At 72.9% G+C, this 57,040-nt stretch carries 49 protein-coding genes and 5 tRNA genes (1 of these 54 cut by a window edge); 40 read left to right on the forward strand and 14 right to left on the reverse strand.

From position 1 onward, the window contains the following. The first annotated feature begins 284 nt into the window (after positions 1–284). From ACZ4W9_RS24025 to ACZ4W9_RS24065, 9 genes are all read left to right on the forward strand, one after another. On the forward strand, positions 285–1,070 hold the full coding sequence (locus ACZ4W9_RS24025; protein ID WP_467939089.1) for a fumarylacetoacetate hydrolase family protein: 786 nt from the start codon (positions 285–287) through the stop codon (positions 1,068–1,070). Then, complete coding sequence (gltX, locus tag ACZ4W9_RS24030; protein WP_467939090.1) at positions 1,063–2,541, forward strand: glutamate--tRNA ligase; 1,479 nt, start codon at positions 1,063–1,065, stop codon at positions 2,539–2,541. The genes ACZ4W9_RS24025 and gltX overlap by 8 nt, the downstream gene beginning before the upstream one ends. 159 nt (positions 2,542–2,700) lie before the next feature. Beyond that, positions 2,701–4,908 carry a hypothetical protein gene (locus ACZ4W9_RS24035; RefSeq protein WP_467939092.1) on the forward strand — a complete coding sequence of 736 codons (2,208 nt, stop codon included), beginning with the start codon at positions 2,701–2,703 and terminating at the stop codon, positions 4,906–4,908. A gap of 36 nt (positions 4,909–4,944) precedes the next feature. Beyond that, complete coding sequence (locus tag ACZ4W9_RS24040; protein ID WP_467939094.1) at positions 4,945–5,676, forward strand: HAD family hydrolase; 732 nt, start codon at positions 4,945–4,947, stop codon at positions 5,674–5,676. A 90-nt stretch (positions 5,677–5,766) separates the two neighbouring features. Next, positions 5,767–5,838 (forward strand) — tRNA-Gln (locus ACZ4W9_RS24045). A gap of 21 nt (positions 5,839–5,859) precedes the next feature. Continuing rightward, positions 5,860–5,932, forward strand: a tRNA-Glu gene (locus ACZ4W9_RS24050). A gap of 29 nt (positions 5,933–5,961) precedes the next feature. Next, positions 5,962–6,034, forward strand: a tRNA-Glu gene (locus ACZ4W9_RS24055). A gap of 21 nt (positions 6,035–6,055) precedes the next feature. Then, positions 6,056–6,127, forward strand: a tRNA-Gln gene (locus tag ACZ4W9_RS24060). Positions 6,128–6,155: 28 nt separating this feature from the next. Then, positions 6,156–6,228 (forward strand) — tRNA-Glu (locus ACZ4W9_RS24065). A gap of 61 nt (positions 6,229–6,289) precedes the next feature. Here ACZ4W9_RS24065 and ACZ4W9_RS24070 read toward each other — a convergent pair. After that, positions 6,290–6,934, reverse strand: coding sequence for a MerR family transcriptional regulator (locus tag ACZ4W9_RS24070; protein WP_467939096.1), 645 nt, complete (start codon positions 6,932–6,934; stop codon positions 6,290–6,292). A gap of 80 nt (positions 6,935–7,014) precedes the next feature. On the opposite strand from ACZ4W9_RS24070, the gene ACZ4W9_RS24075 reads away from it, so the two are divergent. Continuing rightward, positions 7,015–7,512, forward strand: a complete 498-nt coding sequence (locus ACZ4W9_RS24075; RefSeq protein ID WP_467939098.1) for a DUF4188 domain-containing protein — start codon at positions 7,015–7,017, stop codon at positions 7,510–7,512. Between the two features lie 495 nt (positions 7,513–8,007). On the opposite strand, the gene ndgR is transcribed toward ACZ4W9_RS24075, so the two are convergent. Then, positions 8,008–8,724 carry an IclR family transcriptional regulator NdgR gene (ndgR, locus tag ACZ4W9_RS24080; protein WP_145883474.1) on the reverse strand — a complete coding sequence of 239 codons (717 nt, stop codon included), beginning with the start codon at positions 8,722–8,724 and terminating at the stop codon, positions 8,008–8,010. Between the two features lie 205 nt (positions 8,725–8,929). Between ndgR and leuC the strand changes: the two genes are divergently transcribed. The 4 genes from leuC to ACZ4W9_RS24100 all read left to right on the forward strand — a co-directional run bounded on the left by leuC (position 8,930) and on the right by ACZ4W9_RS24100 (position 12,261). Beyond that, positions 8,930–10,354: a 3-isopropylmalate dehydratase large subunit gene (gene leuC, locus ACZ4W9_RS24085; RefSeq protein ID WP_467939101.1), complete on the forward strand. Its 1,425-nt coding sequence runs from the start codon at positions 8,930–8,932 to the stop codon at positions 10,352–10,354. A gap of 5 nt (positions 10,355–10,359) precedes the next feature. After that, on the forward strand, positions 10,360–10,953 hold the full coding sequence (gene leuD / locus ACZ4W9_RS24090) for a 3-isopropylmalate dehydratase small subunit (protein ID WP_467939103.1): 594 nt from the start codon (positions 10,360–10,362) through the stop codon (positions 10,951–10,953). Positions 10,954–11,227: 274 nt separating this feature from the next. Then, entirely contained in the window at positions 11,228–11,458 is a 231-nt protein-coding gene (locus ACZ4W9_RS24095) for an SCO5555 family protein (protein ID WP_467939105.1), read from the forward strand. 137 nt (positions 11,459–11,595) lie between these two features. After that, on the forward strand, positions 11,596–12,261 hold the full coding sequence (locus ACZ4W9_RS24100) for an HU family DNA-binding protein (RefSeq protein WP_467939107.1): 666 nt from the start codon (positions 11,596–11,598) through the stop codon (positions 12,259–12,261). A 72-nt stretch (positions 12,262–12,333) separates the two neighbouring features. On the opposite strand, the gene ACZ4W9_RS24105 is transcribed toward ACZ4W9_RS24100, so the two are convergent. Together ACZ4W9_RS24105 and cofC are read right to left on the reverse strand one after the other, a co-directional pair. Beyond that, positions 12,334–12,537: a hypothetical protein gene (locus tag ACZ4W9_RS24105; protein ID WP_467939109.1), complete on the reverse strand. Its 204-nt coding sequence runs from the start codon at positions 12,535–12,537 to the stop codon at positions 12,334–12,336. A 10-nt stretch (positions 12,538–12,547) separates the two neighbouring features. Continuing rightward, positions 12,548–13,198, reverse strand: coding sequence for a 2-phospho-L-lactate guanylyltransferase (gene cofC / locus ACZ4W9_RS24110; RefSeq protein WP_467939111.1), 651 nt, complete (start codon positions 13,196–13,198; stop codon positions 12,548–12,550). Positions 13,199–13,351: 153 nt separating this feature from the next. Here cofC and ACZ4W9_RS24115 point away from each other — a divergent pair, with 153 nt between their 5' ends. The 3 genes from ACZ4W9_RS24115 (at position 13,352) to ACZ4W9_RS24125 (ending at position 16,425) form a co-directional block, all read left to right on the forward strand. Then, positions 13,352–14,134, forward strand: coding sequence for a lysophospholipid acyltransferase family protein (locus tag ACZ4W9_RS24115; RefSeq protein ID WP_467939113.1), 783 nt, complete (start codon positions 13,352–13,354; stop codon positions 14,132–14,134). Then, positions 14,131–15,141: an NAD(P)H-dependent glycerol-3-phosphate dehydrogenase gene (locus tag ACZ4W9_RS24120; RefSeq protein ID WP_467939115.1), complete on the forward strand. Its 1,011-nt coding sequence runs from the start codon at positions 14,131–14,133 to the stop codon at positions 15,139–15,141. Before ACZ4W9_RS24115 ends, ACZ4W9_RS24120 begins: the two co-directional genes overlap by 4 nt. Before the next feature lie 126 nt (positions 15,142–15,267). After that, positions 15,268–16,425 carry a D-alanine--D-alanine ligase family protein gene (locus ACZ4W9_RS24125; protein ID WP_467939117.1) on the forward strand — a complete coding sequence of 386 codons (1,158 nt, stop codon included), beginning with the start codon at positions 15,268–15,270 and terminating at the stop codon, positions 16,423–16,425. Positions 16,426–16,438: 13 nt separating this feature from the next. Here the strand turns inward: ACZ4W9_RS24125 and ACZ4W9_RS24130 are convergent, their stop codons facing one another. Beyond that, entirely contained in the window at positions 16,439–16,960 is a 522-nt protein-coding gene (locus ACZ4W9_RS24130) for a DUF3515 domain-containing protein (RefSeq protein ID WP_467939119.1), read from the reverse strand. A 20-nt stretch (positions 16,961–16,980) separates the two neighbouring features. After that, positions 16,981–17,214 carry an Lrp/AsnC family transcriptional regulator gene (locus ACZ4W9_RS24135; protein ID WP_318201187.1) on the reverse strand — a complete coding sequence of 78 codons (234 nt, stop codon included), beginning with the start codon at positions 17,212–17,214 and terminating at the stop codon, positions 16,981–16,983. Positions 17,215–17,483: 269 nt separating this feature from the next. Here ACZ4W9_RS24135 and ACZ4W9_RS24140 point away from each other — a divergent pair, with 269 nt between their 5' ends. Then, positions 17,484–18,449 carry a thiamine-phosphate kinase gene (locus ACZ4W9_RS24140; protein WP_467939121.1) on the forward strand — a complete coding sequence of 322 codons (966 nt, stop codon included), beginning with the start codon at positions 17,484–17,486 and terminating at the stop codon, positions 18,447–18,449. After that, positions 18,446–19,246, forward strand: a complete 801-nt coding sequence (gene thiD / locus ACZ4W9_RS24145) for a bifunctional hydroxymethylpyrimidine kinase/phosphomethylpyrimidine kinase (RefSeq protein WP_467939123.1) — start codon at positions 18,446–18,448, stop codon at positions 19,244–19,246. Before ACZ4W9_RS24140 ends, thiD begins: the two co-directional genes overlap by 4 nt. 95 nt (positions 19,247–19,341) lie before the next feature. On the opposite strand, the gene rpmB is transcribed toward thiD, so the two are convergent. Further along, a complete protein-coding gene (rpmB, locus tag ACZ4W9_RS24150) occupies positions 19,342–19,527 on the reverse strand; it encodes a 50S ribosomal protein L28 (RefSeq protein WP_003993230.1) in 186 nt (61 codons plus the stop codon). A gap of 259 nt (positions 19,528–19,786) precedes the next feature. Between rpmB and ACZ4W9_RS24155 the strand changes: the two genes are divergently transcribed. After that, positions 19,787–21,529: a DAK2 domain-containing protein gene (locus ACZ4W9_RS24155; RefSeq protein WP_467939125.1), complete on the forward strand. Its 1,743-nt coding sequence runs from the start codon at positions 19,787–19,789 to the stop codon at positions 21,527–21,529. A 34-nt stretch (positions 21,530–21,563) separates the two neighbouring features. Here ACZ4W9_RS24155 and ACZ4W9_RS24160 read toward each other — a convergent pair whose 3' ends face one another. Then, a complete protein-coding gene (locus ACZ4W9_RS24160) occupies positions 21,564–24,728 on the reverse strand; it encodes a tetratricopeptide repeat protein (RefSeq protein WP_467939127.1) in 3,165 nt (1,054 codons plus the stop codon). Between the two features lie 552 nt (positions 24,729–25,280). Here ACZ4W9_RS24160 and recG point away from each other — a divergent pair. The 8 genes from recG to mutM all read left to right on the forward strand — a co-directional run bounded on the left by recG (position 25,281) and on the right by mutM (position 32,614). After that, positions 25,281–27,485: an ATP-dependent DNA helicase RecG gene (recG, locus tag ACZ4W9_RS24165; RefSeq protein ID WP_467939212.1), complete on the forward strand. Its 2,205-nt coding sequence runs from the start codon at positions 25,281–25,283 to the stop codon at positions 27,483–27,485. Positions 27,486–27,563: 78 nt separating this feature from the next. Further along, positions 27,564–28,151 (forward strand): 16S rRNA (guanine(966)-N(2))-methyltransferase RsmD, encoded by a 588-nt coding sequence (rsmD, locus tag ACZ4W9_RS24170; protein WP_467939129.1) that lies wholly within the window; start codon positions 27,564–27,566, stop codon positions 28,149–28,151. Positions 28,152–28,177: 26 nt separating this feature from the next. Continuing rightward, positions 28,178–28,657 carry a pantetheine-phosphate adenylyltransferase gene (gene coaD, locus ACZ4W9_RS24175; RefSeq protein ID WP_467939214.1) on the forward strand — a complete coding sequence of 160 codons (480 nt, stop codon included), beginning with the start codon at positions 28,178–28,180 and terminating at the stop codon, positions 28,655–28,657. 57 nt (positions 28,658–28,714) lie between these two features. Further along, positions 28,715–29,833 (forward strand): cell division initiation protein, encoded by a 1,119-nt coding sequence (locus ACZ4W9_RS24180; protein ID WP_467939131.1) that lies wholly within the window; start codon positions 28,715–28,717, stop codon positions 29,831–29,833. A 130-nt stretch (positions 29,834–29,963) separates the two neighbouring features. Then, on the forward strand, positions 29,964–30,608 hold the full coding sequence (locus ACZ4W9_RS24185; RefSeq protein ID WP_467939133.1) for a YceD family protein: 645 nt from the start codon (positions 29,964–29,966) through the stop codon (positions 30,606–30,608). 2 nt (positions 30,609–30,610) lie between these two features. Beyond that, entirely contained in the window at positions 30,611–30,784 is a 174-nt protein-coding gene (gene rpmF / locus ACZ4W9_RS24190) for a 50S ribosomal protein L32 (RefSeq protein WP_007493396.1), read from the forward strand. 19 nt (positions 30,785–30,803) lie between these two features. After that, positions 30,804–31,625: a ribonuclease III gene (gene rnc / locus ACZ4W9_RS24195; protein ID WP_467939135.1), complete on the forward strand. Its 822-nt coding sequence runs from the start codon at positions 30,804–30,806 to the stop codon at positions 31,623–31,625. A gap of 128 nt (positions 31,626–31,753) precedes the next feature. Further along, positions 31,754–32,614, forward strand: a complete 861-nt coding sequence (gene mutM / locus ACZ4W9_RS24200; protein ID WP_467939137.1) for a bifunctional DNA-formamidopyrimidine glycosylase/DNA-(apurinic or apyrimidinic site) lyase — start codon at positions 31,754–31,756, stop codon at positions 32,612–32,614. Here mutM and ACZ4W9_RS24205 read toward each other — a convergent pair. Next, positions 32,587–32,982, reverse strand: coding sequence for a winged helix-turn-helix transcriptional regulator (locus tag ACZ4W9_RS24205; RefSeq protein ID WP_467939139.1), 396 nt, complete (start codon positions 32,980–32,982; stop codon positions 32,587–32,589). The two genes, mutM and ACZ4W9_RS24205, sit on opposite strands and share 28 nt — an antisense overlap. Positions 32,983–33,120: 138 nt before the next feature. On the opposite strand from ACZ4W9_RS24205, the gene ACZ4W9_RS24210 reads away from it, so the two are divergent. After that, positions 33,121–33,705, forward strand: coding sequence for a flavodoxin family protein (locus tag ACZ4W9_RS24210; RefSeq protein ID WP_467939141.1), 585 nt, complete (start codon positions 33,121–33,123; stop codon positions 33,703–33,705). Positions 33,706–33,861: 156 nt separating this feature from the next. Here the strand turns inward: ACZ4W9_RS24210 and ACZ4W9_RS24215 are convergent, their stop codons facing one another. Then, on the reverse strand, positions 33,862–35,076 hold the full coding sequence (locus ACZ4W9_RS24215; RefSeq protein ID WP_467939143.1) for a CAP domain-containing protein: 1,215 nt from the start codon (positions 35,074–35,076) through the stop codon (positions 33,862–33,864). A gap of 158 nt (positions 35,077–35,234) precedes the next feature. Here ACZ4W9_RS24215 and ACZ4W9_RS24220 point away from each other — a divergent pair, with 158 nt between their 5' ends. The 4 genes from ACZ4W9_RS24220 to ACZ4W9_RS24235 all read left to right on the forward strand — a co-directional run bounded on the left by ACZ4W9_RS24220 (position 35,235) and on the right by ACZ4W9_RS24235 (position 41,835). Continuing rightward, the gene (locus tag ACZ4W9_RS24220) at positions 35,235–35,516 is read left to right on the forward strand and encodes an acylphosphatase (protein ID WP_318201173.1); all 282 of its coding nucleotides are present in this window, start codon (positions 35,235–35,237) and stop codon (positions 35,514–35,516) included. A gap of 380 nt (positions 35,517–35,896) precedes the next feature. Continuing rightward, a complete protein-coding gene (locus tag ACZ4W9_RS24225; protein WP_467939145.1) occupies positions 35,897–36,100 on the forward strand; it encodes a hypothetical protein in 204 nt (67 codons plus the stop codon). 247 nt (positions 36,101–36,347) lie between these two features. Beyond that, positions 36,348–40,166, forward strand: a complete 3,819-nt coding sequence (locus ACZ4W9_RS24230) for an AAA family ATPase (protein ID WP_467939147.1) — start codon at positions 36,348–36,350, stop codon at positions 40,164–40,166. A 250-nt stretch (positions 40,167–40,416) separates the two neighbouring features. After that, entirely contained in the window at positions 40,417–41,835 is a 1,419-nt protein-coding gene (locus ACZ4W9_RS24235) for a sugar porter family MFS transporter (RefSeq protein ID WP_467939149.1), read from the forward strand. 700 nt (positions 41,836–42,535) lie between these two features. Here the strand turns inward: ACZ4W9_RS24235 and ACZ4W9_RS24240 are convergent. Together ACZ4W9_RS24240 and ACZ4W9_RS24245 are read right to left on the reverse strand one after the other, a co-directional pair. Continuing rightward, on the reverse strand, positions 42,536–42,724 hold the full coding sequence (locus ACZ4W9_RS24240) for a hypothetical protein (RefSeq protein WP_467939151.1): 189 nt from the start codon (positions 42,722–42,724) through the stop codon (positions 42,536–42,538). A 116-nt stretch (positions 42,725–42,840) separates the two neighbouring features. Further along, positions 42,841–44,295, reverse strand: a complete 1,455-nt coding sequence (locus tag ACZ4W9_RS24245; protein ID WP_467939153.1) for a cytosine permease — start codon at positions 44,293–44,295, stop codon at positions 42,841–42,843. 170 nt (positions 44,296–44,465) lie between these two features. Here ACZ4W9_RS24245 and ftsY point away from each other — a divergent pair, with 170 nt between their 5' ends. After that, entirely contained in the window at positions 44,466–45,677 is a 1,212-nt protein-coding gene (ftsY, locus tag ACZ4W9_RS24250) for a signal recognition particle-docking protein FtsY (RefSeq protein ID WP_467939155.1), read from the forward strand. 102 nt (positions 45,678–45,779) lie between these two features. On the opposite strand, the gene ACZ4W9_RS24255 is transcribed toward ftsY, so the two are convergent. Further along, positions 45,780–46,436, reverse strand: coding sequence for a bifunctional DNA primase/polymerase (locus tag ACZ4W9_RS24255; RefSeq protein ID WP_467939157.1), 657 nt, complete (start codon positions 46,434–46,436; stop codon positions 45,780–45,782). Positions 46,437–46,893: 457 nt separating this feature from the next. On the opposite strand from ACZ4W9_RS24255, the gene nsdA reads away from it, so the two are divergent. The 6 genes from nsdA (at position 46,894) to ftsH (ending at position 56,601) form a co-directional block, all read left to right on the forward strand. Next, entirely contained in the window at positions 46,894–48,378 is a 1,485-nt protein-coding gene (gene nsdA, locus ACZ4W9_RS24260) for a transcriptional repressor NsdA (protein ID WP_467939159.1), read from the forward strand. A gap of 338 nt (positions 48,379–48,716) precedes the next feature. After that, positions 48,717–50,054: an ammonium transporter gene (locus ACZ4W9_RS24265; RefSeq protein ID WP_467939161.1), complete on the forward strand. Its 1,338-nt coding sequence runs from the start codon at positions 48,717–48,719 to the stop codon at positions 50,052–50,054. After that, positions 50,051–50,389, forward strand: coding sequence for a P-II family nitrogen regulator (locus tag ACZ4W9_RS24270; protein WP_030612756.1), 339 nt, complete (start codon positions 50,051–50,053; stop codon positions 50,387–50,389). The genes ACZ4W9_RS24265 and ACZ4W9_RS24270 overlap by 4 nt, the downstream gene beginning before the upstream one ends. A 29-nt stretch (positions 50,390–50,418) precedes the next feature. Further along, positions 50,419–52,875, forward strand: a complete 2,457-nt coding sequence (locus ACZ4W9_RS24275) for a [protein-PII] uridylyltransferase (RefSeq protein ID WP_467939163.1) — start codon at positions 50,419–50,421, stop codon at positions 52,873–52,875. 131 nt (positions 52,876–53,006) lie between these two features. After that, positions 53,007–54,557 carry a signal recognition particle protein gene (ffh, locus tag ACZ4W9_RS24280; protein WP_467939165.1) on the forward strand — a complete coding sequence of 517 codons (1,551 nt, stop codon included), beginning with the start codon at positions 53,007–53,009 and terminating at the stop codon, positions 54,555–54,557. 103 nt (positions 54,558–54,660) lie between these two features. After that, positions 54,661–56,601: an ATP-dependent zinc metalloprotease FtsH gene (gene ftsH, locus ACZ4W9_RS24285; RefSeq protein ID WP_467939167.1), complete on the forward strand. Its 1,941-nt coding sequence runs from the start codon at positions 54,661–54,663 to the stop codon at positions 56,599–56,601. 9 nt (positions 56,602–56,610) lie between these two features. On the opposite strand, the gene ACZ4W9_RS24290 is transcribed toward ftsH, so the two are convergent. Then, a protein-coding gene (locus ACZ4W9_RS24290) for an SAM-dependent methyltransferase (protein WP_467939169.1) crosses the window boundary here: on the reverse strand, positions 56,611–57,040 show its 3' portion. It continues 413 nt past the right edge of the window; only the last 430 of its 843 coding nucleotides appear in the window; its start codon lies off the right edge, out of view — the gene reads right to left on this strand; the stop codon is at positions 56,611–56,613.

A 57,040-nucleotide genomic window follows, 5' to 3' on the forward strand; every position in this document is an offset into this window, starting at 1 on the left:
CGCCATCCCCCCCCCCCCCCCCCCCCCCCCCCCCCCCCCCCCCCCCCCCCCCCCCCCCCCCCCCCCCCCCCCCCCCCCCCCCCCGCTTCCGTGTCCGCCCGCCGTCCGTCCCGGCGGGCGCGAGGCGGCGAGGACGCGGGCGTGAGGCGGGGCAGCGCCGCACGGAATCCCGGGTGACCCGCCCCTGACCTGCGGCGACACCCCCAGCATCGGTGGGCGGCCCATAGCTCCGATAACCTGGGGCGTCAATACGCCGGTTCTCAAACGAGGGGCGCGAGCATCCCGTGCGCATCGCCAGGTTCTCCATCGACGGGAACGTAGCCTTCGGCGCGGTCGAGGGCGACAAGCAGGACGAACTCGTCCTCGACATCATCAAGGGCATCCCGTTCGCGGACTTCGAACTCTCCGGGACGAAGGTGCCGCTGAGCAAGGTCAGACTGCTCCCGCCGGTGCTCCCCAACAAGGTCGTGGCCTTCGGCCGCAACTACGCCGAGCACGCGCGCGAACTGGGCAACGACGTCCCCGAGGCGCCGTTCGCCTTCTTCAAGCCGTCCACCTCGGTGATCGGCCCCGGCGACGAGATCCAGTACCCGTCGTTCTCCCGGGAGCTGCACCACGAGGCCGAGCTGGCCGTCGTGATCGGCCGCATGTGCCGCGAGGTCCCGCGCGAGCGCGTCAAGGACGTCATCCTCGGCTACACCTGCGCCAACGACGTCACCGCCCGCGACGTGCAGAAGCGCGAGAAGCAGTGGGCCCGGGCCAAGGGCTTCGACAGCTCCTGCCCGCTCGGCCCCTGGGTGGAGACCGACCTCGACCTCGCCCGCGCGGGTGACCTGACCATCCAGCTCACCGTCAACGGCGAACAGCGCCAGCTGGGCCGTACGAGCGAGATGATCCACTCCATCGAGGACCTGGTCGTCAACATCTCGGAGGCCATGACGCTGCTCCCCGGCGACGTCATCCTCACCGGAACCCCCGCGGGGGTCGGCCCCCTGAACGTCGGCGACGAGGTCGCCGTCACCATCGAAGGCATCGGCACTCTCACCAACAAGGTTGTCAAGCGTGGCTAGCGCACCTGTACGCGTCCGTTTCTGTCCCTCGCCCACCGGTAACCCGCACGTGGGCCTGGTGCGCACCGCCCTGTTCAACTGGGCGTTCGCCCGGCACCACCAGGGCACCCTGGTCTTCCGTATCGAGGACACCGACGCGGCCCGCGACTCCGAGGAGTCCTACAACCAGCTCCTCGACGCGATGCGCTGGCTCGGCTTCGACTGGGACGAGGGCCCCGAGGTCGGCGGCCCGCACGCGCCGTACCGCCAGTCGCAGCGGATGGACATCTACCAGGACGTCGCCCGCAAGCTCCTCGACGGCGGCTACGCCTACCACTGCTACTGCTCCCAGGAGGAGCTGGACACCCGCCGCGAGGCCGCCCGCGCCGCCGGCAGGCCCTCCGGCTACGACGGCCACTGCCGCGAGCTGACCGCCGGGCAGGTCGAGCAGTACCAGGCGCAGGGCCGTGAGCCCATCGTCCGCTTCCGGATGCCGGACGAGACGATCACGTTCACCGACCTGGTCCGCGGCGAGCTGACCTTCACCCCGGAGAACGTGCCCGACTACGGCATCGTCCGCGCGAACGGCGCCCCGCTGTACACGCTGGTCAACCCGGTCGACGACGCCCTGATGGAGATCACCCACGTCCTGCGCGGCGAGGACCTGCTCTCCTCCACCCCGCGCCAGATCGCCCTCTACAAGGCGCTGATCGAGCTGGGCATCGCCCAGCGCGTCCCGGAGTTCGGCCACCTGCCCTACGTCATGGGCGAGGGCAACAAGAAGCTGTCGAAGCGCGACCCGCAGTCCTCGCTGAACCTCTACCGCGAGCGGGGCTTCCTGCCCGAGGGACTGCTCAACTACCTGTCCCTGCTGGGCTGGTCGCTCTCCGCCGACCAGGACATCTTCACGATCGAGGAGATGGTCCAGGCCTTCGACGTCTCCGACGTCAACCCCAACCCGGCCCGCTTCGACCTGAAGAAGTGCGAGGCGATCAACGGCGACCACATCCGCATGCTGGAGGTGAAGGAGTTCACCGAGCGCTGCCGGCCGTGGTTGAGGGCCCCGTTCGCGCCCTGGGCGCCGGAGGACTTCGACGAGGCCAAGTGGCAGGCGATCGCCCCGCACGCCCAGACCCGGCTGAAGGTCCTGTCGGAGATCACCGACAACGTCGACTTCCTGTTCCTGCCGGAGCCGGTCTTCGACGAGGCGAGCTGGACCAAGGCGATGAAGGAGGGCTCCGACGCCCTGCTGCGCACGGCCCGCGAGAAGCTCGAGGCGGCGGACTGGACCTCGGCCGAGTCGCTGAAGGAGGCCGTCCTGGCCGCCGGCGAGGCGCACGGCCTCAAGCTCGGCAAGGCCCAGGCCCCGGTCCGCGTGGCCGTCACCGGCCGCACCGTCGGCCTGCCGCTGTTCGAGTCCCTGGAGATCCTGGGCAAGGACACGACGCTGACCAGGATCGACGCGGCCCTGGCCAAGCTGACGGCGGCGTAGGGACACCCCGTCCGGGCGGGGCGGTGGCCGACCGGTCCGCCGCCCCGCCTCTTCGTCGCCCGGAGTTCACCCTTCCGTAGAACCTCCGTCCCCCCGCGGGAAGTTGAATGATCGCGAACACGGGAGCCCCGTGTTCACGGTGTTCCTGGGGAGGGGACTGTGACCCGTACGCGAAGACTCGCCGCCCTGGCACTCGGCGGGGCGGTGGCCCTGTCCATCGCCGCCGCGGGCCCGCCGGCGCACGCCGCCGACACACCCGTGGCCGTCACGCAGCTGAGCATGACGCGCCCGGCCGAGGTGCAATACCTGTGGGCGGGCGCGTCCGGGTTCCGCTACCGGCTGCCCGAGCAGACCTCGGCGCAGCCCGTGTGGGTGGACTACGACGGCGTCGCCCCGCCCGCACACGCCGGCCCGGACGCGCTCGCCACCGGCGACGACGTCGTCACCACCCAGGGCACCGGCACGGTCTCCCAGCAGCACCGGTCCACCGGTGCCACGGCGACGGTCGACCTGCCCGAGGGCCAGACCTACCAGGCCGCCGTCGGCTGGAGCGTCCTCACCCGGGACACCGCGGGCGCCCTGCACGTCCTGCGCGCCGCCTCCGACGGCACCACCCGCGACCTGCCGGTCACCGGCCTGCCGTCCGGCGCCGAACTCACCGGCACGGTCGTCACCAGCGGCTCCGTCCGCAGGATCGCCGTCGTCTACCGCCTCGACGGCGCAGTGCGCACCGGGCTCGTCGACCTGGCGGACGGCACCTTCGGGGTGTCCGTGCCCGGCTCCACCACCGTGACCTTCAACGACCGCTGGCTGGTCGCGGGCGACCAGGCCGTCCGCGTCGACGCGGCGCCCGGCACCGCGCCCGCCACCGTCTCGTACTTCGGCGACGCGCTCGCCGTCGTCGGCGACGCGCTCCTCACCGGCAACGCCGACTTCCTGCCCGCCGGCCAGCGCCCCGAGCTGCGGGCCCTGTCCCTCGCCACCGGCGAGCGGCGCACGGTCCTCACCGACGCCCACGGCGCCATCGCCCCCACGCCCGACGGCGGCGCCCTCGCCACGGCCGGACCGCTGAGCACCGACTGGCACATCCACCGGGTCACCGCCACGGCCGACGGCGGCGTCACCGCCACCGAGGTGCGCACCGTGCCCCCGAGGCCGGCCTTCGTCGACGGCCTGATGCTGTCCGGCGGCAGTCTGCTGATGCGCGGCAACACCACCTCCGTCGGCGGCTTCGACCAGGTGCACGCCATGCCTCTCGACCCGGCTGGCCGGCCGCTCGGCCCGCAAACGCTGCGCGCGAACGTCGTGGACGTCTCGCCGTGCCTCGGCGGCGACGCGGCCTGCCCGCAGCTGGAGGCGCTCGGCGACGGCCGGTTCGCCTACCTGTCCACCGACCGCGCCTCCGGAGTGGAGTCCGTCGCCGTGGGCATCGGCAACACCTCCTACGCCACCGCCGCCACCGGCGACTCCAGGGGCCGCATCGGCACCGGCACCGGCCGCTACGTGCTCTACAACGGCGGCAGTGCCGGTGTACAGAAGGTCGCCGACTTCCGCGGCGGCACCGAAGGGGAGATCGTCCTCAGCCGCACCCGCACCGCCGCCGCGATCTGGGGCCAGCGGCTGTGGACCCCGGGCAGCACCCAGGGCACCGTGGTCGCCTACGACCTCAAGAGCAAGAAGAACGTCGCCACCGTCGCCACCGGCGCCCCCTGCACCCCCAGCGAGCTCCAGGCGGTCGACGCCTGGCTGTACTGGACCTGCGGGGCGAGCGGCCCGGCGGGCGTCTACGACCGTGCCGCCGGCCGCGCGATCACCGTCCCGGCCGGTCAGGCCCGCCTCGCCGACGGCTACCTGGTGCGGGAGGACCGCACCACGCACGAGCTGCTGCTGACCGACTTCCACACCGGCACGGCGACCACCCGCACCGTGGCCGTCCTGCCCGCGACGGACCAGGACACCGGCGGCAACACCGGCCGCTGGACCGTGGACCGCTTCGGCGGCGGCATCGCCTACCTCACGGCACAGCGCCAGGTGGCGCTGCTCACAGCGGGCGTGCCCACCTCGCCACTGGCCCAGCTGGAAGCGCAGGCGGACGGCGGGCCCGGCCCGACGTCCGCCGAGCCCTGGCAGCCGACGTGGCAGCTCAGCAAGCCCGCCACCTGGACGCTGACCCTGAGCGCCGCGAACGGAACGGTCGCACGCACCCTCACCGGCACCTCCACCGACGCCGCCGTCCACGCCTCGTGGAACGGCCTGTCGAGCGACGGCCACCGGGTCTTGGGCACCTACACCTGGAAACTGACGGCCAAGCCGCGCGACGGCCAGGGCCCCGACCTGACCCTGACCGGGACGACCTCCGTGAACTGACCCCCGCGCCGCCCGCCGCCGGGTTACGGTCGGCCCATGAGCATCCGAGCCGTGGTCTGGGACGTCGACGACACCCTCTTCGACTACACGAGCGCGGACCGTGCCGGCATGCGGGCCCATCTGGCCGCCGAGGGCCTTCTCGACGCGTACGGCAGCGCCGAGGAGGCCCTCGTTCGCTGGAAGGAGGCGACCCACCTGCACTGGGGGCGCTTCGCGGCGGGGGAGACGACCTTCGAGGGGCAGCGCCGCGACCGGGTGCGCACCTTCCTGGGCGCCGAGCTGAGCGACGCCGAGGCCGACACCTGGTTCGAGCGGTACATCGGCCACTACGAGGCCGTCTGGGCCCTCTTCCCGGACGTGCTGCCCGTCCTCGACGCCCTCGCCGGCCGCTACCGGCACGCGGTGCTCTCCAACTCCAGCCTCACCGTGCAGGACCGCAAGCTGCGGGTGCTGGGCGTGCACGGGCGCTTCGAGGCCATCCTGTGCGCGGCCGAGCTGGGCGTCTCCAAGCCCGAGGCCGCCGCCTTCCACGCCGCCTGCGCCGCCCTGGACCTCCCCCCGCGGCAGGTCGCGTACGTCGGCGACCACCCCGAGATAGACGGGCGCGGCGCGGCCGAGGCGGGCCTGCTGTCGGTGTGGATCGACCGTCACGGCGTGCACACGGTCGGTGAAGACCCGTGCGCCGCCCGCCGGATCGGCTCGCTCGCCGAACTCCCGGCGGTCCTGGGCGCCGATACCCGTTTTGGAGCCCGGTCCACCTTCGGGTAATGTTCTTCCTGCGCCGAGGGGAACGGGCCGAAAGGCCGAAACCCCGAGGAGCAAGCTAGAACGAGATCCCCGCAGGGGCTTGAGTTCCAGTGGCCTATGGTGTAATTGGCAGCACGACTGATTCTGGTTCAGTTAGTCTTGGTTCGAGTCCAGGTAGGCCAGCTCGCAGAGCTTATCTGCAAAGCCCCCGTTGTGTAGCGGCCTAGCACGCTGCCCTCTCAAGGCAGTAGCGCCGGTTCGAATCCGGTCGGGGGTACTGATCTCGATCTTGTCGGGATCGCTAGGGCCCCCGTTGTGTAGCGGCCTAGCACGCCGCCCTCTCAAGGCGGTAGCGCCGGTTCGAATCCGGTCGGGGGTACTGACTGGTCTAAACCATCATTGGTCTATGGTGTAATTGGCAGCACGACTGATTCTGGTTCAGTTAGTCTTGGTTCGAGTCCAGGTAGACCAGCTCGGATCTGCGGAAACGTAAGATCCACGCCCCCGTTGTGTAGCGGCCTAGCACGCCGCCCTCTCAAGGCGGTAGCGCCGGTTCGAATCCGGTCGGGGGTACACCCAGGGAAGGCCCTCCACTCCGGTGGAGGGCCTTCGCCGTACCCCCCGGCCCGTCGGCTCACTCGAAGCCGTACCGCCGCGCCGACTCCTCCTCCTGGGCCAGCCGGTGCAGTGCCCGGAGCAGCGGCTCGTTGAGGATCGCCCCGAGGACCGCGAACTCGATCCGCTCCGCCTCCGACGGCCGCGTCTCCAGGTTGTCCAGGTCCAGGGCGGCCGTCCGGAGCATCAACTCGGCGTACGGCGCGAGCTGTTCCGCCCCCCAGTCGTAGCCGAGCCGGCGGAACGCGGCCACCCCCACCACCAGCGAGCGGTACGCGGGGGAGAGGGGGGCGAGCTGCTTGGCGTTCCGCCAGCCGAGCCGGTCCAGGAGCGCGGCGACCTCCTGGTGCGCGGCCCGGACGTACTCGTCCTCCTCGTCCGGCTCCGGCACCTGCGACAACGCCCACAGGGCCGCGCCCAGGCGGATGGAGCGGCCCAGGGAGTCGTCGTCCACGTGCCCCAGCACCTCGCGGACCGTCGCCACCGGCAGCCGGCCGACCTGGATCATCGCGCGCACCAGCCGCAGCCGGCGCAGGTGCTCCTCGTCGTACTCGGCGGTCGTCGTGTTGACCTGGCGGCCGGGCGGCAACAGGCCCTCGCGCAGGTAGTACTTGATCGTCGCGGTGGACACACCGCTGCGTCTGCTCAGCTCGGCAAGCCGCATCCCTTGCGCTCCTTCTTGGATACCGTCACTATCCAAGCATCGGTCGTTGGATAGCGCCGCTCACCGACGAGGGGGAAGTCATGGTGTCCCGTACCACCGCCGACGCGCGGGGCGAGGTCGTCGTCCTGCTGATCGGCATGCGCGTCAACCGTTTCCGGGCCGTGCGGCTGTGGCTGCCCGTGATGCTGGGGATGTTCCGCATGCTCCGGGAACTGGAGAAGGACTCCGGGCGGGGCCTGCTGGCCAAGATCCTGCTCACGGCGTCGCCGCGGACGTACTACGTCGTGCAGTACTGGGAGTCGAAGGAGAAGCTGTACGCCTACGCGACCGCGCCGGACGCGTTCCACCACAAGGCGTGGGCGCGGCTGAACCGCCTGGAGCGGGCGGGGAGGCTGCGCGGGCAGGTGGGGATCTGGCACGAGACGTACGTCGTGCCGGAGGGGTCGTACGAGGCGGTCTACGGCGACATGCCGGCGTTCGGGCTGGCGGCGGCACACGGTCAGGTGCCGCTGGAGAAGCGGGGCCGTTATGCCAGGGACCGGTTCGCTCACCGGTCGGGCGGGGCGGGGAGCGCCTGAGCGCCGCGGAGGCACCGCCGGGGCCGTTCGCCTCCACGCGGCAGGGCCGCGGATCGGTCCCCCGCACGCCCCCGGTCCGGCTGCCCCCACCCGGGGAGGGGGCCGGCTTCCTTGCGGCGAAGAGCGGTCCGCCCTGGAGAAGAAGACCGCGCCCCTTGCGGCCAAGACGCCCCGCCCCTCGGAAGGAAGCCGGACTCCTCAGACGGAAAGTCTTCCCGTCCGGGAAGGGAGGCCGTGTCTCTTGTGGCGAAGGGCCGGTCCGTGCTTGGAGGGGAGCCGGGCTCCTTCGGGCGGTGAGTCTTCCCGCCCGGGGAAGGAGGCCGTGCCTCTCGTGGCGGAGAGCTGGAAGGAAGCCGGACTCCTTCGGGCGGAGAGTCTTCCCGCTCCCGGAAGGGAGCCGCTCCCCCGTGAAGGGAAGAGGCGCCCCGCCCCCGGGAAGGGCCTGCCGCGGCGTTGAGGCGGTCTTTCCCGGGGGCGGGGCGCTCTTTCCCGCTGTCAGCCCGAGCGGCGCAGGGCCTCCGAGAGGCGGCCCGCCGCGTCGATGACCGCCTGGGCGTGCATGCGGCCCGGGTGGCGGGTCAGGCGTTCGATGGGGCCGGAGACGGACACCGCGGCCACCACACGGTTGGAGGGGCCGCGCACGGGCGCGGAGACGGACGCGACGCCCGGCTCCCGCTCGCCGATGGACTGGGCCCAGCCGCGCCGCCGTACGCCCGACAGGGCCGTCGCCGTGAAGCGGGCGCCCTGCAGGCCCCGGTGCAGCCGCTCGGGCTCCTCCCAGGCCATCAGGATCTGCGCCGAGGAGCCCGCCTTCATGGTGAGCGTGGAGCCGACCGGGACGGTGTCGCGCAGGCCGGAGAGACGTTCCGCCGCGGCCACGCAGATCCGCATGTCACCCTGGCGCCGGTAGAGCTGCGCGCTCTCGCCGGTGACATCACGGAGGTGGGTGAGCACGGGGCCCGCCGTCGCCAGCAGGCGGTCCTCGCCCGCCGCCGCCGCGAGCTCGGCGAGGCGCGGGCCGAGGATGAACCGGCCCTGCATGTCGCGTGCCACCATGCGGTGGTGTTCCAGGGCCACGGCCAGGCGGTGGGCCGTGGGTCGTGCCAGTCCGGTGGCGCCGACCAGACCCGCGAGGGTGGCCGGACCGGACTCCAGAGCGCTCAGGACGAGGGCCGCCTTGTCCAGAACGCCGACGCCGCTACTGTTGTCCATGCAACGATACTCACGTCTCACTCTGTGAAACGCAAGTTCAATTTTCCGTGGAACGCGCCACCCTGGAACCACACGACGGCCCGACGACCAACGGGCCTGGCGGTGGACGCCCGGAATCACGACGTCCAGGGGCCCCGAAGGGCAGCCACCGCCCCTCAAGATCTCTAGTTGGGTCGGTGGACGTTCGCCGGCCGGAGGGAAAGCGATGGGTAGGACACTCGCGGAGAAGGTCTGGGACGACCACGTCGTCCGGCGCGCCGAGGGCGAGCCCGACCTCCTCTACATCGATCTGCACCTGCTGCACGAGGTGACCAGCCCCCAGGCCTTCGACGGTCTGCGCAAGAGCGGCCGGAAGGTCCGCCGCCTCGACCTCACCATCGCGACCGAGGACCACAACACCCCGACCCTCGACATCGACAAGCCGATCGCCGACCCGGTCTCCCGCGCCCAGCTGGAGACCCTGCGCAGGAACTGCGCCGAGTTCGGTGTGCGGCTGCACCCGCTCGGCGACGTCGAGCAGGGCGTCGTGCACGTCGTCGGCCCGCAGCTGGGCCTGACCCAGCCCGGCACCACGGTCGTCTGCGGCGACTCGCACACCTCCACGCACGGTGCCTTCGGCGCGCTGGCGTTCGGCATCGGCACCTCGCAGGTGGAGCACGTGCTGGCCACCCAGACGCTGCCCATGGCCCGCCCGAAGACCATGGCCATCACCGTCGAGGGCGAGCTGCCCGACGGCGTCACCGCCAAGGACCTGATCCTCGCGATCATCGCGCGGATCGGCACCGGCGGCGGCCAGGGCTACGTCCTGGAGTACCGCGGCTCCGCCATCGAGAAGCTCTCGATGGAGGCCCGGATGACCATCTGCAACATGTCGATCGAGGCCGGTGCCCGCGCGGGCATGATCGCCCCCGACGAGACCACCTTCGAGTACCTGAAGGGCCGCCCGCACGCCCCCGAGGGCGCCGACTGGGACGCGGCCGTCGCGTACTGGAAGACGCTGCGCACCGACGACGACGCCGTCTTCGACGCCGAGGTCGTCATCGACGCCACCGAGCTGTCGCCGTTCGTCACCTGGGGCACCAACCCCGGCCAGGGCGCGCCGCTTTCGGCGTCCGTCCCCGACCCGGCTTCGTACGAAGACGCTTCGGAGCGCCTGGCCGCCGAAAAGGCACTGGAATACATGGGGTTGGCGGCCGGACAGCCGCTGCGCTCCATCGACGTGGACACCGTCTTCGTAGGCTCGTGCACCAACGGCCGCATCGAGGACCTGCGCGCCGCCGCCGGCATCCTGCGCGGCCGCAAAGTCGCCGACGGCGTACGGATGCTGGTCGTCCCCGGCTCCGCGCGCGTGGGTCTGCAGGCCGTCTCCGAGGGCCTGGACGTGGTCTTCAAGGAGGCCGGCGCCGAATGGCGGCACGCGGGCTGCTCGATGTGCCTCGGCATGAACCCCGACCAGCTGGCCCCGGGCGAGCGTTCCGCCTCCACCTCCAACCGCAACTTCGAGGGCCGGCAGGGCAAGGGCGGTCGTACGCACCTGGTGTCGCCGCAGGTCGCGGCGGCCACCGCCGTCCTGGGCCACCTGGCCTCCCCGGCCGACCTGACCGACGTTTCCGCGCCCGCTGGAGTCTGAGAACCATGGAAGCCTTCACCACCCACACCGGCCGGGCCGTCCCGCTGCGCCGCGGCAACGTCGACACCGACCAGATCATCCCTGCCCACTGGCTCAAGAAGGTCACCCGCGACGGCTTCGAGGACGGTCTGTTCGAGGCCTGGCGCAAGGACCCGGAGTTCGTGCTGAACCGGCCCGAGCGGCAGGGTGCCACGGTCCTGGTCGCCGGCCCCGACTTCGGCACCGGCTCCTCGCGCGAGCACGCCGTCTGGGCGCTGCAGAACTACGGCTTCAAGACCGTGATCTCCTCCCGCTTCGCCGACATCTTCCGCGGCAACTCGCTGAAGAACGGACTGCTCACGGTGGTCCTCGACCAGAAGGTCGTGGACGCGCTGTGGGAGCTGACGGAAGCGGACCCCAGCGCCGAGATCACCGTGGACCTCGAGGCGCGCGAGGTGCGCGCCGAGGGCATCACCGCCTCCTTCGAGCTGGACGAGAACTCCCGCTGGCGGCTGCTGAACGGCCTGGACGACATCTCCCTCACGCTCCGGAACGAGTCCGACATCGCGGCCTACGAGGCCGGGCGCCCCGCCTACAAGCCGCGGACGCTCACGGTCTGAGCCGGCGCGGGCCGAGCCCCGCGAGGGTCGGGTTTCGGCCACCCCAGCCTCCCCTCCGTACCCCCGATCGCCACGATCGGGGGTACGGCCATGTCCGCCCCCGGACGGACCCGCGCCACCCTGCGAAAACGCTCAACTAGCCGTGTTACAGAGGTGGTTGTGTGGGTACGTGAGTGCTGTGCCAGGCCCCACCGCAAGAGCCTGGAAAGCCATTTGAGGCGGTAGTTGCCCCCCTGCGCAGGCGACAACTCGCCCCAGATGGCACAATCTGTGCATGGGACACGACGGCCAACTCCAGCTCTATACGGCGGTCGCGAACCAACTAAAGGAAGCGCACGCAAGAGTGCGCGCACTGCAAGTCCCGGAGGGCGTACGGGTGGCGCTGACCCGGAAGCTGCTGGTCATTACGGCCGCGGCCAAGCACGACCTCGCCGACGCGGCAAGGCGGCTCGATCGGTTCACGGCGGACCTCGACGCGGGTCGAATGCCCGAAGAGGGCCGTTGAAACCGTCCGGGGCGGCCGAGTCCGTTGCGGCACAAGGGTGATAAGCCCGTTTCGTGTTTGATTTGCGGTATATATCTGCCTAACGTGCGAAAAAGCTTGAACACTTTCGTTCTGGCGATGTCTCCGAAGGGGAAGACGTGAACAAGGCGCAGCTCGTAGAAGCGATTGCCGACAAGTTGGGCGGCCGCCAGCAGGCCGCCGATGCCGTCGATCATGTCCTGGACGCCATCGTCCGCGCGGTCGTCGCGGGCGAGCGGGTCTCGGTCACCGGTTTCGGGTCCTTCGAGAAGGTGGACCGCCCCGCCCGTTACGCCCGCAACCCTCAGACCGGCGAGCGGGTTCGGGTCAAGAAGACCTCCGTGCCGCGCTTCCGCGCCGGTCAGGGCTTCAAGGACCTGGTGAGCGGCTCCAAGAAGCTCCCGCGCGGCGGCGAGGTCGCGGTCAAGAAGGCGCCCAAGGGCAGCCTGTCCGGCCCGCCGCCCACCATCGCCAAGGCCGCCGGCAAGAAGGCCGCCGCCAAGAAGACGACGACGGCCGCCGCGAAGAAGACCACGGCGAAGAAGACGGCGCCCGCGAAGAAGACGACGACCGCCGCCGCGAAGAAGACCACGGCGAAGAAGGCTCCCGCCACGAAGACCACGGCGACCGCCAAGACCGCCACGGCGAAGAAGACCACCGCCAAGAAGGCGCCCGCGAAGAAGGCCCCGGCGAAGAAGGTCACCGCGAAGAAGGCCCCGGCCAAGAAGTCGACGGCCCGCAAGACCACCGCCAAGAAGACGACCGCCCGCAAGGCGACGTCGTAAGGCCGCCAGGGCACTCACGCGCCGGGCCGGACTCCCCTGGGGAGCCCGGCCCGCGGCGTGTGCGAGGGGCGGTTACAGCGTCTGCAGGGTGACGAGGGTGATCCGCACGGCATCCCCCTCGCCCTCCGTCTCGATCCGCACCCGCTGCCCGGGGCGCAGCAGCAACAGGCCGCCGGCGTCGAACGCGGCGGCGTCGAAGGGCACGGGGGTGCCGTCGTCGAGGAGTACCTGGCCGCTGCGGGTTTCCTCGTCGTACGTGTACGCGGTGGCCTGCATGGCCGCCAGCCTAGTGGGAGCCCCGGGAATCCGGGATCAGCAGCCCCGCCGAGACCGCCGCCGTGTGCCGCCCCACCCCCAGGGCCAGTGCCGTGCGCAGGTCCTCGCCGGTGTCCACGTCCTGCCGTACCGAATCGACGTCCGCCGGCGCGAGTTCCGTCGCGCCGGAGGCCCGGTGGCGTGCGCGGGAATCCACGCCGAACGCCGGGCGCAATGCGTGGCCGCCGGCCGCCGCCAGCAAAGTCGTGCCCACTTCGGCCGCGTCCGGCAGAAAGGCCCGGGGGAATTCCGCGGCGGCGGCCAGCACCCGGGACAGTTCCGCGGGGCGCAGGGCCGGCAGATCCGCGTTCAGGGCCGCGACCGCGGCGCCGGGACGGTTTTCCCGTACGACGGCCGCGCCATGGGCCAGCGCGGCGTTCAGACCGCCGCCGGGGACGTCCGGGACGATCCGCGCGCCCAGTGCGGCCAGCTCCCGGCCGGCCAGCTCGTCGTCCGTGACGACCACCACATCCGACACCTCGGCGCAGGCCAGTACCGCGCCCACCGTGTCCTGCGCGAACGCCAGCACCAGCCTCGGGCGCACCCCGTCGCCGGCGGTGTCCGCGAGCCTGCTCTTGGCCCGGGCCAGGGGCTTCAGCGGGATGACCAAGGTCCACTGCACCGGCGTACCGTCCCTCTCTCGTCCCGTTCATTGTCACCCGGGCTCCGAGGGGCCACGGGAAGCGGGGCGTACGGTGTTCTCGACAGACCGGCGGCCCGGGGCCACACTTGTGCGGCCCCCGCCGGGGTGGCAGTCCTAGAGGAAGGTGTCCTTGTGCCCCGCCGCAGAATCGGCTTCTGGTACCGCTTCGCCGCGGTGATCTGCAAACCGCCGCTGGTGGTTCTGATCAAGCGGGATTGGCGTGGAATGGAGCACATTCCGGCCGAGGGCGGATTTATCACCGTGGTGAACCACAATTCCCACGTGGACCCCTTCGCATATGCGCACTATCAGTACAACACCGGACGGGTCCCGCGATTCCTGGCGAAGAGCGGCCTTTTCAAAAAGGGATTGGTCGGCGCCGCGATGCGCGGTACCGGACAGATCCCCGTCTACCGCGAGTCCACGGACGCGCTCAGCGCCTTCCGGGCCGCCATCGACGCCGTCGAGCGCGGCGAGTGCGTCGCCTTCTACCCCGAGGGCACCCTCACCCGCGACCCGGACGGCTGGCCCATGACCGGCAAGACGGGCGCCGCCCGGGTCGCCCTGCAGACCAGGTGCCCGGTCGTCCCGGTCGCCCAGTGGGGCGCCAACGAACTGCTGCCGCCCTACGCCAGGAAGCCGAACCTCTTCCCGCGCAAGACCCACCGCGTGCTGGCGGGCCCGCCCGTGGACCTCTCCCGTTTCTACGGCAAGGAGATGACCCCGGACGTGCTGAAGGAGGCCACCGAGGTCATCATGGCGGCCATCACCCGGCTGCTGGAGGAGATCCGCGGCGAGAAGGCGCCCGAGACGCCGTACGACCCGCGCCGCGAGCGGATCGAGCAGCGGCGCCGCACCCAGGCGCAGGCACAGGCGCAGGCGCGGGACAGGCAGACGGAAGGGCAGAGCAAGTGAGCAAGCCTGTGCGGGCGGCCGTCATGGGCACCGGTTCGTGGGGCACCGCCTTCGGCATGGTGCTCGCCGACGCCGGCTGTGACGTGACCCTGTGGGCCCGCCGGCCACAGCTGGCCGAGGCGGTCAACTCCACCCGGACCAACCCCGACTACCTGCCCGGCGTGGAGCTGCCGCGGAACCTGCGGGCCACCGCCGACGCGGCCGAGGCGCTCGCCGGCGCGGACTTCACCGTGCTCGCGATCCCCTCCCAGACCCTGCGCGAGAACCTCGCCGCGTGGTCCCCGCTCTTGGCGCCGGACACCGTCCTCGTCTCCCTGATGAAGGGCGTCGAACTGGGCTCCACCATGCGGATGAGCGAGGTCGTCGACGACGTGGCCAAGGTCGGCCCCGACCGGATCGCGGTCGTCACCGGCCCCAACCTGGCCCGGGAGATCGCCGCCCGCATGCCCGCCCTGGCCGTCGTGGCCTGCACCGACGAGCGGGTCGCCCAGCGGCTCCAGGCCGCCTGCCACACCCCGTACTTCCGGCCGTACACCAACACCGACGTGGTCGGCTGCGAACTGGCCGGCGCGGTCAAGAACGTCATCGGGCTCGCGGTCGGCATCGCCGACGGCATGGGACTCGGCGACAACGCCAAGGGCTCGCTCATCACCCGCGGCCTCGCCGAGACCACCCGGCTCGGCCTCGCGATGGGCGCCGACCCGCTGACCTTCTCCGGACTCGCGGGCCTGGGCGACCTGGTGGCCACCTGCTCCTCGCCGCTGTCCCGCAACCACACCTTCGGCACCAACCTCGGCAAGGGCATGACCCTCCAGGAGACCATCGCCGTCACCAGGCAGACCGCCGAGGGCGTCAAGTCCTGCGAGTCCGTGCTGGATCTGGCCCGCCGGCACGGCGTCGACATGCCCATCACCGAGACGGTCGTCGAGATCGTGCACGAGGGCAAGTCGCCGGTCGCCGCGCTCAAGGAGCTGATGGCGCGCAGCGCCAAGCCCGAACGCCGCTGAAACCGGCCCCTGACGGGCCCCCTGCCGGGCCGTACGCGACGCTCCGCGACCATCCGTGCGACGCTGAGCGACGGCCCGGGAGCGCGCGCTGACTTGCCGACTACCTACAGGTACGCTCGACCCGATATGAGCACCGAGAACCTTCCCCAGAGCCCCGACCGGCCGGCGCGCAAGCCGCGCGTGGCCGTCGTGTTCGGCGGACGCAGCTCCGAACACGGGATCTCCACGGTCACCGCCGGCGCGGTCCTCACGGCCATCGACCGGACGAAGTACGACGTCCTGCCGATCGGCATCACGCGGGAGGGCCGTTGGGTGCTCACCGCCGACGAGCCGGAGCGGATGGCGATCACCGACCGCCGCACCCCCGAGGTCGGCGACCTCGCGGAGGCGCACGAGGGCGGCGTGGTGCTCCCCGTCGACCCGGGCTACCGGGAGGTCGTCTACAGCGAGCCCGGCTCCGTGCCCAAGGCGCTCGGCGAGGTCGACGTGGTCTTCCCGGTGCTGCACGGCCCCTACGGCGAGGACGGCACCCTCCAGGGTCTGCTGGAGCTGTCCGGGGTGCCCTACGTCGGCTCGGGCGTGCTCGCCTCGGCCGTCGGCCAGGACAAGGAGTACATGAAGCGGGTGTTCACCTCCTTCGGGCTCAAGGTCGGCCCGTACGTGGTGATCCGGCCCCGCGAGTGGCAGCGGGACGCCTCCGCCGCCCGCAAGAAGATCGTCGACTTCGCCGGCGAGCACGGCTGGCCGCTGTTCGTGAAGCCCGCGCGCGCGGGCTCGTCCATCGGCATCACCAAGGTCGACGACCTCGCCGGGCTGGACGAGGCCATCGCCGAGGCGCAGCGGCACGACCCGAAGATCCTGATCGAGGCCGCCGTCCGGGGCCGCGAGATCGAGTGCGGCGTCCTGGAGTTCGAGGACGGCCCGCGCGCCTCCGTGCCGGCCGAGATCCCGCCGCCGGACGCCCACGCGTACTACGACTTCGAGGCCAAGTACATCGACTCCACGCCCGGCATCGTCCCGGCCCCGCTCACCGGGGAGCAGACCGCCGAGGTGCGGCGGCTCGCGGTCGAGGCGTTCGAGGCGGCCTCCTGCGAGGGACTGGTCCGCGCGGACTTCTTCCTCACCGAGGACGGCGAGTTCGTCATCAACGAGATCAACACCATGCCCGGCTTCACGCCGATCTCGATGTACCCGCAGATGTGGCAGGCGACGGGCGTGAGCTACCCGGAGCTGATCGACCGCCTGGTGCGGGCCGCGCTGAGCCGCTCGACCGGGCTGCGCTGAGCCCGCGTCCGGGTCAGTGCCGCATGGAGGCGATCCCCTTCGGGATCGCCTTCTTCACGGCCGCCGCCAGGTCCGTCAGCACCTGTGCGCTGTCGTCCGGCCCGGACAGCTCCTTCGGCAAGGTCACCTGCACGTACGCGCGGCGCTCGGACGTGGTGAACCGCCAGGTTCCGTCGTCCTGCTTCTCCATCAGCCAGTCGACACCGTTCACCCCGCCGCCGACCGCGTCCGGGTCCTCGCCGACGGCCACCTTCGGATCGACCATCTTGGGCGGCCGGACGATGCCGCAGCGCAGTATGATCGCCGGGCTTCCCCAGGCCGCCGTGTAGGCGGACGGGGGTTCGGGGTCCCGGCGGGGCTGTCCGTCCACCTTCCGTGGCAGCGCCCCGTCCAGGTCCCGGCAGAGCGGAGCGGTCCGGGCGTCGGGGGTGGGCACCGCCACGGTGTCGCTGTCGTCCGCCGCGGAGCAGCCCGCGGCCGCGACGAGCAGGGCCGGCAGGAGCAGGCCGAGAGGCCGGTGACGGAAGATGTTCACCGGCCAAGCGTAGACGGGGGCTACAGATGCACGACCGGACAGGTCAGGGTGCGCGTGATGCCGTCCACCTGCTGGACCTTCGCGACCACCATGCGGCCGAGTTCGTCGACCGTCTCGGACTGGGCGCGCACGATCACGTCATAGGGACCCGTCACGTCCTCGGCCTGGATCACTCCAGGGAGCTTGCTGATCGTCTCGGCGACGGTCGACGCCTTGCCGACCTCCGTCTGGATCAGGATGTACGCCTGTACCACGGAACCTCCAGGGCGGCCACGAGGATCATGTGGGGAAAAGGAACGCCACGGTATCGCGTCGCCGCGCTTCGCGGGGAGACCTCCGGGATGCGGGCTTGCGCGGCAGGGCACGGGCACGACGGACGGTGACGGTCACCCGGACCGTACGAACGGTCACCACGACCGCGTCGACGGCCGGGGCGACCGCGACGACGGACACCTCGACCGTATCGGGGACACTGAAGACGCGCGACCGGGCACGGCTTGGGAGAGAAGGGGAGCCAAGGGACATGAAGGGCACTGTTGGTGAGCTCGGGGAGTTCGGGCTCATCAGGGAGCTCACCTCCCGTCTCACCACCACCGCGGCGGTCCGGGTCGGCCCCGGCGACGACGCCGCGGTGGTCGCCGCGCCCGACCGCCGGGTCGTGGCGAGCACCGACATCCTGCTGGAGGGCCGGCACTTCCGCCGCGACTGGTCCACCGCCTACGACGTGGGCCGCAAGGCCGCCGCGCAGAACCTCGCCGACATCGCCGCGATGGGCGCCGTGCCGACCGCGCTGCTGCTCGGCCTGGTCGTCCCGGCGGAGCTGCCGGTCACCTGGCCCACCGAGCTGATGGACGGCCTGCGCGACGAGTGCCAGGTCGCCGGCGCCTCCGTGGTCGGCGGGGACGTCGTACGCGGCGACACGATCATGGTGTCGATCACCGCGCTCGGCGACCTGCGCAACCACGAGCCCGTCACCCGCGCCGGCGCCCAGCCCGGCGACCTGGTGGCCGTCACCGGCTGGCTGGGCTGGTCCGCGGCCGGGTACGCGGTGCTCGCCCGCGGCTTCCGTTCGCCGCGCGCCTTCGTGGAGGCCCACCGGCGCCCCGAGCCGCCGTACCACGCCGGTCCGGCCGCCGCCGCGCTCGGCGCCACCGCGATGTGCGACGTGAGCGACGGCCTGATCGCCGACCTCGGGCACATCGCCGAGGCCAGCAAGGTCCGCATCGACATCCGCTCCGGCGCCATCGACATCCCCACGCAGATGCACGACATCGGCCAGGCCGTCGGTGTGGACCCGCTGCAGTGGGTGCTGTCCGGGGGAGAGGACCACGCGATCGTGGCCACCTTCCCGTCCGACACCAAGCTGCCGGCCCGCTGGAAGGTCATCGGCGAGGTCCTCAACCCCTCCGCGCTGCCCCAGGTGACGGTCGACGGGGCGCCCTGGACCAGCAAGGGCGGCTGGGACCACTTCGGGGACATCGAGTCATGATCACCAGGGTGCTCACGGTGGCGGGCTCCGACTCCGGCGGCGGTGCCGGGATCCAGGCCGACCTGAAGACGATGCTGGCGCACGGCGTGCACGGCATGAGCGTGCTCACCGCGGTGACCGCGCAGAACTCCCTCGGCGTCCAGGGCGCCTGGGAGCTGCCCGCGGCGGCGGTCCGGGCCCAGTACCGCAGTGTCGTGGACGACATCGGCGTCCAGGCCGTGAAGACCGGCATGCTGTCCTCCGCGGAACTGGTCGGGACGGTCGCCGAATTGATCTCCGGCACCGACGCGCCGGCCGTGGTGGACCCGGTGGGCGTCTCCAAGCACGGCGATCCGCTGCTGGCCGCCTCCGCGCTGGACGCCGTCCGCACCGAGCTGCTGCCCGCGGCGACCGTCGCCACCCCCAACCTGGACGAAGTGGCGCAACTCACCGGGGTACGGGTGGAGTCCGAGGCGGATCTGCGCCGGGCCGCGGCGGCCGTGCTGGCGTACGGGCCGCGCTGGGTGCTGATCAAGGGCGGCCACCTGTCCGGGGACGCCGTGGACCTGCTCACCGACGGCTCGGAGGAGCACCTGCTGCGTGCGCCCCGCCACGACAACCGGCACACGCACGGCACCGGCTGCACCCTCGCCTCCGCGATCGCCTGCGGGCTGGCCCTCGGGAAGTCCGTGCCGGAGGCGGTCACGGCGGCCAAGGAGTACGTCACCGGGGCGATAGCCGCCGGGTTCGCCCTCGGCGCCGGGATCGGGCCGGTGGACCACGGCTGGGCGCTCAGGAGGGACGCTCCCCGCGGCTGACGGGGGCGGCGGGGGTACGACAAAGAGCCGGTCCACCTCTCGGTGGACCGGCTCCGTGCAGCGAACCAGACAGTGGCCGCGCGCTCAGCTGAGCGTCAGCGCGAGACCTTGCCGGCCTTGATGCACGAGGTGCAAGCGTTCACGCGCTTCGGCGTCCCGCCGACCACGGTACGCACACGCTGGATGTTCGGGTTCCAGCGGCGGGACGTACGGCGGTGCGAGTGCGAGATGTTGTTGCCGAAGCCCGGCCCCTTGCCGCAGACGTCGCAGTTGGCAGCCACGGGTCACTCCAAAGACTTCAGATGCACTTACGGTTGATCCCGGCATGCCGGGATCTAGATCCTAGGATCGGTGATCTGAGTGGCGCTGCCGGGGGGAATGGCCCGATCGGGATCGGGCAACCGGAGCAGCATACAACGGCTGCGCCAGTACAACGAAACTACCATGGCTGATCAGACCCCCGCTCCCGGCCCGCTTCCGGAAGGCAGCGGTCCGGGGTCTACGCTGCGTCCCACGTACGACCGGGTCAGGGAGGCGCAGGTGGCGCAGGTGCCGCAGACATTCCTCGATGCTCTCGCGGTGCGCACCTGGTGCTCCCTGGCGCTGCGGGCCCTGGGCGGCGCCCGCGAGGAGATCGACGCGATCAATGTCTACCCGGTGGCCGACGGCGACACCGGGACCAACCTGTACCTGACCCTGGAGTCGGCGGCCACGGCCGTGGAGGCGGTGTTCGCCGGGTACGAGACCGGCTGCGCGGAGCCCTCCCTCGCCGACGCGGTCCGGGCGATGGCCCACGGCGCGCTGATCGGGGCCCGGGGCAACTCCGGGACGATCCTCGCGCAGCTGCTGCGGGGCATGGCCCAGGTGCTCGCCGAGGCGGGGGAGGCGCCCTCCGCGCCCCCCGCCTCCTCCTCCGGCTCCACCGCCTCCCCTGCCCTCCGCGCCGACGGCCCGGGGCTGCGGCGGGCCCTGCGCCGGGCCGCCGACTCCGCCCGGCAGGCCGTGGCGCACCCCGTCGAGGGCACGGTGCTGACGGTCGCCTCGGCCGCCGCCGACGCCGCCGAGGAGGCCGGGGGCGACTGCCGGACGGTCGCCCGGGCCGCCTACGAGGGCGCGCGGACGGCCCTGGCGGCGACCCCGGACCAGCTGGGCGTGCTGCGGCGGGCCGGGGTGGTCGACGCGGGCGGCCGGGGCCTGGTGACGGTGCTCGGGGCGCTGGTCGAGGCGGTCACGGGGGAGGCGGTGCGGGAGATGCCGGGATGCGCGCCGGGCGCCGCGCCCGCGGGGACGTGTGACGCCGGTCCCGCCGCGGACGCCGTCGACGCCGACCCGGCTCCCGACGGCGACCGGGCCGGTGCCGACGGGCCCGCCTTCGAGGTGATCTACCTGCTGGAGGCCGACGACGCGGCCGTGACCCGGCTGCGCGCGCGGCTCGACGCCCTCGGGGACTGCCTGGTCGTGGTCGGCGGCGACGGACTGTGGAACGTCCACGTGCACGTCGACGACGCCGGTGCCGCCGTGGAGGCCGGGGTGGAGGCCGGCCGCCCCTACCGCATCCGGATCACGCACTTCGGGCACGGCGGGACACCCCCCGGCCGCGCCCGCCCGTCCCGCGCGCCCGCCCAGCGCGCGGTCGTCGCCGTCGTACCCGGCGAGGGACTGGCCGGGCTGTACGGCGAGGCCGGTGCGACCACCGTCCTCGCGCGCCCCGGGGAGCCGCCCGCCAGCGGGGAGCTGGTGCAGGCGGTACGGCGGGCCCACGCCCGCGAGGTGGTCCTGCTGCCCAACGACGCCGAGCTGCGCCACACGGCCGCCGCCGCGGCCGAGCAGGCCCGCGCCGAGGGCGTCCGGGTGGCCCTGATCCCGACTCGCTCGGCGGTCCAGGGCATCGCCGCGCTCGCCGTGCACGAGCCCCGGCGCCGGTTCGACGAGGACGTCGTCCAGATGACCTCGGCGGCGGGCGCCACCCGGTACGCCGAGGTCGTCGTCGCCGAGCGCCAGTCCTGGACGACGGCCGGCATCTGCCAGGCCGGGGACGTGCTCGGTCTGATCGACGGCGATGTCGCGGTGATCGGCACGGACGTCACCGCGACCGCCCGCACCGTCCTGGACCGCATGCTCCAGTCCGGCGGCGAACTGGTCACCCTCGTCGTCGGCGACGAGGCCCCCGACACCGTCGCCGCCCACCTGGAGAGCCGCGTACGGGAGTCCTACCTGGCCGTCGACACGGTGGTCTACCACGGCGGCCGGCAAGGGGCACTGCTGCTGCTCGGGGTCGAGTGAGCGACACCCGTCGGCAGGGTGAGCCGCAGGTGGGTCAGGCCCGTTCCGGGGGCGTTCCGTCCTGGGTCGCCTGGAGCATCTGGGCCGCCTCCTCCCGCCGGGCCCGTACCGTCTCGTCCGTCTCGTCGGCGCCCGCGTAGACCGCGAGCACCGCACGCGCGCGTGCCTGGGCCCGCAGTGGACGGCCGAGGTCGGCCTCCAGCCAGCCCGCGCCCAGTTCCGCGCCGGTACGGCCGTGCAGCCCGGCCTCGCCGAGCGCGGTGAACACCGCCACGGCCCGGCCCATCTGCCCCAGGGCCGCCTCGAACGCGGCCCGGATCGCCGCGTCCTCGGCCTCCTCGGACGCCGAGCGGGCCAGCAGCTCGGCGAACTGGCGGTGCGTACCGCCGAGTTCCGCGGCCAGCTCCGCCCGGTCCGGGCCCCGGACGGCGGACAGCGCCCTCTCGCACTCCCGCACCGCCTCCGTCATCAGCGCCCGGGCCCGCGCGGCTCCGGACTCCCCGCCCAGCGCCAGCCAGGCGCGGGCGCGCAGCGCGCGGACCAGGAACGGGGCGTTGCCGAGCGTGCGCCACAGCTCGCCCGCGCGCGTGTAGGCCCGGTCCGCCTCCGCCGTCAGACCGGCGTTGCCCAGCGACTCCGCGGCGAGGTGGGCGAGCGTGGCGTGGTCCTGCTGATCGGGCCAGTGCCGGGCCAGTTCCGCGGCCTTCAGCCGTTCCCCGGCGGCGGCCCGGTGCTCGCCCAGCTCGCCCAGGCAGTCCCCGAGCCACCAGTGGGCCCGGACCACCGCCTCGTCGCCGTGCGTGCCCGGGCCCAGGTCGGCCAGCGCGGACCGGAGCACCTCGGCGGCCTCCTCGTACCGGCCCCGGCGCAGCAGGAACCCGCCCAGCTGCTGCCGTGCCCAGGCGCCCAGGGAGCCGCCCTCGCCCGCCTCGTCCGCCCACTGCGCGGCCTCCAGCGCGTGCTCGCAGGCCTCGCCGGGCGCGTCCAGCGCACCGAGCACCTCGGCGAGCTGGAGGTGCAGCTGGGCCCGCCCGACCGGCTCCACGTACGGCCCGCCGTGCTCCAGCGCCGCCCGCAGCGCGCGCTCGGCCCCGGTGAGGTCGCCGGCCTGGTGGGCGAGGGCGGCGACCTGGACCTCGTACTCCACCGCGAACCACGGCACCCCGGCGGCCACGTACCCGTCGGCGGCCCGCCGGAACAGCTCCGCCGCCCGCCGCGCGTTCCCGGTGAGCCCGGCCAGCTCGGCGAGCATGCCCCGCGCCTCGGCGGCCCGGGCCGCCAGCCGCACCTCGCCCCCGGCACGCCCCTCGACGAGCGCCAGCACCTCCCGTATGGCCGCCTCGGCGTCGGCGACGGCCCGGGGGAGATCCGCAGCGGGGCGCCGGGCACCGGCACCCCCTCGCGCCGCGGCCGTGCCGGTCGCCGCGCCGCCCCCGGCCCCGGCCTCCGCACAGGACCCGCCACCGGTTCCGCCGGCCCCCGCGCCCGCGTCGGCCGGCCGGGAGTCCGTGGCCTCCGGCCCGGCGTCCGCGCCGAGGACCCCGGCGTCCGGGCCCGGCCGGCCGGCGACGCCCCCGGCCGCCGGATCCGCACCGCCCGCGTCCGCCTCGGCCGCCGCGTGGACCCGGCGCATCAGGACGCGGGCCCGGCTCATCGCCACCGAGGCCGTCTGGCGCACTCCCGTGCCCTCCTCGGCGTACAGCGCGAGCACCTCGTCGTACAGCGGGGTGACCGTGGCCAGGGCCGGCTCGACCTCGCCCGACAGGGCGCGCACGTACGCTCCCCGCGCGCGTGCCGCCAGGGCCTCCCCGGGGTCGCCCGCCTCCGCGTACAGCCGGGCCGCGCGTGCGAACAGGGGGATGCCCTCGGGACCCCGGCCCATCGCCTCGTGGTCGGCGATCTCCGCGCGGTCGCGCGGCTCCAGTTCGGTGTCCCGGGCGGCCCGCGCCACCGCCGCCCACGCCTGGAGCGCGTGCGGCCGCAGGGTCCGCGACTGCCGCCGCGCCTCGGCCAGCAGCGCGGGCAGCCCGGGCCCCCCGGGGGCCTGCGGCGCGGGGGGCGCGGCCGGCGGCGCCACGACGAGCCGAGCCGCCCGTACGCCCAGCGGCAGCCGCTCCACCAGCGGCCGCTGGCCCATCCGCGCCCGGACCCGGTCGCCGACGGCGGACGTGCCGTTGCGGTGGTCGAACCGAGCGGCCAGTTCCGTCGCCGCCCCGCGCGCGTGCGCGGCGAGTTCCCGCGCCGTCCAGGTCCGCCCGGCCGGCCCCGGCACCCGCTGCCCGCCCAGCCCCCGTTCGGTCAGCCGGTCCATCAGCAGCGCCACCACGGCCAGGAAGTCGAGCCCGCTGCGCGGATGCCCGGTGTCGGTGAAGTACGCCGGCCGCCCGGCCAGCAGCTCCAGGCCGCGCGCCTCGTTCCCGGTCAGCGCGCAGAACTCCACGTGGTCGGCGAACGCGCCGCGCATGCTCTCCATCGGGCGCACCAGCCGGAAGCCCCGCAGATGGTGCGCGCGGGCCTCCTCCACCCGGCCGAGGCGCAGCAGCGGGGCCAGCGAGGACGCCAGCACGGAGTGCGGCTCGTGCGCGCAGGCGAACTCGCCCTCCAGCACCGGCCGCCACAGCCCGAGCGCCTCCGCGTCCCGGCCGCACCGCACCTGCCAGCCGCCCTGCCGGCGCAGCTCGCAGGCGGGGCAGTCGGCCATCGCGTCCCGGCCGGCGGCCAGCCACGCGGCGTACGCCCGACGCGCACGCGGGAGGTCCCCGATGTGCGCGGCCACCTCGAACTCGGCGGCGCGCACGGCCCGTTCCGAGTACCCGGCGAGCCGGTAGCGGCGCTCCATCTCGCCGAGCCACTTCTCGATCGAGTCCAGCGCGATGTGCGGCTGGTCCAGCATGCCCGCCGACATCCACTTGAAGACCCAGTGCAGCGAGTGCGTCTCGTCCTCGTCGAAGTCCTCGGGCCGTTCGTCCCACATGCGCAGCAGCCGCGCGAACGGGACGAACATCCTGTCCTTCTCGGAGCTGTGGTGGCAGACCCTCAGCTGGTGCCCGAGCGCCTCGATCACGGCGAGCGGGACGTCCAGCCGCTCCGCCTCGGCGAGCAGTTCCTCCGCGCGCGCGTTGCGGGCCGCTCCCTCCGGCCGCTCGGCGTTCTCCGCCAGCGCCTGGCGCAGCGCGTCGATGTCCGTGATCTCACTCATCGTCCGTCCCCCTCCCCGCGGGGCGCCCGTGCGAGCAGCCCGATGAACGCCCGGCCGGGCAGCGCCGGGCCGGCCGGCCGCCCCGGGCGCCGCGCGGGCCCGTACAGCGCTCCGGACCCGGTGCCGCTCGGCTCCGGGGCGCCGGGCGAACCGATTCGCCGCGCCGGCGGACCGGGCCGGTCCGGCAGCGGACGCGTGCGCGGGGCGCCACCGCGCGGTGACTTCAGGATGCCCGCCCCCGGGCCGTCGGCGCGCTCCGCGGTCGAGCGGGCCCGGCGCGGAACGACCTGGGACCCGTGGGGTGGTGGGGGTCGGTGGGGGGCCTGGGATGCCTGTGGGGTCTGGGAGTCCATCGTCACTGCGCCGCAGAAGGGCGTGCGTGCGGCGCGGGGTCGGGCGGTCCCGGCGGGGCGGTGACCGCGAAGGATGGCCGGAACGCGCCATCCTAGGGCCGGATCAGCGCGTCTGACCAGGAGTTTCCCTGATGTTTACGGCACCCCGTCCGGGCGGCGCGGGGCGTGGTCTACGGCATTGTCAGTGCCGTGGTGTGCAATTGATGGCGTGCCCGCACTGCAAGAACCGCTCAAGAAGGTGCTCGGCCCCGCCACCGCGAAGGTGATGGCCGAGCACCTCGGCCTGCACACCGTCGGCGACCTGCTGCACCACTACCCGCGCAGATACGAGGAGCGCGGCCAGCTCACCCACCTCGCCGACCTCCCCATGGACGAGCACGTCACGGTGGTCGCCCAGGTCGCCGACGCCCGTCTGCACACCTTCGCCTCGGCCAAGGCCCCCCGGGGCAAGGGCCAGCGCCTGGAGGTCACGATCACGGACGGCAGCGGCCGCCTCCAGCTCGTCTTCTTCGGCGCCGGCGTGCACAAACCCCACAAGGACCTGCTGCCGGGCACCCGCGCGATGTTCGCCGGCAAGGTCTCCGTCTTCAACCGCCGCCTCCAGCTCGCCCACCCGGCCTACGAGTTGCTGCGGGGCGACGGCGAGGAGGCCGTGGAGTCCTGGGCCGGCGCCCTGATCCCCCTGTATCCCGCGACCGCCAAGCTGGAGTCCTGGAAGATCGGCAAGGCGGTCCAGACGGTGCTGCCCAGCGCCCAGGAGGCCCTGGACCCGCTCCCGGAGTCGCTGCGCGCCGGCCGCGGCCTGCTCCCGCTCCCCGAGGCCCTGCTCAAGATCCACCGCCCGCACACCAAGGCCGACGTCGCCGACGCCCGCGCCCGCCTGAAGTGGGACGAGGCGTTCGTCCTCCAGGTCGCCCTGGCCCGCCGCCGGCACGCCGAGACCCACCTGCCCGCCGTGCCCCGCGTCCCCGGCCCGGACGGCCTGCTCGCGGCCTTCGACGACCGCCTGCCCTTCACCCTCACCGAGGGCCAGCGGAAGGTCTCCCGCGAGATCTTCGACGACCTCGCCACCCCCCACCCGATGCACCGCCTCCTTCAGGGCGAGGTCGGCTCGGGAAAGACCATGGTGGCCCTGCGCGCCATGCTCGCCGTGGTCGACGCGGGCGGTCAGGCGGCCATGCTGGCGCCCACCGAGGTGCTCGCCCAGCAGCACCACCGCTCCATCACCGAGATGATGGGGGAGCTGGCCGAGGGCGGCTTCCTGGGCGGCGCCGAGCACGCCACCAAGGTGGTGCTGCTCACCGGCTCGATGGGCACGGCGGCCCGCCGTCAGGCCCTGCTCGACCTGGCCACCGGCGAGGCCGGCATCGTCATCGGCACCCACGCCCTGATCGAGGACAAGGTCCGGTTCCACGACCTCGGCCTGGTGGTGGTCGACGAACAGCACCGCTTCGGCGTGGAGCAGCGCGACGCCCTGCGCAGCAAGGGCGAACAGCCCCCGCACCTGCTCGTCATGACGGCCACCCCCATCCCGCGCACGGTCGCCATGACGGTCTTCGGCGACCTGGAGACCTCGGTGCTGGACCAGCTCCCGGCGGGCCGCTCCCCGATCGCCAGCCATGTCGTCCCGGCCGCCGACAAGCCCCACTTCCTGGCCCGCGCCTGGGAACGGGTCCGCGAGGAGGCCGGGGCCGGCCATCAGGCGTACGTGGTCTGTCCGCGCATCGGCGACGAGGAGGACGACCCGAAGAAGGCCGGCCGGAAGCCCGCCGAGGGCGACGCGGACAAGCGGCCCCCGCTGGCCGTGCTCGACGTGGCCGACCAGCTGGGCCGCGGCCCCCTCAAGGGCCTGAAGGTGGAGGTCCTGCACGGCCGGATGCACCCCGACGACAAGGACGCCGTGATGCGCCGCTTCGCGGCCGGTGAGACCGACGTGCTGGTCGCCACCACCGTCATCGAGGTCGGCGTCAACGTCCCGAACGCCACGGTCATGGTCATCATGGACGCCGACCGCTTCGGCGTCTCCCAGCTCCACCAGCTGCGCGGCCGGGTCGGCCGCGGCTCCGCCCCCGGCCTGTGCCTCCTGGTCACCGAGATGCCCGAGGCGAGCCCGGCCCGTCAGCGGCTGAACGCGGTCGCCTCCACGCTCGACGGCTTCGAGCTGTCCCGCATCGACCTCGAACAGCGCCGCGAGGGCGACGTCCTGGGCCAGGCCCAGTCCGGCGCCCGCTCCAGCCTGCGGGTCCTCGCCGTCATCGAGGACGAGGAGGTCATCGCGGAGGCGAGGGCGGAGGCGGCGGCGGTCGTGGCGGCCGACCCGGAGCTGGAGCGCCTGCCGGGCCTGCGCACGGCCCTGGACGCCCTGCTGGACGACGAGCGGGAGCAGTACCTGGAAAAGGGGTGAAGTGTCCCCCCAGGGGCGCGAGGAACCGCGCGACCAGCCACAATGAACCGTGAACCCGCCCACGAAGAAGGACCCCTCATGACCCGCGTGATCGCCGGTGCCGCCGGCGGACGGCGCCTTGCGGTACCCCCCGGCACCGGCACCCGCCCCACCTCGGACCGCGCACGCGAGGGCCTCTTCTCCACCTGGCGGTCCCTCCTCGGCGGCCCCCTGGAGGGCGAACGCGTCCTCGACCTCTACGCCGGCTCGGGCGCCGTGGGCCTGGAGGCCCTCTCCCGGGGCGCCGGTCACGCCCTCCTGGTCGAGGCCGACGCCCGCGCGGCCCGCGTCGTCCGCGAGAACGTCCGGAACCTGGGCCTGCCCGGCGCCGAGGTACGCGCGGGCAAAGCGGAACACATCATCCGCGCCGAACCCCCCGCCGAGCCCTACGACCTGGTCTTCCTCGACCCCCCGTACGCCGTCACGGATCGCGATCTTCGCGAGATCCTGCTCACACTCCACTCGGAGGGCTGGCTCGCCGAGCAAGCGCTCGTCACCGTGGAGCGCAGCACCAGAGGCGGCGAATTCCACTGGCCGGACGGCTTCGAGGCGATCCGGTCCCGTCGCTACGGCGAGGGAACGTTTTGGTACGGTCGCGCCGCCTCTACGTGCGAAGACGCACGATGACCGGACCGGAGAGCGAGGGATCACAAGTGCGCCGCGCCGTCTGTCCCGGGTCGTTCGACCCGATCACCAACGGACATCTCGACATCATCGCCCGAGCCTCCCGTCTGTACGACGAGGTCTACGTCGCGGTGATGATCAACAAGTCCAAGAAGGGCCTGTTCGAGATCGACGAGCGGATCGAGCTGATCCGCGAGGTCACCTCCGAGTACGCCAACGTCCGCGTCGAGGCCTTCCACGGCCTCCTCGTGGACTTCTGCAAGCAGCGCGACATCCCCGCCATCGTCAAGGGCCTGCGCGCCGTCAGCGACTTCGACTACGAACTCCAGATGGCCCAGATGAACAACGGCCTCACCGGTGTCGAGACGCTGTTCGTGCCCACCAACCCCACCTACAGCTTCCTGTCCTCCTCCCTCGTGAAGGAGGTCGCGGCCTGGGGCGGGGACGTCTCGCACCTGGTGCCGCCGCGGGTGCTCCAGGCGCTGAACACACGCCTCGCCGGGGACTGATGGGACTACAGTCGTCCCGTCCGTCTCCAACCCGGCTGTAGAGAGTGGCGAGCACAGGTGGACGTGCAGAAGAAGCTCGACGAGATCGTCTCCACGGTCTCCGGCGCCCGGTCCATGCCCATGTCGGCGTCGTGCGTGGTCAACCGCGCCGAACTGCTCGCGCTGCTCGAAGAGGTGCGCCAGGCGCTGCCCGGCTCCCTCGCCCAGGCGCAGGAACTGATCGGCGACCGTGAGCAGATGGTCGAGCAGGCCCGGCGGGAGGCCGAGCGGATCATCGAGAGCGCGCACGCCGAGCGCGGCTCGCTGGTCTCCGGCACCGAGATCGCCCGCCGCTCCCAGGCCGAGGCCGACCGGATCCTGGCCGAGGCCCGCAAGGAGGCCGAGGAGATCCGCGCCGAGGCCGACGACTACGTCGACTCCAAGCTCGCCAACTTCGAGGTCGTCCTCACCAAGACCCTCGGCTCGGTCGGCCGGGGCCGCGAGAAGCTCCTCGGCACCGGCCCCGGCGTGGACGAGGAGGGCTACGCGGACGAGGACGCCCCCGAGCGCAGCCACGACCCGGAGACCCTGCGCCGGGACGCCGACGCCTACGTGGACGCCAAGCTCGGCGCCTTCGAGGCGGTCCTCGCCAAGACGCTGGAGGCCGTCGGCCGCGGCCGGCAGAAGCTGCACGGCCGGATCGCCACCGACGACCTCGGCGCGCTCGCCGACGACACCACGACCTTCCAGCACTCCAGCGACGCCGACTACCTCGCCGACCTCGCGGCCCTCGCGGACAGCGACCGGGCGGACCGGCGGCGGCCCGAGACGGCGCGGCCCGCGTACGAGCCGCAGCCCGCCTATTCACCCGCCTCCGGCTACGCTCCGGCGGAACCCGCCCTCCGGCAGCCGGACCCCTATACGGGCTTCCCGCAGCAGCCGGCGTACCCGCCGGGCCAGGACCCGTACGGCTACGGGCAGGCGGACCCCTACGGCCACCAGGGCTACGACACCGGGCAGCCCGCCTACGATCCCCATCAGTCCCACCAGCCCCAGCCGCCCCAGGACCCCTCGCACCAGCCGCAGGACCGGCCCCAGCCCCCGCAGGGCTACGCCCTGGACGAGACCAGCCTCTTCGACACGAGCATGATCAGCGCGGAGCAGCTGCGGGCGTACGAACAAGGCCGGGGGCTGTAGCCGGGCACCGGATTGGGCGCTGAGCGAAAGGTCCAGTATCCTGGCTGTTCGGTCGCGCATGCCCGCGATCACCGCTGCCCGGGTACACCGTCGGGCGGCGTCCCTTCGAGTTCGCAGATCGAAAGCAGGAATGGCTTCCAACGCCCGCCTCGACCACCGCAACCCCCTCGTGATCGACACGCACGAGCTGGGCCGGCGTCCTGGCGCGCTGCAGCGCCTGACCCGCGAGATCGACGCTCCCCGGGATCTCGGCATCCCGGGAGTCATCGGAGTGCCGGAAGGCAGCCCGTTGGAACTCGACCTCCGCCTCGAGTCGGTCATGGAAGGGGTGCTTGTCACAGGCACCGCCCGTGCAACGGCCGAGGGGGAGTGCGTAAGGTGTCTGGAGCCGGTCGGGCTGGAGCTCGAAGCGGACTTCCAGGAGATGTTCTCGTACCCTGACGCCGACGACCGGGGCCGTGTGATCGCGGAACCGGGCGCCGACGCCGAGGACGACGAGGACAGGCTCTACATCGAGGACGGTCTGATCGACCTCGAACCTCTGCTGCGCGATGCGGTGGTGCTCGCACTGCCGATGCAGCCGGTGTGCCAGGACGACTGCCCGGGCCTGTGTTCCGAATGCGGAGCGCGGCTCGCGGACGACCCGGACCACCACCATGACGCCGTCGACATCCGTTGGGCGGCATTGCAGGGACTCGCCGACACCATGACGGACGGCGAGAAGGACGAGATGAGCGGCGCCGAAGCGGGCGTCGACGAGAAGCAGGAGAAGTAGCCGTGGCTGTTCCGAAGCGGAAGATGTCGCGCAGCAACACGCGCCACCGCCGGTCGCAGTGGAAGGCTGCGGTCCCCACCCTGGTTGCGTGCGAGCGCTGCCACGAGCCCAAGCTGCAGCACATCGCGTGCCCGTCTTGCGGCACCTACAACAAGCGCCAGGTCCTCGAAGTCTGAGTGGCTGGTGAGAGGCCCGATGACTGACGCGAAAGCAGCTAGTCCCCGCCAGCGCGGGGGTAGTCCGCAGGCCTCGTCCCACACGCTTCTGGAAGGGCGGCTCGGCTACCAGCTCGAGTCCGCCCTTCTGGTGCGAGCGCTGACCCACCGTTCCTACGCGTACGAGAACGGCGGTCTGCCGACGAACGAGCGACTGGAGTTCCTCGGGGACTCCGTGCTCGGCCTCGTCGTCACGGACACGCTGTACCGCACCCACCCCGACCTGCCCGAAGGCCAGCTGGCCAAGTTGCGGGCCGCGGTGGTCAACTCGCGTGCGCTGGCGGAGGTCGGCCGCGGCCTCGACCTCGGCGCCTTCATCCGGCTCGGCCGGGGTGAAGAGGGCACGGGCGGCCGGGACAAGGCGTCCATCCTCGCCGACACCCTCGAAGCGGTGATCGGCGCGGTCTATCTCGACCAGGGCCTCGACGCGGCCTCCGAACTGGTGCACCGCCTGTTCGACCCGCTGATCGAGAAGTCCTCCAACCTCGGAGCCGGCCTGGACTGGAAGACCTCCCTCCAGGAGCTGACCGCGATCGAGGGGCTCGGCGTGCCCGAGTACCTGGTCACGGAGACCGGCCCCGATCACGAGAAGACCTTCACTGCTGCCGCCCGCGTCGGAGGCGTCTCGTACGGCACCGGCACCGGCCGCAGCAAGAAGGAGGCGGAGCAGCAGGCCGCCGAGTCCGCCTGGCGGTCCATCCGGGCCGCGGCGGACGAGCGCGCCAAGCCGGCCGAGGAGCCCGTCCGTGAGACGGCTGACGAGGCCCTCGACCGCGGCGACGCCTCCTCCGCCACCGCCTGACCGAGCGGCACGCGCCGAGTTCGCCGGCACGTGCCGGTCACGCGGCACCCGAGCGCCCGTCCGGCCGTCCGCGCCGGCACGGGCGCTCGTCCCATCCACCGGTCCGTACGGTTCTCACGGGGGGTCCGATGCCCGAGTTGCCCGAGGTCGAGGTCGTCCGGCGGGGCCTGGAGCGCTGGGTCGCCCACCGGACCGTCGCCGAGACCGAGGTGCTGCACCCGCGTGCCGTGCGCCGGCACCTCGCCGGGCCCGACGACTTCGCGCACCGGCTCAAGGGCCGCCACATCGGCACGCCGCGCCGGCGCGGCAAGTACCTGTGGCTGCCGCTGGAGGAGACCGACCAGTCCGTCCTGGCCCACCTCGGCATGAGCGGCCAGCTGCTGGTCCAGCCCCATGACGCGCCGGACGAGAAGCACCTGCGCATCCGCGTCCGGTTCGCCGACTCGCTCGGCACGCAGCTCCGCTTCGTCGACCAGCGCACCTTCGGCGGGCTGTCCCTGCACGACAACACCCCCGCCGGCCTGCCCGACGTCATCGCGCACATCGCCCGCGACCCGCTGGACCCGCTCTTCGACGACGACGCCTTCCACCAGGCGCTGCGCCGCAAGCGGACCACCATCAAGCGGGCCCTGCTGGACCAGCCGCTGATCAGCGGCGTCGGCAACATCTACGCGGACGAGGCCCTGTGGCGCGCCCGCGTCCACTACGAACGCCCGACGGCGAACTTCACCCGTCCCGTCACGGCGGAACTCCTCGGCCACATCCGCGACGTGATGAACGCGGCCCTCGCCGTCGGCGGCACCAGCTTCGACAGCCTGTACGTCAACGTCAACGGCGAGTCCGGCTACTTCGACCGGTCCCTGGACGCGTACGGCCGTGAGGGGCTGCCGTGCAAGCGGTGCGGGACCCTCATGCGGCGCCGCCCCTGGATGAACCGGTCAAGTTACTTCTGCCCGAGGTGTCAGAGGGCGCCGCGCGTCTCGTCGTAGCGCTCGCGGGCCGCGAGGACGTCGTCCATCGCGCCCTCCACGCAGTGGATGAGCGCCAGCAGCCGTTCGGCGACCCGGCGGCCCAGCGGTGTCAGCTCGTAGTCCACGCGCGGCGGATTCGTCGGCTGTGCCTCGCGGTGGACCAGACCGTCGCGCTCCAGTGCGTGCAGGGTCTGGGAGAGCATCTTCTCGCTCACCCCGTCGACACGGCGGCGCAGCTCGTTGAAGCGCAGCGAACCCTCGTACAGCGCGCCGAGCGTCAGCCCGCCCCAGCGGCCCGTGACGTGCTCCAGCGTGCCGCGCGACGGGCAGGCCTTGGCGAAGACGTTGTACGCGAGGTCGTCGTGGTCCTGGGTGGTGGCCGTCATACCCCAAGGGTACGCCCACGCAGCGCTTACCAACAGGTTGCACTAACTGACGGTTAGTGCTTTCCTGTGGTTACCGCACGAGAGCCGCTCTTTCCCGAGCCGCGCCGTGTTCCGCCGCGCCCTTTCCGAGGAGTCCCCATGACCACGCCCGTGGTGTCCATCGCCTACCACTCCGGCTTCGGCCACACCGCCGTGCTCGCCGAGGCCGTCCGCGCCGGTGCCGCCGACGCGGGGGCCGAGGTGCACCTGATCAAGGTGGACGAGATCACCGACGACCAGTGGGAGACGCTGGACCGCTCCGACGCGATCGTCTTCGGCTCGCCCACCTACATGGGCACCGCGTCCGGCGCCTTCCACGTCTTCGCCGAGGCCACCTCCCGGCGCTGGGCCGGCCGGGACTGGCAGGACAAGCTGGCCGCCGGCTTCACCAACTCCGCGTCCAAGAGCGGCGACAAGCTGCACACCCTGCAGTTCTTCCAGACGCTCGCCGCCCAGCACGGCATGCACTGGGTCAGCCTCGGCCTGCTCCCCGGCTGGAACAGCAGCACCGCCTCCGAGAACGACCTCAACCGCCTCGGCTTCTTCTCGGGCGCCGCGGCCCAGTCCGACAACGACCAGGGCCCCGAGGGCGTCCACAAGGCCGACACCGCCACCGCCGAGCACCTGGGCCGCCGGGTGGCGCGGACGGCGAGGGTCTTCGCCCTGGGACGCGCGGCGGCGTAGGCCCGACGGGGACACCGGCCGACGGCATCGAGGGCTCGTGCCCCGGCGGCCCTCCGGAACACCGCCCGACGGGCCCGGCCGCCGCCCCGGCGGTGCTCCGGGACCGTCACCGTCCCCCGTCGCCGGACGCGTGCCCGCGCCTGTCCGGCGGGCGTCTCAGTACCCGAACTCCAGCGTCCACCAAGGGCCGCCCGGGCCGAGGTGGACGCCCGCGCCGAAGGTCGTGAAGGCGGGGTCCAGGATGTTCGCGCGGTGCCCGGGGCTGTCCATCCAGGCCGCCAGCACGGCCGCCGCGTCCGCCTGGCCACGGCCGATGTTCTCGCCGCCGAGACCGTCGACCCCGGCCCGCGCCGCCCGGTCCCACGGCGTCCGGCCGTCCGGGTCGGTGTGGGCGAAGAAGCCCCGCTCGGCCATGTCGTCGCTGAACGCCTCGGCCAGCCCGGTCAGCGCGGAGTTCGCCGCGAGCGCGCCGAGACCGGCCTTCGCCCGCTCGTCGTTGACCAGCTTCAGCACCTCCGCCTCCACGGCGGCCTCCCGCACCACGGTGGCCGTGGGGGAGGGGGCCGGGGCCTTGGTGGCGGGGGCGGCCGTACGGGACGCGGTGGCCTTCGGCTTGGTGGGCTTCGGCTCGGGCGCGGGCTTGGCCGGGGTGGCGGACGCGGACGGCTCGGCCGGCCTGGGCGATGCGGACGGCTTGGACGGCTTGGCGGGCTCGGCCTGCCTGGCCGACGGTGTCCTGGCCGGACCGCGTTCCGGCGCCCGCTTCCCGGCGGCCGTCCGCGAGGGGGACGGTGTGGCGGACGGCGGCTTCGAGGCGGAGGCGGAACCGGAGGGGGACGTGGTGGCCGACGCGCTCGGTGTCCGGGCGGTCCGTTCGCCGCCGCCCCCGCCGGAACCCGCCGGGGGAGCGGCGTCGGCGCTGCCCGAGGTGCCGCCCTGCTCGCTCGCCGTGTTGCCGGGGGAGGCCACGGAGCCCGTCCGCTCCCCGCCGGTGGTGTGCGTACCGCCGCCGAGCCGGTAGTGCTGCAGCCCCGGCACCGCACCCGTGGTCACCGCGACCGTGCCGAGGACGACGGCGACGGACACCCCGAGCAGGGCGGCACGCACCGGCCGCACGGCCTTGAGCCACCGCGGCCCGCCGCGGACCGCCCCCGGGCCGCCCTCGTGACCGGGGCCGTTCCCCGCGTCCGGCGCCGGGTACTCGTCCGTCGCGAACAGATAGGCCTGCGCCTTCGCGGTGGCCTCGGCGTAGGCGTCCGGGTCCGGATACGGCCCGATGTCCCCGGGTATCGGTCGTTCGCCGGCGGGGGAGTGCGCGGGCGAGTGCCGGGGGCCGTCGCTTCCGGCGGCGGAGCGTCGGTGGCGTCCCATGATCCTTGCCCTCTTCCTCGTCCGCGTTCCTCGTACGCACGGCCGACCCAGTCCACTCGTCCGAGTGGTTTCGGCCACGATTCACCGGGTCCGGACGGTACCGGATGCCGCCGGGGTGCGACGTGTCCCGGTCGGCGCCGGCCGGTTAGGTTGCACCCATGAGCGAGGATGTACGACTGGTCGCCTGGGTGCGTGGACACGTGCAGGGCGTGGGATTCCGCTGGTTCACGCGGGCCAGGGCACTGGAGATCGGCGGGCTGAGTGGTTTTGCTCTCAATTTGGCCGACGGCCGGGTCCAAGTGGTCGCCGAGGGGCCACGCGAGGGCTGCGAAGGGCTGCTGGACTGGCTCCAGGGAAGCGACACGCCCGGCCGCGTGGACGGTGTGACAGAGATCTGGGACACACCGCGTGGCGGCTACGACGGCTTCGCGATCCGCTGAACCGGCTCCGCCACGCCCCCCGGGCCGACCCGTGACGGGCCGCCCCGGGCACCCGCCGGAAGCGGAAACGCCCTGGTGGTTGCCAAGACGGGCGTGGCATGGCAGGCTCCGCAGGTACTGCTGGTCGCCACGCCCTGAGGGCCCCGGAGAAGTCGCAGCACCGCCGTGTTCCCGGCCGTGCACCCGGTTCGCCCCCCAATACAGGGCGTGATCGTGTTGACCGTCAAACTTTTTGGTGAGACGCTGAAAGCCCCGCGCACCTTAGCTGTTTGGCATGGAACAACAGCAGAGCAACACCCGGATGTGCCAAGCACCGCGGGTGCGAATCCCTCACGACCCAACCGCATCGGTCGGTCACTCATTGTGGAGGACCATCCATCATGGCAAAGGCGCTTCTCGGTTACGTCGGCGGCTCCGACCCTCGACTCCTCGCCGAGATGCGACGGCTGCAGCAGCGTGTGCAGGACCTGGAGTCCGAGCTCGTACGGATCCAGGCCGAGAACGACGCGCTGGCGGCTGCCGCCTCTCAGAAGAGGATCATGGAGAGCATCGACGCACACCAGGCGGAGCCTGCGCTCACCTGATCGCTGCATCAGCTCCACAACGGCAGGCGCAACGATCGGGTTGCCCGTATCAACCGCTCAGTTGATCCGGCGACTGCGATCCAGTCGTCAGAGTTGCAAGGGACGCTTCGGCGTCCCTTCGTTCTTTCCCCCCGCATCCTTTCACCTTCTTCAACATCTGGTGTGCCCTGCGTGGTCATCGGCGAAACCGCGCGTGGCGCGGGTTCGTGGACCGGGCCGGGAGCCGTGGCGGGTAGAGTCCAGGGGCGTGCACCTCAAGGCCCTGACCCTGCGCGGGTTCAAGTCGTTCGCCTCCGCCACCACCCTCCGCTTCGAACCGGGGATCACGTGTGTCGTCGGCCCGAACGGCTCGGGCAAGTCCAATGTCGTGGACGCGCTCAGCTGGGTCATGGGTGAACAGGGCGCCAAGTCGCTGCGCGGCGGCAAGATGGAGGACGTCATCTTCGCCGGCACCACCGGCCGCCCGCCGCTCGGCCGCGCCGAGGTGTCCCTGACCATCGACAACTCCGACGGGGCCCTGCCCATCGAGTACGCCGAGGTCACCCTCACGCGGACGATGTTCCGCAACGGCGGCAGCGAGTACCAGATCAACGGCGACACCTGCCGCCTGCTGGACATCCAGGAACTCCTCTCCGACTCCGGCATCGGCCGCGAGATGCACGTCATCGTCGGCCAGGGCCAGCTGGACTCCGTCCTGCACGCCGACCCCATGGGCCGCCGCGCCTTCATCGAGGAGGCGGCCGGGGTCCTCAAGCACCGCAAGCGCAAGGAGAAGGCGCTCCGCAAGCTGGACGCGATGCGGGCGAACCTCGCGCGCGTGCAGGACCTCACCGACGAACTGCGCCGCCAGCTGAAGCCCCTGGGCCGGCAGGCGGCCGTGGCACGCCGGGCCGCCGTCATCCAGGCCGACCTGCGCGACGCCCGGCTGCGGCTGCTCGCCGACGACCTGGTACGGCTGCGCGAGGCCCTCCAGGCGGAGATCGCCGACGAGGCGGCGCTGAAGGAACGCAAGGAGGGCGCCGAGCGCGAGCTGGGGCAGGCCCTGCACCGCGAGGCCCTGCTGGAAGAGGAGGTGCGCCGGCTCACCCCGCGTCTCCAGCGCGCCCAGCAGACCTGGTACGAGCTGTCGCAGCTCGCCGAACGCGTCCGCGGCACGATCTCCCTCGCCGACGCCCGCGTCAAGAGCGCCACCTCCGCGCCCGCCGAGGAGCGGCGCGGCCGGGACCCCGAGGACCTGGAGCGCGAGGCTGCCCGCGTCCGTGAGCAGGAGGCCGAGCTGGAGGCGGCCCTGGAGGCGGCCCGGCGGGCACTGGACGACACGGTCGACCACCGCGCCGAGCTGGAGCACCGGCTCGCCCTGGAGGAACGCCGGCTGAAGGACGCCGCCCGTGCCATCGCCGACCGCCGCGAGGGGCTGGCCCGGCTGTCCGGGCAGGTGGGCGCGGCCCGCTCGCGCGTCGCCTCCGCCCAGGCCGAGGTCGACCGGCTGACCACGGCCCGCGACGAGGCACTGGAGCGGGCGGCAGGCGCGCAGGAGGAGTACGAGGCCCTGCGCGCGGAGGTCGACGGCCTGGACGCGGGCGACGCCGACCTGGCCGAGCGGCACGAGGCCGCGAAGCGGGAGCTGGCCGATGCGGAGGCCGCCCTGAACGCGGCCCGCGACGCCCTCACCGCCGCCGAGCGAGGCCGGGCGGCGACCCGGGCCCGCCACGAGGCGCTGGCGCTGGGCCTGCGCCGCAAGGACGGCACCGGCACCCTGCTCGGCGCCCGGGACCGCCTCACCGGCATCCTCGGCCCGGCCGCGGAACTCCTCAGGATCACCCCGGGCTACGAGATCCCCCTGGCGGCCGCCTTCGGCACGGCGGCCGACGCCCTCGCCGTCACCACCCCCGCGGCAGCGGCCGAGGCCCTCACCCTCCTGCGCAAACAAGACGCCGGCCGGGCCACCCTCCTCCTGACGGGAGCCCCCGAGGAAGCGCCCCGAAGGGGCGCGGGGAACGGCACGAGCAACCACGCCGCACCCGCACCCGACGACACGGGCGCAGCCCCCCGAAGGGGCGCGGGGAACGACGCGCCCAGCCACGACGCACCCGCACCCGGCAACGCGGGCCCGGCCGCCCGGGACGACGCTCCCGGCAACGCGGGCCCGGCCCTCCGGGGCGACGCTCCCGGCCATGACGCCTCCGCATCCGGCAACGCGGGCCCGGCCGCCCGGGACGACGCTCCCGGCCGCACCGCACTCGCGGACACCCGGTCCCCCGCCGGCCCCCTCTTCGCCGCCGGCCTCGTCCACGGCCCCGCCGACCTGATGCCCGCCGTCCACCGCCTCCTGCGCGGCGTCGTGGTCGTGGACACCCTCGCCGACGCCGAAACGCTGATCCACGCCCGCCCCGACCTGACCGCCGTCACCGCCGAAGGCGACCTCCTCGGCGCGCACATCGCGCACGGCGGCTCCGCGGGCGCCCCCAGTCTGCTGGAGGTACAGGCCTCCGTGGACGAGGCCGCGGCCGAACTGGCCGAGCTGGAGGTCCGCTGCCGGCGGCTGGCCGAGGCACAGCGCACCGCGGCCGAGCACCGTACGCGGGCCGCCGCCGTCGTGGAGGAACTCGGCGAGCGGCGCCGCGCCGCCGACCGGGAGAAGTCGGACGTCGCCCAGCGGCTCGGCCGCCTGGCCGGCCAGGCCCGCGGCGCGGCCGGCGAGGCCGAGCGGTCGGCCGCGGCGGCGGCCCGCGCGCAGGAATCGCTGGACAGGGCCGTACAGGAGGCCGAGGAACTGGCCGAGCGGCTCGCCGTGGCCGCGGAGGCACCGGTGGAGGAGGAACCGGACACCTCCGTCCGGGACCGGCTCGCCGCCGACGGCGCCAACGCCCGGCAGACCGAGATGGAGGCCCGTCTCCAGGTCCGTACGCACGAGGAGCGGGTCAAGGGGCTCGCCGGACGCGCCGACGCGCTCGACCGGGCGGCCCGCGCCGAACGCGAGGCACGCGCGCGTGCCGAGCGGCGCCGGGCCCGGCTGCGCCACGAGGCGGCCGTGGCCGGCGCCGTCGCCTCCGGCGCCCGGCAGCTGCTCGCGCACGTGGAGGTGTCCCTCGCCCGCGCCGAGCAGGAGCGCGCCGCCGCCGAGGCCGCCAAGACCCGGGGCGAGGGTGCACTGGCCGCCGCCCGCACGGCCGGCCGTGAACTCAAGGCGGAACTTGACAAGTTGAAGGATTCAGTACACCGGGGCGAGGTACTAGGAGCGGAGAAGCGGCTGCGCATCGAGCAGCTGGAGACCAGGGCGCTGGAGGAACTGGGTGTCGAACCGGAGGGGCTGGTGGCCGAGTACGGGCCGCACCAACCGGTGCCGCCCTCGCCCCCCGCCGACGGCGAGCGGCTCCCCGAGGACCCCGGGCACCCGCGCAACCGGCCCCGCCCCTTCGACCGCGCCGAGCAGGAGAAGCGGCTCAGGGCGGCCGAGCGGGCGTACCAGCAGCTGGGCAAGGTCAACCCCCTCGCACTGGAGGAGTTCGCCGCGCTGGAGGAGCGGCACCAGTTCCTCGGCGAGCAGCTGGAGGACCTGAAGAAGACCCGCGCCGACCTGCTCCAGGTGGTGAAGGAGGTCGACGAGCGCGTCGAGCAGGTCTTCACCGAGGCCTACCGGGACACCGCCCGCGAGTTCGAGGGCGTCTTCGGCCGGCTGTTCCCCGGCGGCGAGGGCCGTCTGGTGCTGACCGACCCCAACAACATGCTCACCACGGGCGTGGACGTGGAGGCGCGGCCGCCGGGCAAGAAGGTCAAGCGGCTCTCCCTGCTCTCGGGCGGCGAGCGCTCGCTGACCGCGGTGGCGCTGCTGGTGTCGATCTTCAAGGCCCGGCCGAGCCCGTTCTACGTCATGGACGAGGTCGAGGCGGCGCTGGACGACACCAACCTCCAGCGGCTGATCGGGATCATGCGGGAGCTCCAGGAGAGTTCGCAGCTGATCGTGATCACGCACCAGAAGCGCACGATGGAGGTGGCCGACGCGCTCTACGGCGTCTCCATGCAGGGCGACGGCGTCTCGAAGGTCATCTCCCAGCGGCTGCGCTAGCCCTTTTCAAGATCCACTAGCGGCATCCCCGGAAGATCAAGCGCCCCAGTGTTCAGTTCTTGAACGCAAGATCGTCGGGCATATCTGAAAACTCACAGTCGTTGAAGTATTGACTTCGAAACTTGAAGGCATAGTCTCTGCAACGTTGCTTTTACCTTCAGGTGTAAGTGGCCCCCGCGTGTGCGCCACTGGAGACCTGGAAGGGCTCGCCCCCACCCGGCAGCGTTGCCGTGGCCCGAGGAGTTACACCGTGACCAGCACAGCGCAGGCACCTCAGTCAGGAGCCAGAACGGCTCACCCCGAACATCTCGGGCACGTCATCTTCATCGCGGCGGCTGCCGCCATGGGCGGCTTCCTCTTCGGCTACGACAGCTCCGTGATCAACGGCGCCGTCGAGGCCATCCGGGACCGCTACGACATCGGCTCCGCCGCCCTCGCCCAGGTCATCGCGATCGCGCTGATCGGCTGCGCCATCGGCGCCGCCACCGCCGGCCGCATAGCCGACCGCATCGGCCGCATCCGCTGCATGCAGATCGCCGCCGCCCTCTTCACCGTCAGCGCCGTCGGCTCCGCGCTGCCCTTCGCGCTGTGGGACCTCGCCTTCTGGCGGATCATCGGCGGCTTCGCGATCGGCATGGCCTCCGTGATCGGCCCGGCCTACATCGCCGAGGTCGCCCCGCCCGCCTACCGCGGCCGGCTCGGCTCCTTCCAGCAGGCCGCGATCGTCGTCGGCATCGCCGTCTCCCAGCTGGTGAACTGGGGCCTGCTCAACGCCGCCGGCGGCGACCAGCGCGGCAAGCTGATGGGCCTGGAGGCCTGGCAGGTCATGCTCGGCGTGATGGTCGTCCCGGCCGTCCTCTACGGCATGCTGTCCTTCGCGATCCCCGAGTCCCCCCGCTTCCTGATCTCCGTCGGCAAGCGCGAGCGCGCCCGTGAGATCCTCGCCGAGGTCGAGGGCAAGGACGTCAACCTGGACGCCCGCGTCGCCGAGATCGAGCACGCGATGAAGAGCGAGCACAAGTCGTCCTTCAAGGACCTGCTCGGCGGCTCCTTCTTCTTCAAGCCGATCGTCTGGGTCGGTATCGGCCTGTCGGTCTTCCAGCAGTTCGTCGGCATCAACGTCGCGTTCTACTACTCCTCGACGCTGTGGCAGTCGGTCGGCGTCGACCCGTCGGACTCGTTCTTCTACTCCTTCACCACCTCGATCATCAACATCGTCGGCACCGTGATCGCGATGATCTTCGTGGACCGCGTCGGCCGCAAGCCGCTCGCCCTCATCGGCTCGGTCGGCATGGTGGTCGGCCTGGCGCTGGAGGCCTGGGCGTTCAGCTACCACCTGGTCGACGGCAAGCTGCCGAGCACCCAGGGCTGGGTCGCCCTGATCGCCGCCCACCTGTTCGTCCTCTTCTTCGCCCTGTCCTGGGGTGTGGTGGTCTGGGTCTTCCTCGGCGAGATGTTCCCGAACAAGATCCGCGCCGCCGCCCTCGGTGTCGCCGCCTCCGCGCAGTGGATCGCCAACTGGGCCATCACCGCGAGCTTCCCGTCGCTGGCCGACTGGAACCTCTCCGGCACCTACGTGATCTACACCATCTTCGCCGCGCTCTCCATTCCGTTCGTCCTGAAGTTCGTCAAGGAGACGAAGGGCAAGTCCCTGGAGGAGATGGGCTGAGCCTCGTCCCGAGGCCCCCGAACTCGGGGAGAAGGGCCAAGTCCCCGCTGCCCCTCTCCTCGAACCGTCCGCCGCCCCCCGTCCCGGCCCACCGCCCGGACCGGGGGCGGCGGTGTCGTACGGTCGGCCCGGATCGGCCCGCCAGAGCCGGAACCCCCCGCTCCGTGAGCGGCCCCAGGCTGCGCCATCCCTCCTCCACCGGCATCCCGCCCGCGGCCGGACGCGGCCACCAGGCCGTCCGGTCCCGGCGCCACGCGCGCGGCGGATCCCCGCCGTACCCGGCCCACGTCCGGCCCGGGCCCTCGGCGAGGTGGAGCAGCGGGGTCCGCACGGCCGGCGTCGTCGTCCGGCCCCCGGGCCGGTGCCGTACTCGGCGGGCCGTTTCCTGTCATACGCCTCCGGCTCCGGAGGGCGTGCGCTGGGGAAGAACGGCGGGCCGAACCGGGCGACCCGGGGCACGGCGGCGTTCGCCGAGCCGCCGGCCGGCGGCAGGGGCGCGGCCGGGTGCACGGGCGGGGGCGAGCCGTGCCCCGCGGCCCCGGCGCTCGAACCCGTGGCCGCTCCACGCCGTGAGCAGCGTCCGCGGCAGCTCGCCCTGGAGCCGGTCGCGCCGCCGCAGGCCGACGCGGGACACCGCGTACTCCCCGGGCCGACAGCCGACAGCCGACAGCCGACAGCCGACAGCCGCTCCCGGCCACGGTCACCAGCCGACCCCGCTCAGCGGTCCAGCGCGGTGATGCCCCTCCCGCCGCAGCGGGTCCTGCGGCGGGCCGATCGCCGCCGACACCGTCACCGCGATCCGGCGGGCGGCCCCGGGCACGGCGCCCGCGAGGACGAACGGCGACGGCAGCCGGTCGCTCTCCGCGCCGTGGTGCTCCTCGGTCCGCATGCGACGAAGTCGAGACGCGCGGCCGTGACGGGCATGCGAAGTCCCCCTCCGGTACCGCTCGGTGGAGGGGGACGTCAGCTGTCGGTGCGGGCAGGTGGCCGAGGGGCCGGCCGGGGTCAGACGCCGCTGGCCGCGGGCTGCCCGGCGACCTCGTCGGCCGCCGCCTGCGGCGCGACCGTGGCCGGCTTCGGCAGCGCCAGGTACAGCGCACCGGAGATCACGATCGTGGCGACCCAGCCGAGGCCGTACTCGCCGACCACGTTGTTCGTCGCCAGCGGGCCGGTGAACCAGTCGGAGGTGGTGAACATCAGCCCCGACACCAGGCCGATCGCCCAGGCGGCCACGGCCGCGGGGGAGAAGCCGCCCTTGTACCAGTAGGCGCTGGCGCGGGTGGTGTCGGCCATGGCCCGGCCGTCGTACTCGGTGCGGCGGAACATGTCCGCGCCGAACACGCCGACCCACGCGGAGAACGCGACCGCCAGCAGCGACAGGAAGGCGATGAAGGAGCCCATGAAGCTGGTGGCCACCAGCATCAGCACCCCGCCGAACACCAGCGAGATCACCGCGTTCACCGACACCGCCCAGTGCCGGGGCACCTTGAAGCCGAGGGTCTGCGCGGTGAAGCCCGCCGAGTACATCGACATCGAGTTGATCAGCAGCATGCCGATCAGCGCGATGAACAGGTACGGCACCGCGATCCACGTCGGCAGGATCTCGCCCAGGAAGGACACCGGGTCGCTCGCCGAGGCCAGGTCCGGGGTGGAGACCGCCATCACCGCGCCCATCAGCACCATCGGCAGCACGACGACACCGGCACCGCCCACCGCCGTGCCCACGATCGCCTTCGAGGACGCCGTACGCGGCAGATAGCGGGTGAAGTCCGGTGCGGACGGGATCCAGCTGACCCCGCCCGCCGCGATCATGCCGACGCCGGTGATCACCGAGGCCGTGGAGCCGGCGCCCTGGTGCGCCACCTTCGACCAGTCCGTGTCCGCCACCAGGTAGCCGAGGACCAGCACCGAGAAGACACCGAAGAGGTACGTCGCGTACTTGTTGCACTTCTGCACGGCGTTGATGCCGAGCCCGGAGATGGCGAAGGTCGCCACGACGAACGCCAGCAGCGTCACCATGTCCAGCACGCTGTTCGCCTTGATGCCGAACAGGATGTCCAGGATGGTGAGCACCGCGTACGCGCCGGTCACCGCGTTGATCGTCTCCCAGCCCCAGCGCGCGACCCAGATCAGCGAACCGGGCAGCAGATTGCCGCGCTGCCCGAAGACCGCGCGCGACAGCGCCATGCCGGGCGCGCCGCCCCGCTTGCCGGCGATGCCGATCAGACCGACCAGGCCGTACGACACGACCGGCGCGGCCACCGCCACGACCAGGGCCTGCCAGATGTTCAGGTGGTAGGCCACGACCAGGCTCGCGCCCATGGTCAGCAGCAGCACGCTGATGTTGGCGCCGACCCATGTCGGGAACAGCTCCCGGGTCCGCGCGGTGCGTTCGTGATCGGGGACCTGCTCGATGCCGCGGGTTTCGAGAGCGCCCTCGGTCTCGACGGATGTGCTCATGAAAGAGGTGCCTGACATGGGGGGAAGGGGGACGTGGGGGACTCTACGCGCGTGGATAGAGGTGTCACCATCGTACTTTGCTCCGAGTCCTCGTGTTAAGTGGCCTTTGTCTCTCGGAGGAAGCCACAAACGGGGTTCTCGCGGATCCCATGGCCGATACTGGTCGGGTTATGGAAACCGTCATCCTTGCTGTAGTCATCGCCGTGGTCGTGCTCGGCGCGCTCGGCGGGCTGATCGTGGGCAGCCGGCGCCGGAAGCCGCTGCCCCCGCCGCCCCCGAAGGCGCCCGACATCACCGCGCCCCCGGCCGAGCCGCATGTCGGCGAAGAGGCCGAGACGCCGCGCGACGAACCGCGCCGGACGATCGAGGAGGTGGATCTCCCGGGCGGCCCCGCACCGGTCGTCGTCGAGGAGCCCCCCGCCGGCCCCGCCGTCGAGGTTCCCGAGCTCGAGATCCCGGAGCCCACCGCGGGCCGCCTGGTCCGGCTGCGCGCCCGCCTGTCCCGCTCGCAGAACGCCCTGGGCAAGGGCCTGCTCACGCTGCTCTCCCGCGAGCACCTGGACGAGGACACCTGGGAGGAGATCGAGGACACGCTGCTCACCGCCGACGTCGGCGTGCAGCCCACCCAGGAACTGGTCGAGCGCCTGCGCGAACGCGTCAGGGTGCTCGGCACCCGCACCCCCGAGGAACTGCGCGGCCTGCTCCGCGAGGAACTCCTCACGCTGGTCGGCACCGATGTCGACCGCACCGTGAAGACCGAGCCCGAGGGCCGCAAGCCCGGCATCGTGATGGTCGTCGGCGTCAACGGCACCGGCAAGACCACCACCACCGGCAAGCTCGCCCGGGTGCTGGTCGCCGACGGCCGCACCGTCGTGCTCGGCGCCGCCGACACCTTCCGTGCCGCCGCCGCGGACCAGCTCCAGACCTGGGGCGAACGCGTCGGCGCCCACACCGTGCGCGGCCCCGAGGCCGGCGACCCGGCCTCCGTCGCCTTCGACGCGGTGAAGGAGGGCAAGGAGATGGGCGTCGACGTGGTGCTGATCGACACCGCGGGACGCCTGCACACCAAGACCGGCCTGATGGACGAGCTGGGCAAGGTCAAGCGCGTGGTGGAGAAGCACGCGCCGCTGGACGAGGTGCTGCTCGTCCTGGATGCCACCACCGGGCAGAACGGCCTGGTGCAGGCCCGGGTGTTCGCCGAGGTCGTGGACATCACCGGCATCGTGCTGACCAAGCTGGACGGCACGGCGAAGGGCGGCATCGTGGTCGCGGTCCAGCGCGAGCTGGGCGTGCCGGTCAAGCTGATCGGGCTCGGCGAGGGCGCCGACGACCTCGCGCCGTTCGAGCCGGAGGCGTTCGTGGACGCGCTGATCGGCGACTGAGTGTCTTCGGCCTGGGAACGTTCCTAGGCCGAGCAGGGCGAGAGCGAGCGCCCGTCCCCGAGCCGTGACCAGGGGCGGGCGCTCGCTCCTTTCCCGGTCGCCCTACGGCCGCGACCGGTGCGCCACATAGGCCAGCGTCCCCAGCAGCAGCCGGGCCGCCGGCGGTCGCGTCGCCGAGTCCAGGACGGGCGGGCGCAGCCAGCGCGCCGGGCCCAGGCCGCCCCGGTCGGAGGGCGGGGCGGTGATGTGGGTGCCGGGGCCGAGGCCGCGCAGGTCCAGCTCGGCCGGATCGTCCCAGCCCATCCGGTACAGCAGCCGGGGCAGATCGGCGGCGGCGCCGGGGGCGACGAAGAAGTGGGCGCGGCCGTCCGGGGTGGCGGCGACCGGCCCCAGGGGCAGACCCATCCGCTCCAGCCGGACCAGCGCACGGCGGCCGACCGGTTCCGACACCTCGATGACGTCGAACGCGCGGCCGACCGGCAGCATCACCGCGGCCCCCGGGTACTCGGACCAGGCCTTGCCGACCTCGTCCAGCGTGGCCCCGGCGGGAATCGGGGACGCGAACTCCAGCGGATGCGCGCCCGGCGCCGGGCAGTCCGACCGCCCGCACGAGCAGGCGCCCCCGGCGGCCCGCGCCCCCGGCACCACGTCCCAGCCCCACAGTCCGGTGAACTCGGCGACGGCGGTGCACTCCGCCAGGCGCCCGCGCCGACGCGTGCCGGAGCGGATCTCGCGGATGCCGCCGATCGTGAAGCCCATGCCCCCTCCAACGGGTCCTGCGCGCCGGTGGTTACGACACGGAACGAAGCGGAAGCGGAACGTAACGCTACGGCTCCGCCTTCCCGTGCGGTCACGCGGTCAATGCGGCGCCTTGGAGCACGCCAGGTGGCGCGACGGGATGTGTGCGCCCCTGAGTGCACCGCTCCGCCGGGTTTCCGCCCACCTCCGCCAGTCAATCGCGCGGCGGCAATCGTGTGTCCATTCGAAGGGGTGGCGAATGGTGGCGTTTCCGGGACGCCCGTGACTGGAGGGTGATCACGAGATTACTCTGAGTGTGCGAGTTCAAGGGGGCGCATGCATCCGGTGGGTATGCCGGAGGCAAGCCGTCAGCTCGTTCGAAGGGTGAGAATGGCCGGACGGGAGGCGTTATTTACCGGCATTCTGATAAGGCTTGGCGCACTAGGTGACAAGTGGTCTCAGGAATGGGGGCATCCCAGTGGGCGGCAACGGCGGTAGCGGTACGAGCGCTGAAAAGCGCCCCAACGAACTGCTCGGCTCGTGGTTCGTGCGCAGCGGCTGGTCCAAGGGCGAGCTGGCCCGGCAGGTGAACCGCAGGGCACGCCAGTTGGGCGCCAACCACATCTCGACCGACACCTCGCGGGTGCGCCGCTGGCTCGACGGGGAGAACCCGCGCGAACCGATCCCGCGCATCCTGTCCGAGCTGTTCTCCGAACGCTTCGGCTGCGTGGTCTCCATCGAGGACCTCGGCCTGCGCGCCGCCCGTCAGTCGCCCGCCGCCTCCGGGGTCGACCTGCCCTGGACCGGCCCGCAGACGGTCGCCCTGCTCGGCGAGTTCTCCCGCAGCGACCTGATGCTCGCCCGGCGTGGCTTCCTCGGCACCTCCCTCGCCCTGTCCGCCGGCCCCTCCCTCATCGAGCCCATGCAGCGCTGGCTCGTGCCCGCCCCCGGCTCCCCGGCCCCCGCCCGGCCCGCCCCCGCCCCCGTGCCCGACCCCTCCCGGCCCGGCCGGCTCTCCCGGCCCGAGCTGGAACTGCTGGAGTCCACCACCCGCATGTTCCGCAAGTGGGACGCCCAGTGCGGCGGCGGACTGCGCCGCAAGGCGGTCGTCGGCCAGCTGCACGAGGTCACCGACCTGCTCCAGGAGCCGCAGCCCGAGGCCACCACCCGCAAGCTCTTCCAGATCGCCGCCGAGCTGGCCGAACTGGCCGGCTGGATGTCGTACGACGTCGGCCTCCAGCCCACCGCGCAGAAGTACTTCGTGCTCGCCCTGCACGCCGCCAAGGAGGCCGGCGACAAGCCGCTCGGCTCCTACATCCTCTCCAGCATGAGCCGCCAGATGATCCACCTCGGCCGGCCCGACGACGCGCTGGAACTGATCCACCTCGCCCAGTACGGCAGCCGCGACTGCGCGAGCCCGCGCACCCAGGCCATGCTGTATGCGATGGAGGCCCGCGCCTACGCCAATATGGGCCAGCCCGCGAAGACCAAACGCGCCGTCCGCATGGCCGAGGACACCTTCGCCGAGGCCGGCGACTGGGACGAGCCGGACCCCGACTGGATCCGCTTCTTCTCCGAGGCCGAGCTGTACGCGGAGAACTCCCACTCCTTCCGCGACCTCGCCTACAACGCCGGCCGCAGCCCCAGCTACGCCTCCCTCGCCGAACCGCTCATGCGGCGGGCCGTGGAACTGTTCGCCGACGACTCCGAGCACCAGCGGTCGTACGCGCTCAACCTCATCGGCATGGCCTCCGTGCACCTGCTCCAGCGCGAGCCCGAGCGCGGCACGCGGTACGCGGCGCGGGCCCTGGACGTCGCCAAGAAGGTCCGCTCCGAACGGGTGAACACCCGGATCCGCAAGACGGTCGGCACGGCCGTACGCGATTACGGCGACCTGGCCGCCGTCGTCGACCTTTCCGAGAAGCTCGCCGTCGACCTGCCGGAGGCCGCCGAGGCCGGGTGATCCCGGCACCCCCGCCCCGGCCGCGGCCGGTCCTCCCGAACTGCCCGACTCGGCTCCCCCATGCCAGGTCATCGAGAGGACCGCCGCGGCCGGTCCGTTCCCCCACGGGGACACCCCGCGCGAGGTCGCGCCACGATAACGAGCGGCGCGGCCCGGCAACTCCCGCTTCACCGACGCGTAACACACAGGGCGCCTTCGTCACCCCGGCGAAACAACGAGGGGCGCGAACCGAAACCGCGCTGCGCGAGTCTCGTGGCGCACTACCGGCCCACCCCTCACCCGACCGGACCGCCAGGCACCGCCCGCACGGGGCCGTACCAATCGACGAGGAGACGCCGATGGCACCAGCCATCATGCTTGCGGCGGACGCACCCAGACTGTCGTCCGCCAACACAGGCTTCATGCTCATCTGTTCCGCCCTGGTGATGCTCATGACCCCGGCCCTGGCCTTCTTCTACGGAGGCATGGTCCGCGTCAAGAGCACCCTGAACATGCTGATGATGAGCTTCATCAGCCTCGGGATCGTCACCATCCTGTGGGTGCTCTACGGCTTCTCCCTCGCCTTCGGCAACGGCAACGGCCTCCTCGGCTACAACGCCGACTGGATCGGCCTCGGCGACATAGGCCTCACCGAACTCTGGGACGGCTACACCATCCCGGTCTTCGTCTTCATGGTCTTCCAGCTGATGTTCGCGATCCTCACCCCCGCCCTGATCAGCGGCGCCCTCGCCGACCGGGTGAAGTTCTCCGCCTGGGCCCTCTTCGTCACCCTGTGGGCCACCCTCGTCTACATCCCCGTCGCCCACTGGGTGTGGGCCTCCGACGGCTGGGCCTTCAAGCTCGGCGTGATCGACTTCGCGGGCGGCACGGCGGTCCACATCAACGCCGGCGCGGCGGCGCTCGGCGTCATCCTCGTCATCGGCAAGCGCGTCGGCTTCAAGCGGGACCCGATGCGCCCGCACAGCCTCCCGCTGGTCATGCTCGGCGCCGGACTGCTCTGGTTCGGCTGGTTCGGCTTCAACGCCGGCTCCTGGCTCGGCAACGACGACGGCGTCGGCGCGCTGATGTTCGTCAACACCCAGGTCGCCACCGCCGCCGCGATGCTGGCCTGGCTCGCCTACGAGAAGATCCGGCACGGCGCCTGCACCACCCTCGGCGCCGCCTCCGGAGCGGTCGCCGGACTGGTCGCCATCACCCCCTCCGGGGGCGCGGTCTCCCCGCTCGGCGCGATCGCCGTCGGCGCGATCGCCGGCGTCGCCTGCGCCGCGGCCGTCGGCCTGAAGTTCAGGTTCGGCTACGACGACTCCCTCGACGTCGTCGGCGTCCACATGGTCGGCGGCATCCTCGGCTCCCTGCTCGTCGGCTTCTTCGCCACCGGCAAGGGCCAGTCCACCGCCACCGGCGTCTTCTACGGCGACCACGGCTTCGACCAGCTGTGGAAGCAATGCGCGGGCGTCTTCGCGGTCCTCGCCTACTCCCTGATCGCCTCCGCCGTGCTCGCCTTCCTCCTCGACAAGACCCTCGGCATGCGGGTCACCGAGGACGAGGAGATCTCCGGCATCGACCGGGCCGAACACGCCGAGACCGCATACGACTTCAGCGGCGCGGGCGGCGGGGTCACCGCGGCCGCCGCCGGCGCCCCGGCCGCCGTACAGACCCGGAAGGTGGACGCATGAAGCTCATCACCGCAGTCGTCAAGCCCCATCGGCTCGACGAGATCAAGGAAGCCCTCCAGGCCTTCGGCGTGCACGGACTCACCGTCACCGAGGCCAGCGGCTACGGCCGGCAGCGCGGCCACACCGAGGTCTACCGCGGCGCCGAGTACACCGTCGACCTCGTCCCCAAGGTCCGCGTCGAGGTGCTGGCCGAGGACGACGACGCCGAGCAGCTGATCGAGGTCATCGTCAAGGCCGCCCGCACCGGCAAGATCGGAGACGGCAAGGTGTGGTCCCTGCCGGTGGAGACCGCCGTCCGCGTCCGCACCGGCGAGCGCGGTCCGGACGCCCTCTGAGCAGGACCGACAAGAAGAGGAGTCGCCGGGTGACGGGCACGGACACGTACACGGAAACGGAAGACCCGGGGCCCGGCGGCTACGCGGCGGCCCGGCTGCGCCTCCTCACCGAGGACGCGCGGTCCGGGCCGCCGCGCCGTTCCGCCCTCGCCGGACTGACCGACGACTGGCTCGCCGGACTGTTCACCGCGGCGGCCGGCCCCGCCAGGGGCGTCTCCCTCGTCGCCGTCGGCGGCTACGGCCGCGGCGAGCTGTCCCCGCGCAGCGACCTCGACCTCGTCCTGCTGCACGACGGCTCCGACCCCGCCGCCGTCGCCGCCCTCGCCGACCGGATCTGGTACCCGGTCTGGGACCTCGGCCTCTCCCTCGACCACTCCGTCCGCACCCCCGCCGAGGCCCGCACCACCGCCGCCGAGGACCTGAAGGTCCACCTCGGCCTGCTGGACGCCCGCCACCTCGCCGGCGACAGCACCCTCACCGCCGGCCTGCGCACCGCCGTCCTCACCGACTGGCGCAACCAGGCCGCGAGGCGCCTGCCCGAACTCCGGGACCTGTGCGCCGAACGCGCCGCCCGCCAGGGCGAACTGTGCTACCTGCTCGAACCCGACCTCAAGGAGGCCCGCGGCGGCCTGCGCGACGTCACCGCGCTGCGCGCCGTCGCCGCCTCCTGGCTCGCCGACGCCCCCCGCGAGGGACTGGCCGACGCCCGCCGCCGCCTGCTCGACGTCCGCGACGCCCTCCACCTGGCCACCGGCCGCGCCACCGACCGGCTCGCCCTCCAGGAACAGGACCAGGTGGCCGCCGGACTGGGCCTGCTCGACGCCGACACCCTGCTGCGCCAGGTCTACGAATCCGCCCGCGTCATCGCGTACGCCGGCGACGTCACCTGGCGCGAGGTGGGACGCGTCCTGCGCTCCCGCGCCGTACGGCCCCGCCTGCGCGCCCTCATCGGCGGCGGACGGCCGGCCACCGAACGCTCGCCCCTGGCCGAGGGCGTCGTGGAACAGGACGGCGAGGTGGTGCTCGCCCGCGCCGCCCGCCCCGACCGCGACCCCGTCCTCCCGCTGCGCGCCGCGGCCGCCGCCGCGCAGGCCGGCCTGCCGCTCTCCCTGCACGCCGTACGGCGCATGGCCGCCACCGCGCGCCCCCTGCCCACCCCCTGGCCCGCCGAGGCCCGCGAACAACTCGTCACCCTCCTCGGCTCCGGCCGCCCGACCGTCGAGGTCTGGGAGGCGCTGGAGGCCGAGGGCCTGATCAGCCGCCTGCTCCCCGACTGGGAACGGGTCCGCTGCCGCCCCCAGCGCAACGCCGTCCACATCTGGACGGTCGACCGGCACCTCATCGAGACCGCCGTCCGCGCCTCCGCGCTCACCCGCCGGGTCGGCCGCCCCGACCTCCTGCTGGTCGCCGCCCTGCTGCACGACATCGGCAAGGGCTGGCCCGGCGACCACTCGGTGGCCGGCGAGATCATCGCCAAGGACGTCGCCGCGCGGATCGGCTTCGACCGCGCCGACGCCACCGTGCTGGCCACGCTGGTCCGCCACCACCTGCTGCTCGTCGAGACCGCCACCCGCCGCGACCTGGACGACCCCGCCACCGTCCGCTCCGTCGCCGCCGCGGTCGGCACCGAGGGCACCCTGGAACTGCTGCACGCCCTCACCGAGGCGGACGCCCTCGCCACCGGCCCGGCCGCCTGGTCCTCCTGGCGCGGCTCCCTCGTCGCCGACCTGGTCCGGCGCGTCCGCGGCGTCCTCGCCGGGGCCGCCCCCGACGAACCCGAGCCCGCCGCGCCCACCGCCGAGCAGGAACGGCTCGCCGTCGAGGCCTTCCGCACCGGCGGCCCGGTCCTCGCCCTGCGCGCCCAGACCGAGCCCCTGCCCGGCGCGGAGCCGCCGCCCGGCGAACCGGAACCCCTCGGCGTCGAACTCCTCATCGCCGTCCCCGACCAGCCGGGCGTCCTGCCCGCCGTCGCCGGGGTCCTCGCCGTGCACCGCCTCACCGTCCGCACGGCCGAACTGCGCGCCCTGCGCCTGCCGGCGGACGTGGACGACGACGGCACGATCCTGCTCCTCGACTGGCGGGTCGCCGCCGAGTACGGCTCCCTGCCCCAGGCGGCCCGGCTGCGCACCGACCTCGTGCGCGCCCTGGACGGCTCCCTGGACATCGCCGGCCGCCTCGCCGAACGCGACGCCGCCTACCCCCGCCGGCGCGGCTGGACCGCCCCGCCGCCCCGGGTCACGGTGGCCCCGGCCGCCTCCCGCCACGCCACGGTCATCGAGGTCCGCGCCCAGGACGCCCCCGGCCTGCTGCACCGCATCGGCACAGCCCTGGAGAAGGCGGGCGTCCGGGTCCGGAGCATGCACGTGTCGACGCTGGGGGCCAACGCGGTGGACGCGTTCTACGTCACGACGGGCACGGGCGCGCCGCTGCCGGCCGGGGACGCGTCCTCGCTGGCGGGTGTGCTGGAGGAGACGCTGCGGGGGTGACCTCGTGCCGCGCCGGCGCGGCCCCGCCGGCGCGGGTTCACCCACCCGGACGGGCGGGGGCGAATCGCTTGCGCGGCCAGATACCCTGGAGGACGACTCAGACAGCCGCCGACGCGAGGACCTACGCCGCCGTGTTCGATACTCTCTCCGACCGCCTCACAGCCACCTTCAAGTCCCTGCGGGGCAAGGGCAGGCTCAGCGAGGCGGACATCGACGCCACGGCCCGGGAAATCCGCATCGCGCTTCTCGAAGCCGACGTGGCCCTCCCCGTCGTCCGGGCGTTCGTCAAGAACGTGAAGGAAAGGGCGCTCGGGGTCGAGATCTCCAAGGCCCTCAACCCGGCGCAGCAGTTCATCAAGATCGTCAACGACGAGCTGGTGGACATCCTGGGCGGCGAGACCCGGCGGCTCCGCTTCGCCAAGCAGCCGCCCACCGTGATCATGCTGGCCGGTCTCCAGGGCGCCGGCAAGACCACGCTCGCCGGCAAGCTCGGCAGGTGGCTCAAGGAGCAGGGCCACTCCCCGCTGCTGGTCGCCTGCGACCTCCAGCGCCCCAACGCCGTCAACCAGCTGAGCGTCGTCGCCGAGCGCGCCGGCGTCGCGGTGTACGCGCCGGAGCCGGGCAACGGCGTCGGCGACCCGGTGAAGGTCGCCAAGGACTCCATCGAGTTCGCGAAGTCCAAGGTCCACGACATCGTGATCGTGGACACCGCCGGCCGCCTCGGTATCGACGCCGAGATGATGCAGCAGGCCGCCGACATCCGCGACGCCGTCTCCCCGGACGAGATCCTGTTCGTGGTCGACGCGATGATCGGTCAGGACGCCGTCAACACCGCCGAGGCCTTCCGCGACGGCGTCGGCTTCGACGGCGTGGTGCTCTCCAAGCTCGACGGCGACGCCCGCGGCGGTGCCGCCCTGTCCATCCGGCAGATCACCGGCAAGCCGATCATGTTCGCGTCGAACGGCGAGAAGCTGGACGACTTCGACGCGTTCCACCCGGACCGGATGGCCTCCCGCATCCTCGACATGGGTGACCTGCTCACCCTGATCGAGCAGGCGGAGAAGACCTTCAGCCAGGAAGAGGCCGCCAAGATGGCCTCGAAGCTGGCGTCCAAGAAGGGCCAGGACTTCACCCTGGACGACTTCCTGTCCCAGATGGAGCAGGTCAGGAAGATGGGCAGCATCAGCAAGCTGCTCGGCATGCTCCCGGGCATGGGCCAGATCAAGGACCAGATCGCCAACCTGGACGAGCGGGACGTCGACCGCACCGCCGCGATCATCAAGTCGATGACCCCGGCCGAGCGCCAGGACCCGACGATCATCAACGGCTCCCGCCGCGCCCGTATCGCCAAGGGCTCCGGCGTCGACGTCAGTGCGGTCAAGGGCCTGGTCGAGCGGTTCTTCGAGGCCCGCAAGATGATGTCCCGCATGGCCCAGGGCGGCGGCATGCCGGGCATGCCGGGGATCCCGGGCATGGGCGGCGGCCCCGGCCGGCAGAAGAAGCAGCAGAAGAAGGCCAAGGGCAAGCAGCGCTCCGGCAACCCGATGAAGCGCAAGCAGCAGGAGCTGGAGGCGGCCCAGCGCCGCGAGGCCGCCGCGCAGGGTGGCGGCGCCTTCGGCCTGCCGGGCCAGCAGGACCAGGACTTCGAGCTGCCGGACGAGTTCAAGAAGTTCATGGGCTGACCCGGCCCACCGGGCCCGGCCCGTACGCCGCTGGGGGCGTCCTTCCACCGGAAGGGCGCCCTCAGCGCATGCCGGTGCGGGGAGGGTGTCGTACCGTCCCGGTATGAGCAACCCCGCTCCGCCGCGCAAGTCGCCGGACCAGCCCTGGCGCACCGAGGGCGCCCCGGAGGAGCCGCAGCGGCAGCCCCCCGGCGGGCGCGGGATGCGGGGCGGCTGGTGGCGGCTGATCCTCACCGCGCTGGTCGTGTACCTGATCGCGAACCTGGTGCTGTCCTACGTCGACCAGGCGAACGAGCCGACGATCTCGTACACGGAGTTCAGCAGGCAGGTGGACGGGGGCAACGTCGCCAAGATCTACGCCAAGGGCGACTCCCTCCAGGGCCAGCTCAAGAAGGAGCGCGAGAACCCGGAGGGCGGCGGCGGGTACACCAAGTTCAACACCGAACGGCCCTCGTTCGCGGACGACGACCTGTGGGCGAACCTGACCCGGCACAAGGTCACCGTGACCGCCGAGCCGGTCGTCCAGCACCGCAGCTTTCTCGCCAACCTGCTGATCTCGCTGGCGCCGATGCTGCTGCTGATCGCCGTCTGGGTGTTCGTCGCCCGGCGGATGAGCGCGGGGCTCGGCGGTCCCGGCGGGATGCTCGGCCGCAAGGCGCCGCCCAAGCCGGTGGAACTGGTGCCGGGGGAGAAGCGCACCACGTTCGCCGACGTGGCCGGCATCGACGAGGTCGAGGCCGAGCTGAACGACGTCGTCGACTTCCTGAAGAATCCCGACGCCTACCGCCGGATGGGCGCCAAGATGCCCCGGGGCGTGCTGCTCGCCGGGCCGCCCGGCACCGGCAAGACGCTGCTGGCGCGGGCGGTGGCCGGGGAGGCGGGCGTGCCGTTCTTCTCGGCTTCGGCCTCCGAGTTCATCGAGATGATCGTGGGGGTGGGCGCCTCCCGGGTGCGGGAGCTGTTCGCGGAGGCCCGCAAGGTGGCGCCGTCGATCATCTTCATCGACGAGATCGACACCATCGGGCGGGCGCGTGGCGGCGGCGCGTCGATGGGCGGGCACGACGAGCGCGAGCAGACGCTGAACCAGATCCTCACCGAGATGGACGGTTTCTCCGGTTCGGAGGGCGTGATCGTGGTCGCGGCCACCAACCGCGCCGACATCCTCGATCCGGCCCTGACCCGCCCCGGCCGCTTCGACCGGGTGGTGCAGGTCTCGCCGCCGGACCGCGGCGGACGCGAGGCCATCCTGAGGATCCACACCCGCGAGATCCCCCTCGCCGACGACGTCGACCTCGGGCAGGTGGCCCGCACGACACCGGGCATGACCGGCGCGGAACTGGCGAACCTGGCCAACGAGGCCGCGCTGCTCGCGGTCAAACGGGGGCAGGGGCGGGTGACCCGCGCCGACCTGTCCGAAGCGCTGGAGAAGGTGCAGCTCGGGGCGGAGCGCCCGCTGGTGATGCCCGAGGAGGAGCGCCGGCGCACCGCGTACCACGAGAGCGGGCACGCGCTGCTGGGCATGCTCCAGCCGGGCGCCGATCCGGTCCGGAAGATCACGATCGTGCCGCGCGGCCGGGCGCTGGGCGTCACCCTGTCGACGCCGGAATCGGACAAGTACGCGTTCACCGAGGAGTACCTGCGCGGCCGGATCATCGGCGCGCTGGGCGGGATGGCGGCCGAGCAGGTGGTCTACGGCGTGGTCACCACGGGGTCCGAGAGCGACCTGGAACAGGTCACCGGCATCGCCCGGGGCATGGTGTCGCGCTGGGGCATGAGCGAGCGGGTCGGCCGGCTGTCCGCGCTGCCGAACGACGCCCAGCAGGCCTACGGACTCGCCGCCGCCCCGCAGACCCTCGACGTGATCGACGCCGAGATGCGGCGGATCGTGGACGAGTGCTACGCGGAGGCGTGCCACAAGCTCCGCGACCACCGGGGGCAGCTCGACGCGCTCGCGCACGCCCTGCTGGAGAACGAGACGCTGGAGGAGGCGGACGCCTACCGCATCGCCGGCATCACCCGCCTCGGCAAGGACGGCGAAGCCTAGACCCGGGACCTAGGGAACCCGGGCAATGAGGTAGCGGAAGACATTCGGCATCCACACCGTGCCGTCCGGGCGGCGGTAGGGGTGCAGGGCCTCCGTCAGCTCCTTGTCGACCTGCCGGGCGTCGGTCGCCGCGATCGCCGCGTCGAACAGCCCGGTCGACAGCAGCCCCCGCACGGCGCTGCCGAGGCCGGCGTACCCGAACGGGCAGGCGACCCGGCCCGAGCCGTCCGGGCGCAGCCCGGCTCGGGCGGCGGCCTCCTCCAGGTCGTCGCGCCGGGCGGGCCGCCAGCCGCGCGCCCCGGGCAGCGGGTCGGCCAGCGCGGCGGCCGTGCGCAGCACCGAGGTGGTGGCGCAGCGCTCGGGCGGCCCCCAGCCGGTCAGCACCACGGCCGCCCCGCGCGCGGCCAGCGGCAGCGCGCCGGCGAGCGACTCGGCGAGC

This window comes from Streptomyces sp. NPDC029296 (assembly GCF_055569255.1).

Bases quoted from the DNA above. Each gene is read 5' to 3' on its own strand.
- ACZ4W9_RS24040 (WP_467939094.1), top strand. From the start codon at position 4,945: ATGAGCATCCGAGCCGTGGTCTGGGACGTCGACGACACCCTCTTCGAC.
- ACZ4W9_RS24070 (WP_467939096.1), bottom strand. From the start codon at position 6,934: ATGCGGCTTGCCGAGCTGAGCAGACGCAGCGGTGTGTCCACCGCGACG.
- ACZ4W9_RS24075 (WP_467939098.1), top strand. From the start codon at position 7,015: ATGGTGTCCCGTACCACCGCCGACGCGCGGGGCGAGGTCGTCGTCCTG.
- ndgR (WP_145883474.1), bottom strand. From the start codon at position 8,724: ATGGACAACAGTAGCGGCGTCGGCGTTCTGGACAAGGCGGCCCTCGTC.
- leuC (WP_467939101.1), top strand. From the start codon at position 8,930: ATGGGTAGGACACTCGCGGAGAAGGTCTGGGACGACCACGTCGTCCGG.
- leuD (WP_467939103.1), top strand. From the start codon at position 10,360: ATGGAAGCCTTCACCACCCACACCGGCCGGGCCGTCCCGCTGCGCCGC.
- ACZ4W9_RS24095 (WP_467939105.1), top strand. From the start codon at position 11,228: ATGGGACACGACGGCCAACTCCAGCTCTATACGGCGGTCGCGAACCAA.
- ACZ4W9_RS24105 (WP_467939109.1), bottom strand. From the start codon at position 12,537: ATGCAGGCCACCGCGTACACGTACGACGAGGAAACCCGCAGCGGCCAG.
- ACZ4W9_RS24125 (WP_467939117.1), top strand. From the start codon at position 15,268: ATGAGCACCGAGAACCTTCCCCAGAGCCCCGACCGGCCGGCGCGCAAG.
- ACZ4W9_RS24140 (WP_467939121.1), top strand. From the start codon at position 17,484: ATGAAGGGCACTGTTGGTGAGCTCGGGGAGTTCGGGCTCATCAGGGAG.
- thiD (WP_467939123.1), top strand. From the start codon at position 18,446: ATGATCACCAGGGTGCTCACGGTGGCGGGCTCCGACTCCGGCGGCGGT.
- ACZ4W9_RS24160 (WP_467939127.1), bottom strand. From the start codon at position 24,728: ATGAGTGAGATCACGGACATCGACGCGCTGCGCCAGGCGCTGGCGGAG.
- rsmD (WP_467939129.1), top strand. From the start codon at position 27,564: ATGACCCGCGTGATCGCCGGTGCCGCCGGCGGACGGCGCCTTGCGGTA.
- ACZ4W9_RS24185 (WP_467939133.1), top strand. From the start codon at position 29,964: ATGGCTTCCAACGCCCGCCTCGACCACCGCAACCCCCTCGTGATCGAC.
- rnc (WP_467939135.1), top strand. From the start codon at position 30,804: ATGACTGACGCGAAAGCAGCTAGTCCCCGCCAGCGCGGGGGTAGTCCG.
- mutM (WP_467939137.1), top strand. From the start codon at position 31,754: ATGCCCGAGTTGCCCGAGGTCGAGGTCGTCCGGCGGGGCCTGGAGCGC.
- ACZ4W9_RS24205 (WP_467939139.1), bottom strand. From the start codon at position 32,982: ATGACGGCCACCACCCAGGACCACGACGACCTCGCGTACAACGTCTTC.
- ACZ4W9_RS24210 (WP_467939141.1), top strand. From the start codon at position 33,121: ATGACCACGCCCGTGGTGTCCATCGCCTACCACTCCGGCTTCGGCCAC.
- ACZ4W9_RS24215 (WP_467939143.1), bottom strand. From the start codon at position 35,076: ATGGGACGCCACCGACGCTCCGCCGCCGGAAGCGACGGCCCCCGGCAC.
- ACZ4W9_RS24220 (WP_318201173.1), top strand. From the start codon at position 35,235: ATGAGCGAGGATGTACGACTGGTCGCCTGGGTGCGTGGACACGTGCAG.
- ACZ4W9_RS24225 (WP_467939145.1), top strand. From the start codon at position 35,897: ATGGCAAAGGCGCTTCTCGGTTACGTCGGCGGCTCCGACCCTCGACTC.
- ACZ4W9_RS24240 (WP_467939151.1), bottom strand. From the start codon at position 42,724: ATGCGGACCGAGGAGCACCACGGCGCGGAGAGCGACCGGCTGCCGTCG.
- ACZ4W9_RS24245 (WP_467939153.1), bottom strand. From the start codon at position 44,295: ATGAGCACATCCGTCGAGACCGAGGGCGCTCTCGAAACCCGCGGCATC.
- ftsY (WP_467939155.1), top strand. From the start codon at position 44,466: ATGGAAACCGTCATCCTTGCTGTAGTCATCGCCGTGGTCGTGCTCGGC.
- ACZ4W9_RS24255 (WP_467939157.1), bottom strand. From the start codon at position 46,436: ATGGGCTTCACGATCGGCGGCATCCGCGAGATCCGCTCCGGCACGCGT.
- ACZ4W9_RS24265 (WP_467939161.1), top strand. From the start codon at position 48,717: ATGGCACCAGCCATCATGCTTGCGGCGGACGCACCCAGACTGTCGTCC.
- ACZ4W9_RS24270 (WP_030612756.1), top strand. From the start codon at position 50,051: ATGAAGCTCATCACCGCAGTCGTCAAGCCCCATCGGCTCGACGAGATC.
- ftsH (WP_467939167.1), top strand. From the start codon at position 54,661: ATGAGCAACCCCGCTCCGCCGCGCAAGTCGCCGGACCAGCCCTGGCGC.